Raw genomic sequence first — 43122 nt, forward strand, 5'->3', positions numbered from 1 at the left:
GGTAGATGATGGGTGAGGTGTATTCCACCGCGTCGGCGATGCGGCGAATGGTGACCGCGGCCCACCCCTCCTGCTCGCCGATGGTGAGGGCGGCCTGGAGGATGCCCTCGCGGGTCGCCTGCTTCTGCCTCGCTCGCCTGCCCTGCGCCGTCATTCTTCCTCCTGTAGTAAATCTATCTTTGATAAGTATGGACGCTTGGAGTCCCCCCGTCAACTCCCGGACCGCTCGGCGCTCGGGCGGGGAGGGTCACGCCATCTCGGCACAGCAGGGCTGCCCCCCTGCCCGCGCGTCACGTCCTGGCGGGGCGAGACCCCGAAGAGGCGGCGGTATTCACGGTTGAACTGCGAGGGGCCGTCGTAGCCGACCCGGAAACCGGCCCCGGTCACGTCCAGCTCCCGGCCCAGCAGCAAACGGCGGGCCTCCCGAAGCCGCAACCGCTTCCGAAACTGGAGGGGGCTGGGGGCCGTCACCACCTTGAAGTGGTGGAAGCCCGACACGCTCATGTGTACGTCCCGCGCCATCTGTTCCACGCGGAGCGGCTGGGCGTACTCCTGCACTAACCGCTCGACGGCGGTGGCGATCCGCACCATCGCCCGCAGCCGACCTCCCTCGGGGCCGACCGGCGGCAGGTAGCCCAGCTCGCGCAGATCAACCATGCGGAAATCCGGGTGAAGCTTTCAGCGATCACGGCGCGGTTCAAGCGGCACCGACGGCCCGAACTGAACACCGCAACACGCCCTCACCTCTTCCCACCCGCCAGACGGGGTGGCCCGGGGAAACCTGCCGGGAACATCTCTCCTGCCCGCTGCAAAGACCCTCCTCCAGCAGGGGAGGACAGCCCTCACGCGTGCTCAACGCCTCTGCACGGGAACGTCCGTTCCAGGTTGACGGAGGTGCCCGTCAAGCCTGGCCTGGGGGCTCCTTTTCTCCTGCTCCCCCTATATGACGTTGCAGGAGTTGCAGGGCGTCTTGCAGCCGCAACCGCTCACCCGAGCGGGGGGCGGCGGTGCTGGCCCGCACCACCAGTTCAGGCCGGGTCAGCGTCGTCTTCGGTGGGTCCTGCCCGTCGAGCCGGGCATTCAGATGATGAAAAGCGCGCTGGCCCAGCGTCGGGAAGTCCTGCCGGACGGTGGTGAGGGGAGGGATCAGCAGCGCACTCTCGGCCGTGTCGTCGTAGCCGATGACCGAGACGTCGCCCGGCACGCTCCTCCCGCTTTCCCACAGGGCCCGCAGCACGCCCACCGCCATCTGATCGTTCCCGACCAGCAGCCCCGTAAAGTTCACCCCGGAGGCCAGCAGAGCCAGGGCTGCCCGGTACCCGCTCGCCGGGCTCCAGTCGCCCTCCTGCTCGGCCACGAGGGCGAGGCCGTGCTCCCGCAGCACCGCCTGCCAGCCCTGCAAGCGGGCGTGTTCGGCCACCGCGTCCTGGGGGGCGTGGATGCAGGCGATCCGGGTGTGCCCCAGGTCCACCAGATGCCGGGCGGCCAGCGCGGCGCCGTGACCCTGATCCAGCAGCGCCGCACTCACGGGAGCATCGGCGGGCACGTCCATGAAGACGCAGGGCAGATCGGAAAAACGCCGCGCGATCTCGGCGGCGTCCGCGCCACCCAAGGACGCATTGATCAGCACGCCGTCCACCTGCCGTTCCTTGAGCGCGCGCACCGTCTGGGTGACCCGGCCCAGCCCGTAGCCGGGCACGATGGAGACGATCAGGCTGAAGCCCGCCGCCCGCGCCGCCCCCTCGATGGCCGAGGTCAGTTGCGAGGGAGCGTGCAGGGCGATGTCGTTGGTGGCAAAGCCGATGGAGTGACTTCGTTGCCGCGCCAGCCCCTGGGCCAGCCGGTTGGGCACATAGTTGAGCTGTCCCACCGCCTCCATGACCCTTGCCCGGGTGCGGGCTTCCACCGGCCCCTGGTTGTTGACGACCCGTGAGACCGTCTGCTGTGAGACGCCCGCCAGTTGGGCCACATCGGCCAGCGTCGCCGCCTTTTCCACCGTCTTCACCTGAACCTCCGGTTGTGTTAAGGCTAACAGCAAGTTACCCGTTGCGACAGACGGAGGACATTCGCTGGCGTTGAGCGGCCCTCCGCGGTTCACGAAGCCTCCTCGGGCTTACGCGTACATCCTGACCAGTGGGGCAAACCTTGTCCTCTAAGCGTAACTTTCGGGCGGCAACTTCTCAATACCTCGAATGGCTCCCCGGAGAAAAAGGCTAGGAACGACTGAAGGTAACTTGGTACACAAGTGTTAGCCTTAACACCATCTAACTTTTGATCACCAGCTCGTCCCAGAAGAGGCCCCTGGCCCTGCGTCACCACGGCGGCTGTGCCGTGGTCCGGTGTGACCGCCCCTGTGTCGGCGGTCCACAGAGGTGTCTATGTCCCGAATACCCCCTCTCCACCTTCCCCACCTCGAACTCGGCGTCTGCGACTACCCGGAGCACGTGCCGCAAGACCGCTGGGCCGGGTACGCGCAGGCGCAGAAGGCCCTGGGCCTACGTTTCGTACGCCTGGCGGAGTTTGCCTGGAGCCGCCTGGAGCCCCGACCCGGGGAGTACGACTGGCGCTGGCTGGACGAGGCCATCGAGACCTACGCGGCGGCGGGCCTCGGGGTCGTGCTGTGTACACCGACCGCCGCGCCCCCCGCCTGGCTGGTGGCCCGGCATCCCGAGGTGTTGCCGCAGGGCCGGGCGGGTCAGGTCAAGACCTTCGGCTCGCGGCGGCACTACGACTTTTCCAGCCCCGTCTTCCGGGAACACTCCCGGAGAATCACGCGGGCGATGGCCGAACGTTACGGGGAGCACCCCGCCGTCGTCGGCTGGCAGACTGACAACGAGTTCGGGTGGGGGGACACCGCGCAGAGTTACACCCCGGCGGCCCTGGAGGGGTTCCGGCAGTGGCTCGCCCGGCGTTACGGCCGCGTGGAGGCGCTGAACGAGGCTTGGGGCAATGTCTTCTGGAGCATGGAGTATGGCGACTGGAATCAGATTCCGCTGCCAGGTCAGGCGGTCGCCGAGGTCAACCCGGCCCACGCCCTGGACTTCCTGCGGTTTTCCAGCGATCAGATCGCCGGGTTCCAAGAGGAGCAGGTGGCAATCCTCCGCGAATGTTCGCCGGGCCGCTTCGTGACCCACAACTACATGGGCTTTTTCAGCGCCTTCGACCACTACCGGGTGAGCCGGTGCCTCGACTTCGCCAGTTGGGACAGCTACCCGACCGGGACGCTGGAGGCCCTGAAGGAATGGGGGCTGGCGGACCCGGGGCTGGCCCTCCGTTTCACCCGGACGGGTCACCCGGACGTCACCGCCTTCAACCACGACCTGTACCGGGGGATGGTGGGAGGGGCAGGGCAGGGCCAGACACACGGCTTCTGGGTGATGGAGCAGCAGTGCGGGCAGGTGAACTGGGCCCCGTCCAACCCACTTCCGGCAAAGGGGGCCGTGGAACTCTGGACGGCGCAGGCCTGGGCACACGGCGCGGACGTGGTGAGCTACTTCCGCTGGCGGGCCGCCACGATGGCCCAGGAAGTCCTGCACTCGGGCCTCCTACGCCATGACGAGCGGCCCGACCGGGGCTACGCGGAGGTCGCCGCACTCGACCCGGAGCAGTTTCCGGCGGGCCAGGTGAAGACCAAAGTCGTCCTTCTCCACGACTACGAGAGCCTGTGGCTGTACAACATGCAGCCCCACGCCGAGGGGATGAACTACTGGGCGCAGACCTTCGCCTCTTACCGCGCCCTGCGGTCCCTGGGCATGGACGTGGACATCCGGCACCCGGACAGCGACTTGAGCGGGTACGCGGTGGTCGTCGCCCCGGCCCTGACGATGATGACGCCGGAGCGGGCCCGGCACCTGGCGGAAGCGGCGGAACACGCCCAGATTGTCTTCGGGCCCCGCACGGCCTTCCGCACGGCGTCGGGGCGTACCCCCGAGGAGGGGCAGTTCGGCGAGCTGGGCGCTTTGGTCGGGGCCTCGCTCCAGAACTACGACAGCCTCCCCGAGGGGCTGGAGCAGTCCCTTCACCTGGGCGGCGAGCCCCACACGGCCCGGCGCTGGGCCGAGAGTTACGACCCCGCCGGGGCCGCCGTCCTGGCCCGCTACGCCGGGGGGCCGCTGGACGGCGAGGCCGCCGTGATCCGGCGTGGGAACGTCACCGTGATCGGGGCGCACAGCGAAACCCTGATCGCCGAGGTGCTGGAGGAGGTGCTGAACACGGTGGGACTCCAGCCCACGCGGCTTCCCGAGGGCGTCCGCCTCTCGCGGCGCGGCGGAATCACGCTCCTTCAGAACTGGAACGCACACCCCGAGGCCTGGCAGGGCGAGGTGCTGGCCCCCGTCAGCACGCGTCTTCTGGGCACCGTCAAGGAGTTGGTATGAGACAGATCGGCGCGGCAACCCTGCTTCTGACCCTCACGGCCAGCCTGAGCGCCTGCACCCGGGCCACCGTTCCAGAGGCCATAGGGGAAACCTGGATTCGGGGCCTGGACGTGTCGGAGGCCCGCGAGGCGGAGGCGGCGGGCGTCCAGTTCAAGGACCGGGACGGCACGGTCAAGCCCGCCCTCCAGATCGTGAAGGACCACGACTACAACTGGGTGCGCGTGCGGCTGATGATCGACCCGGACGTGACGGCCTACGGGCTGGCGCAGGACCTGCCCTACGTGAAGGCCGTGATGCAAGACGCCAGGCGGCGGAACCTGAAGGTGCTGCTCGACCTGCACTACTCGCACTGGTGGGCCGACCCCGGCAACCAGTGGACGCCCGAGCGCTGGAAGGGCCAGGACCTGACCACGCTGAGCACCTCGGTCTACGACTACACGAAAGACGTGATCACCCAGCTTCGCGCCCAGGGGACCCCGCCGGACATGGTGCAGATCGGCAACGAGATCAACGGCGGGATGCTCTGGGAGACCGGACGTCTGGAGTGGGAGGCTGGACGAATCAAGACGGACAGCATGGCCGCCCTGGTGCGGCTGACCAACGCCGGGGCGACGGCGGTGCGCGACGCGAGCGGAGGCCGGGACGGGATGCCGCCCATCATGGTCCACATCGCCAAGACGGGGGACGCCGCCGCGACGGTGGCCTGGTACCGGGCCTTCATCGACGCCGGGGGGTGGGTGGACACCATCGGCCTCTCCTACTACCCGAGCTGGCACGGCGACTTTTCGGGACTCAGTGAAACCATCCGGGCGCTGCGGAGCACCTTCACCGGGACCAGGGTGTACGTGGCCGAGACCGCCTCCTACTGGGACAAGAACCAGGTCGGGACCACCCACCTGCCCTATCCCGAGACCCCGCAGGGGCAGTACGACTTTCTCCGGGCCCTGACACCCGTGGTGAAAGACGCCGGGGGCAGCGGCATTTTCTACTGGGGGGCCTTCTGGTCCCAGAGCGGCAAGTGGCTGAACGCCCCCGGCTGGAACGACGACGACGCCTCGCGCCGTTCGCTCTTCGACGACGACGCCCGCGCGACGGTCGGGATCGACGGCCTGAAGTAGGTTGGGCGCCCTTCGGCCAGAACTCGCAGGCTCCGACTCCCGATCCAAGGAGAGAACATGAACAAGATGCTCGTTGTGCTGTCCCTCGCCCTCGCCGGGCAGGCGAGCGCCGCCACCCTCACCGTTTGGAACCACTTCACGGACGCCGCCGAGGTCGCCTGGCTCCGGGCCCAGGCGGATGCCTACGCCAAGGCCAGCGGCAACAAGGTCACCATCGTCAGCCTGCCGCTCGACCAGATGGCCGACAAGCTGATCAACTCGGCCCCCAAGGGCCAGGGCCCGGACCTGGTGGTCACCCTCCCGCAGGACCGGCTGGGCCAGCTCGCCGCCTCCGGCGCGGTCGAGCCGATGGACCGCTACGTCGTGAGCAAGGCGGACCTCGACCGCGCTGCGGTCCAGGCCATGACCTACCGGGGCAAGCTGTTCGGCCTGCCCATGTTCGCGGAGTCCGTGGCGCTCATCTACAACAAGAACCTGGTCCCCACAGCGCCCACGACCTGGAACGAGTTCCTCAGCGCGGCGCAGAAGAACACCGGGAACGGCCGGTTCGGCTTCCTGGTCGACCTGAGCAACGCCTACACCAACTACGGCTTCTTCAACGCCTACGGCAGCTACATCTTCAAGAACAACGGCGGCACCCTGAACGTGGGAGACGTGGGGATTACCAACGCCGGGGCCCTCAAGGCCCTCTCGGTGATGAACGATCTGCGCTACAAGTACAAGCTCGTGCCCGAGGGCGTGAGCAACGACGCGGCCAAGAGTGCCTTTGTGGATGGGCGCGCGGCCATGATCGTGACGGGCCCGTGGGACATGGGGGACATCAAGAAGGCGGGCATCAACTACGGGATCACCACCATCCCGGCGCCTCCTGGGGCCACCTCGAAGTGGGGACCGCTGGTCGGGGTCCAGGGCGTCGTCCTCAACGCCTACGGCAAGAACAAGAGTGTGGCGGCGCAGTTCGCCCAGGCGCTGGTCACCAGTTCGGCCCAGCTCTCCTTCAACCGGGCCGGTGGCCGGATTCCCGTGAATCTCGCCGCCCGCACCCAGCTCAAGAACGACCCTATCGTGACGGGGTTCGGAAAGGCGATCTCCGCCGGAACGCCGATGCCCAACGTGCCGGAGATGGGCGCGATCTGGGGGCCGTGGGGCAGCGCCGTGGCCCAGAGCGTGCAAAAACCGGGTCCCAACTACGCCTCGATCCTGGCCGCCGCCCTGAAGGAGATCAAGGGCAACATCAGATAAGGGACCCGCCCCCGGACGGGAGAGCAGGTGCTCCTTCCTGTTCCCCTGCCTGACGCCGTTTTGCTCACCGGAGCCACCTCCCTGGCCCTCAGGATGAAGCCCTGCCACCCTCGCCGGACCTCCGCTGGCCGGCAGTGCCGCGCCGCACCTTGGGGGCCACCCTGACCTTGACCCCGCCTTTCGGTTCCGGGACGGCGCAGTGGACCGCCGGGCCTACGAGCTGTGTGTGCTGGACGCGTTGCGGGCCGCGGACGTGTGGATCACGAGGACCTCGACGCCTATCTCCTGCCACAGGGCACCTGGCAAGGGCGCCTGCCCGAGTTGTCGCCGAAGCTCCCCGAGCCCTTTGACGCCTTCTGGGCCGAGACCGAGCCGAGGTTGACCGGGCAGTTGCGTGAGGGGGAAGACCTCCTCGCCAAGGGGGCGCTGTCCTCCGTCACCATGGAGCGTGGCAGGCCTGAGGTCGGGAAGGCGACCAGGGCGGTGCCCGACGGGGTGGAAGCCCTGGAGCGCCAGTTGAGCGCGCGACTTCCGCGCGTGGAGATCACCGACCTGTTGCCGGAGGTGAACGCCTGGACCCGCTTCACAGGCGCTTTTCTGAACCCACACAGCGGCAAGGGCGTGGAGCAGCATGACCACCTGCTGACCACGATCCTCGCCGATGGTTTGAACCTGGGGCGACGGCCCGAGGAGGAGCGCCCCGTACCCCGACACCACCCACGGCAGCGCCGGGTCACGCGCCACGACCCGCAGACCCTCCCGCACCGAGCCCAGCAGGGGCTGCCGCGCCGGAACGTCCCGGGGCGTCTCCAGGGCGCGCATCCGTGCCAGGCAGGCCAGGGCGATCACGAAGCTCAGGGCATTGAGACTGAAGTTCACGCTCAGGCCCAGGGTGGCCGCCGTGAAGCCCGCCAGGGCGGGGCCCAGGGTGCCCGCGCTCGTCATCGCCAGGGCGTTCAGGGCGGTGGCCCGCGGCAGTTCCGCACGGGGGACCAGACGCGGGAAGAGGGAGGCCCGGGCAGGCTGGTCGAAGCTCACGACCACCCCGGAGGCGAAGGCGAGGAGGATCACCCATCCCAGGGTGGCGGTGCCGGTCGCACTCAGGAGGGCGAGGACGAGGGCCTGGATCAGCAGCAGCGTCTGTGTCAGGAAGAGCAGCTTGCGTCGGTCTACCCGGTCCACGACGCTGCCCCCGATCAATGCGAAGGCGAAGAAAGCCAGGGCCTGCGCGAGGGAGACTAGACCCAGGGGCAGGGCGGAACCCCCGCTGAGCTTCAGGACCAGCAGGCTCTGCCCGACCACCTGCATGAAGGTCCCGACGCCGGAGACGGCCTGCCCCAGCCAGAACAGGCGGTAGTCGCGGTGCCGGAGCACTCCCCAGCGGTCGGGGCGATGAGCGGTCTTGGACCGGGTGATCTGCATGGGTTCTGCCTCCGGCGTTGAGTGCGGGGGTGCTGGACCACCCTTCTGGGCAGGGCTGAGCGATGGGGCAGCCACCCGCCACCTCGCCCTCCATCAGGGGCAGGGAGCGGCGGTGGCTCAGGAGGAGTGGGGGCCGCGCTCGACCTCAGCGCCGGGTACTCCAGACCTCACGGATGGCGTCGATCACGACCTCCGGCTCGTCGAGCTGGACGCTGTGCCCACTCTCCCGGGCCACGACGCGGCGGCCACGGGTCGAGAGCGCGGCAAGTTCCCGCTGCATGGCCGCCCAGAGGCGTTCTGTCTGCGCGACGGTAGCCGGGTCCTGCCCCGCGTCGGCGTGCCCCCGGCTGACCACCACGAGGGGCAGGTCGCCCAGCGTAGAGACGGGTGGGGTGGTGCCCTTCATCAGTTCCTCGATCTCGCCCCGGGTCGCGGCGGCCTGCTTTGGATCGGCAATCATGAGGGTGTGCAGCGCCTGGGCGGCGGGTGGGGGCAGCCGGGAGTCCAGGGGCACCAGCCGGGAGGCCAGCGGGCGCAGCCCCAGCGTGATCAGGACTTCCAGCGCCTTGAATTGACCCAGACCGCGTTTCGTAGCCGTCAGGACGGACGCGGGGTAGCGGCGGAACTGCCCCTCATGCGAAGAATCCACCAGGACCAGGCCGGAGACCTCCCCGGGAGAGCGGGCCGCATACTGCCGGGCCACGACGCCGCCCAGCGAATGCCCGACGAGCACCAGGGGTCCCTGGACTCCCGCCCTCTCCAGCAGGGTGTGCAACTCGTCCACCATCACCGGCACGCTCCTCGGCCTGGGGCTGGCGTCGCTCCAGGCCGACCCCGCCCGGTCGTAGGCGCAGACCCGGGCGAAGCGGGCGACCCCGGGCTGCACCCGTGCCCAGGTCAGGCTGGTCTCGTTGTTTCCGGCGTCCAGGATCACGGTGGCCCCGCTGGCCGTTCCCTGGCAGAAGAGGTGAAGCCGGTAGCCCCCCACGTCCACGAGCGTTCCGTTGGGGGGCACTGGGGTACCCGGACGGTTGAGGGCCGAGCAGCCCACCACCAGGGCCGAGGTGGTCAGCAGCAGGCCGAGCAGGCGGCGCGTGAGCCGTGAGCGGGCACGGCGGGGCTGAAGGTGAGGGGTTGGTGGTGGGGCAACAGGGTAGGACATAAGGCGGCTCCTCTCGCAAGGGGGAGAGCTGGAGTTCGGGCTGGGGCGGGATCAGCGCGGCGCGGTCAGTTGGGTGCGGGCCTCGGAGGGCGGGCTCCCGTGACGGGCCTGCCAGAGGCGGCGGAAGTGCCGGGGATCGTCGAAGCCGCATCTGCCAGCGATGACCTCCAGAGTGAGGTGCGGGTCGGCCATCAGTTGGGCGGCGAGTTCCAGCCGCAGTTCGTGCTGGTAGGCCAGCGGAGTCAGGCCGGTGTGCTGCTTGAAGGCCCGGGTCAGCCCGCGCGGACTCATGTTGGCGAGTTCGGCCAGGGCGTTCAGCGGCGCCCGGTCCGCTGGGTGCTGGCTGAGCTGATCCTGGACGCGGTGAACGCCGGGATGCAGGTGCGTGCGGTACTCCAGATACACGCTGGCCTGGGTCTGCACGCCGTCCCGCCGCAGGTAGACCACCAGGTAGTGGGCGACCTGGGCGGTGAGCAGCGGGCCGTGCTCGCGTTCGAGGAGCGACAACGCCATGTCGATGCCGGAGGCGATGCCCGCGCTGGTCGTGATGGGACCGTCGTGGGTGTACAGCACGGCGTCCTGCACCAGGGCCCCCGGGTAGCGCGCCCGCATCGCCTCCACCGCCCCCCAGTGGGTGGTGCAGCGCCGCCCGTCGAGCAGGCCCGCCTCTCCCAGCGCCGCCGTACCCGTGCAGACCGAGGCCAGGTGGGCTCCGGCGGCGAAGGCGGCGCGGAGCCAGACGACGGCGGCGGGCTCGATCCAGGGCCGACCAGGAACGGGGTCGTCCAGCCGGGGCCCGGGGATGATGATCAGGTCGTCCGGGCGGGGCGTGGGGAACGGTGCCAGCGGGCCGAGCGGGAGGCCCTGGCTGCTCTGGACCTGCGGCACGGCGGCGCAGAACAGCAGGTCGTAGGCGGCGCCGAAGCGCCGGGCCACGTCGAAGACCTGGGCGGGGCCGCCGAGGTCGAGCAGGTTGACGCCGGGCAGAAGGACGAAGACCACGCGCCGCGTGCCGGGGTGTCCGGGGACGGAAATGGGCACGTGGGGCCGGGGCGTCATGGGTCAACAGTAGGCTTCGGAGTGCTCGGCGGACAGGGTGAAACCAGCGGGGATGCGGACGGATCTGGTCCGCCCGGGCGGGCCAGGCCGAAGGCTCCGCCTTGAGAGCCCGTCGAGGCTCGGGCGAGCTTGACACGAGCTGAACACTCGGCTGCCTCCGCTGGCAGGGTGACGGAAACGACCGCCCCGCCACCTTGGCCCCGCCCCACTTCAGGAGAGGGACCATGCCGCAGAACACCGCCCGGCCGCTGCAAACCCACCCCGACCCCGCCAGCGTCTTCGGGGTCACGAGAGGGAGGGCACCTGCTGGGCTGGATGACCAGCAGGTGCCCTCCCCATGCTGACGGGCTTAGGGTGTCAGCCGCCTCAGTGCCCCGGCGTTCGTGCCCGCCGTGTAAGAGAACCAGACTGTACCGTCCGCCGCCACACTGATGCCCGCCGGGCTCGAACCGGAGTCGGGCAGGCTCAAGCGGTCCACCACCCGGGTCGCGGGATCGAAGCGCACCACTTGAGCGTTGGTCTGGTCCGTCAGCCACACCCGCCCGGCCGCGTCGAAGGCCAGAGAGCGCACGCTCAGGCGCTGATTGCCCACGGCCTCGCCCAGCCGGAACTCGGTGAGCGCCCCGGTCCGCGGGTCGAGGCGACCAAGCTGGTTCGCCGCGGACTCGGTGAACCACAAGGCACCCTCCGGCCCGAGCTTCAAGCCCCAGGGCCCGGCTTCCGGGGTGGGCAGCGGACGACTCTGGAAGGCCCGGGTGGCTGGGTCGAAGTGCACCAGGGCGTTATCGATGGTGGCGGTGAACCACACGCCGCCGTCGGCCGTCACGGCGATTCCCTTGGGCATGCCAGCGTGCGGGTACACCTCGCTCACCCCGGTCGAGGGGTCCAGACGACCGAGGCCGCGGTTTTCCACCGTGAACCACACCCGGCCGTCCGGCGCAAATGCCAGGGCCCCCGGGCCGCTGCGAAAGCCGGTGGCCTCCGCCGGAATCTGCGGGAAGGCCTTCACCTCACCACTGGTGGGATCGATGCGGACGAGCTGCGCCCCCTTGGTCGCCCATACGGCCCCATCCGGGGCCAGGGCGAGGTCCTCGACGTGATCGTCGTAACCGAAGTCCACCTCGGTGACGTTCCCGCTCACGGGATCGAGCCGGGACACCCCCGGCAGGCGCAAGCCCCCGTCGGCACTGCGGCTGCGCCCGTACCACAGCCCGCTGGGGGCCGCCAGCACCGGCCCGTACCCGTACCGGCGGTCGGTCGCCACCTCGGCGGACGAGAGCACCGTGACCCGGACGCGCAGCTCCCGCGTCACGTTCCCGCTCCTCGCCACCAGCGGGACGGTGTAGGTGCCCGGAGCGAGGCCCGCGCGGGGAGCCACCAGCACGCTGGCCGCCCTGGAAGTGGCCGGGCCGCTGAGGTCGGTATAGGCGTTGATCAGCGTGAAGTCGGGGGTGGGCGTCTTGAAGTCGAACTGCACCGTCCCGCCAAAGCCCAGCACGGACTGGACGTTCAGCGGCAGGCTGGCCCGCCCGCCGGGCAGGGCGAGCGCACTCACCTCGTCGGCCGTCAGGTAGAAGGTTGGCGTCTCCAGGGCCAGGGTGTGCGCGGGGAGCGTGGTCGGCGTGGAGATCGTCGCGGCGAGGATCTCGCCCGTGGTGGTCACCCGGTCGGTGGTCAACACCGCTACGTTCCAGCCCGCCTGAAACGAGGCGTTCAGGGTGAGCTTGACATCCGGGCAATTCAGGCTGCCCGTCACCGTCGTGGCCCGTTCGGCGTACACCCGCTGGAGGACAGAGGCGCCATCTTTCCACACCGTGAAGCCCGGCTGGACCTCGCGGAGCAGGCCCAGGAGCCCGCCGTTCTGGCGCACCGGGTACGCGGACACGCTGTAGTGCCGGGCCGTGGGATCGGACTGGGTGATCTCCCCGGTGCAGCCCGACTGGGGACCGAGCGGGTACGCCTCCAGGTAGGGGGTGAGGACGTCGCCCGTGGGCAGGGTGAGAGACACCTTGCCCGCCGTCAGGCTGCCGGTGGCGAGCGTCTGCCGCACGTCGTCCGGGGACTCCTCGACCGTGACCGTGCCGCTGACGCCCTCCGCCCCCCGGACCGAGCCGCTGAGCACGCCCGCGGCCCCGCCCGGCTGAGTGCCCGGATCGGAGGGCACCTCGGTGGGAGGTGTGGGGCCACCCCCGCAGGCGGTCAGCAGGAGGGCGAGAAGCAGGAGGTTCGCTTTTTTCATGCAGATCTTATTTTACTCATCCTGTCTGACGGGCATCTGTCGAGGTTCCAGGGCGTGAGGACTGTGAGGAGGAGGGGCACGCCGGGGCATGGCACAGCCTCCCGAGTCATGCCCCGGGGGCGAGACCTGTGAAGCCGGCTTCGAGGAGCTGCCTCAGGAACGGCCCGAACAGGAGAGCCAAACAAGCTGGCGGAGAAGTGCTGTCCCTGACGACACCCAACCCGTGGACGACCTGACGAACGCCCTTCAGGTGGCCTCACTGCTGGCGAAGGCGCCGAAGTGAAAGACACCCGGCGCGAGCATGCCGGGTGTTGATGGACAGCGGTGGGGTCACGACCCCGTGCGGGTCTTACGGATGCTGCCGGAGGTCATGACAGGGTTGCCGGCCATCACCGAGTAGCTGCCCCTGTACGAGCCGCTGTTGTCGATGGCGAACTCGCCGCCGACAGAAGAGGTGCCTTCAGGAGTCTTCCACCCGATGTCGCCTGCACCCGAGTCGCCACTGACGGCAAAGGTCCTGCCCTGGGGGTCCGTGAAGGTGCCGGTGAACACACCGCTCCAGATGCCGTTGCTGCGGTCTTGAACGAGAAATTTCGACCGATCACGCCAAGGTGTCGGGCTTCAGGCCACGCCCTGCGTACCCTGGGAACTGACGCTGGGGGCAGGGCTTTTCAGATGAACTCCAGAAGTGGCCGGGTTGTTCACGCAGAGGTGTCGGTAGGCTATTCCCCCGGTCTTCGGGAGGAGCCGCCCGACCTCAAGCCTGCTCCGCCTGCGCCAGGCGCCGCCGCAGGGGACCGGACACCCGCAGGAAGCCCAGGGCGCCGAGCAGCCCGGCGACCAGGCACCCCCACCACACCCCGTCGCCGTACCGCCCCAGCGCCCAGCCGCCCAGCGCGGGGGCGATCAGGCCGCTCAACCCCCAGGTCGCGCCCAGCACCCCCGCGTAGGTCCCGCGCAGGTGCACCGGGGCCAGCGCCGCGACCACCCCCGGGGCCACCGCCGCCTGCGCGACCTCGCCGAAGGTCCACACCAGGACGGCCAGCGCGTACCCGGGCACCGTGTCCGCCAGCGCGTTCAGCCCGAACCCCACGCCGGTCAGCCCCAGGGCCACGCTCAGCACCGCCGGGGCCGGAAAACGGCCCAGGAACCGGGCCGAGAACAGCCCGACCGACACGATCAGCAGGCCGTTGAGGGCGATCACCCAGCCGTATGTCCCCTCGCCCAGCCCGTCTTGCCGCATGGCGAGCGGCAGGGTCACGTACCCCTGGTTCATCACCACCGCGAACAGGAGGGTCAGCGCAGCGAACGTGAAGAGCAGCGGCTCGCGCCTCAGGACCGCGAGGGCCCCCGGCTGCCCCGCGCCCCGCCCCGCCGGGGCCCGCGTCTCCGGCACCCCCACGCCGACGAACAGGGCATACAGCAGCAGGGTCGCCGCGTCCACCACGAACAGCAGCGTGTAGGAGCGCGCCGCGATCAGCCCCGCCAGGATGGGCGCGAAGGCGAAGCCCAGATTGACCGCCCAGTACATCAGGCCGTAGGCACGAGTTCGTTCCTCAGGCGCCACGAGGTCTGCGATGGCGGCGTTCGCGGCAGGCCGGTACATGTCGCCGAGCAGCGCGAACAGGAACGCCGAGCCCAGAATCAGCGGGTAGGTCGGCGCCAGGCCCAGCGCCAGCAGGAAGGGCGGGCTGAGGGTCAGCGCGAGCAGCATCACCCGGCGCCGCCCCCACCGGTCCGCGAGCACCCCGCCGAGGAGCTGGGAGACAAACCCGCCCAGGCCCAGGGCACTCACCGCCACGGCTGCCTGAACGGGGGAAAGGTCCCGCTGCGAGGTCAGGAAAAGGGTCAGGAAGGGCACGACGAAGCCGCACAGCCGGTTGAGGAAGGTCCCCCACCACATCACCCAGAAGGGACGCGGCAAGTCGCCCGTGAAGGAGGAAACGAGGCGCCAGGTGGTCACGCCAGCCAGCGTAGGGTGACTCCCGGGGAGGCCACGAACGTTTCGCCTTTTTCCGAAGGGTCGGCCGTATCCTGCGGTGTGGACGTGTATCGGTCGGCGGTCCAGGTCAACCCCGAGGACGTGGCCGGGGTGCGCTTTGCCGTGAGCCCGCTTCTCGAAATGGTCACGAGTTACCGGGCCGTGCAGAGCCGCTCCGCCGTGTTCGCTCCCTGGCTGACGCGGCGGGGCGAGGTCGCACGACAGCTCGGCGGGTCGCACCTGCGGTTCCTGGTCCAGTCGGGGGCCTACGTGCCGGATTTCCTGACGCCCAAGCCCCAGTCCCCCGTCGAGCGCTTCGCCGACGAACTCGCCCGCCTGCTGGAGACGCCCTACCCGCAGGTGCACGAGGAACTCCGGCAGATCACGTCGCCCACGGATACCGTCCTGTTCGACCGGTACCTCGACGACACCGGCGAGGCGCTGAAGGCCCTGGCGGAGGAACTGACCCGCTACTGGCAGGCGGTCATCGAACCGGACTGGCCGCGCCTGCGGACGGTGCTGGAGGCGGACGTGCTGTACCGTTCACGTCGGCTCGCCGAGGGGGGTCCCGCCGCGCTGCTGGCGGAGCTGCATCCCCGGGTGCGCTGCGGGGCGGGTCACGCCTGGCCGCGCCCGGACGGGCAGGGGCTGACCCTGGTGCCCTCGGTGTTCGCGTGGCCGGACGGGTACATGGTGTACGCGCGCGAGTCACCGTTCACGTTCGCCTACCCGGCCCGGGGGACCGCCGAGCTGTGGGCGCCCTGGCCCGCCCCCCCGGCCCCGCTGGCCGAGCTGATGGGACAGACGGCGGCCCGCCTCCTGCTCGCGCTGTCGGAGCCGCGCACGACGACCGGGCTGAGTGCGCTGCTGGGCGGCTCCGCCAGTGGGGTGTCTCCGCACCTGCACCGCCTCAAGGCCCTGGGGCTGGCGACCTCGACGCGGCAGGGCAAACGGGTCTGGTACGAGTGGACCCAGCGGGGCCAGGCCTTGGCACGGCTCTTTCAGGAGGAGCCGCGCTGAGGAAGGCGCGGTGGGACTATTGCGCGGATGGAACGCGGCGTTTGAAACTTCCCCCGAAGCTGCCGCTTCCAAGAATGCCCCCACTGTTCTTGCCGGGCCGCCGCGTGGTCGGTCGCGGAGGCGACGAGGAAGCGCACGGCTTCCCGGTCCATCAGCAGGGTCTTGGGGCTGACCCGCGCGCCCGTGGATCGCCAGTCCCGAAGGCGCTCCACCCGCACCTCCGTCACGGCTGACCCGCGCGCCCGTGGGTCGCCAGCTAAGCCTCGGCCAGGTTCCACAGGACGGCCACCGTCTTGTCGCGGGCGGCCTCGGCGGCGCGGCGCTTCACACGGGGGTTGTTGTACCGCGGCTTGGACTAACGCTGCCCGCTTTTGAAGGCAGGTCAGGCCCCAGGCTCTCGGCGTCCCCGAGCGACCTGGACCTATAGGCATTCGTCCAGCCATTTGAACCGCTTGTCGGGCTGGGGGTTCCACGACCGGCCGCCCAGCACTTCCCCCAACGCCGTCACGACCTCGCGGTCGAACTGCCGACCACACTGCGCGGTCAGCTCAACCCACGCCTCCTCCTGAGACCAGGGCGTCGTACCCGCCGCACACCGCCAGGATGCGCGCGAGCAGCGGAATCTCCTCGGCCCGTCGTCGGTGGGGGTACCCCGCGTCCCATTCAACCGCTCATGGTGGTGACACACGGCCAGGCGGAGGGTGCGGGAGACCCCGGGCAGCAGGATGGTCAGGTGAGCGGGTGCCGTTGCCTCCGGCACCACTCCTGGGCGGTCAAGGGACCCGTCCTGCGCCGCACCGCCTGGCGAACGAATGCCCTGCCCAGGTCATGGAGCAGCCCGGCGCGGCAGGACTCGCACACCTGAACGTCGGAGCGCCCCAGGTGTTCGGCCACGGCGGCGGCCAGCGGGGCCACTCGTCCAGCGTGGGCCGTGAGGGGCCACCGGGCGACCCGGGAGCGAACCAGGCCGACCGGAGGAAAGAGAGACGGGAGAGCATGGGGCCCAAGGGTCATGGGCACCTCCTCCGGCGTCAAGAAGGAGCGCCCCCATCTGGGGGCACTTCAAGGAATTCACTCAGAGGGGGCTGAAGACGAACTTGTCGCTGGTCCCGCCGCGCAAGACGCTCTCGGTGTGCTCGCCGAGGTACGTCTCCCCGGTGATGGCCTCCAGCGCCCCCCACACCGCGCCCAGCGTGAAGGTGCACTTGCGCTCCGACCCCAGCGGCTCGCCCGCCGAGCACACCGTGTCCTGGGTCTCGATCACCACGTCCTCGCCCTCCCGGTACGAGCGCGTCACGGCGGCCAGGCAGGTGCCGTCCCGCCCGATGGCGGCGTTCAGCACCCCGGCGATCTGCTCGACGGGGAGGTGGCTGCCCGCCACGCCGAGTTCGGTGGCGAGGTCGCGGCCCCGCACCTTCCCGGCGCGGGTGAAGACCACAGCGGCGCCGTCCGGGCCGAGGGTATCCTCGACGCCGACGATCACGGCCTTGAAGCAGACGACGGAGTTGAAGTCGCCCAGATGCGGGCGCAGTTGGGGGGTGGCGGTGGCGGTCACGGGAGTCCTCCTGGGGTAAAGGGTGGTCAGAAGCTGGTGGAGCGAGGCGGGCAGGGTTGCCATGCGGACCTCGGAACGTCGGGGAGAGGCGCTCAGAGGATGGTGGCGACGCTGGACGCGGCGTCCCGGGCTTCCATGTTCAGCAGGCCCAGGTTGATCCCGGTCGGGGCGACGACCGCGAGCACGCCCTTGTGTCCGGCGGCGTAGATGTACACCTGGCCGTGTGCTCCGCCCACGCTCATGTCGGTGAGCTGGCCCGAGCCGAGGGTGTCGTTGATACGCTTGCCCAGCCCCAGGGCGGTCGCGGCCATCGCGGCGACGCGGTTGGCGTCGGCGCCCTCCCCCATCGCCTGGGCGATGGGCAGGCCGTCCACGGTGGCGACCAGGGCGCCGCGCAGTTCGGGCATCGAGCTGCGCAGGGTGGTGAGGGTGGAGTTGAGGAGGTCTTGCTTGCTGAGGGTCGCGGTCATGGTGGCGTCCTTTCCGGAGACGGGTCCGGTCACGGGAGGGCGGGAGACGGGGCGAGGTGCAGTTCGAGCAGGCTGGCGAGCAGCAGCCGGGCGTCGTCGGGATCGGTGGCGTTCAGGCCCACCACCTGGGGCTCGGGGAGACCGAAGTACAGGGCCACGTCGGCCGGAGCCCACACGCGCGGCAGGTCCTGGCGGGTGACGCCGACCAGGAAGGGCACCGGGACGCGGCTGGTGATGAAGTCGAGGATGTTGCGGGCGTGCGCGAAGTCCTGCGGGCGGTCCCCGGCGACGAGCAGCAGCAGACCCAGGGCGCCCTCGCACAGCACCTCCCACATGAAGGAAAAGCGGTCCTGCCCGGGGGTGCCGTAGAGGTGCAGCTCCTGGCCGTCCAGGCGCAGGGTGCCGAAGTCGAAGGCGACGGTGGTGTGGCGCTTGCCGATGTCCTCGCTGGCCTCGGCCTCGGTGGCGACGACGGGCGTCTCGGAGAGGGTCTGCACGAAAGTGGTCTTGCCCGCGCCCACCGGGCCGGAGACGACGAGCTTCAGGGGGGCCTGGAAGCCGCTCACGCGCTCACCGCTCCGGTGAGTCGGCGCAGGGCCCCGAGCAGGCGGTGCACGAGCGGGGCGGGCGCCGGGGGGGCCACTGGAGTCCAGCTCCCACCAGCGGGTCCATCGCCTGCCGGCTGGGCCGCAACGGGGACGCCCGGCCGGGTCACGCTCCCCGCCCGCTGCGGCGCGATCAGGTTCACGGCCCGCAGCCGATGCAAGGTCTCCCGAACCTCGCGCTCGGTGCGGCCAACCCGCCGGGCGAGGTCCGAGGCACTCGCGCCCGAGGCCAGGTGCGGCCCGACCAAGGCCCAGGTGTCCGCGAGCGTGGGAGGCACCCGCGCCGGGGGGGTGGTGGGCACGAAGCGGGTGTCGGGGTGGGGCAGTTGATCCTCGGGGAGGGGCGCCCCGGTGAGCGCCGGAAGCAGGTCCAGCAACGGCAGGTTGTAGAAGCCGGGGGTGGTGGCCGAAAACTCGCGGGGCTTGAACTCGAAGGCTCCCCGGCCCTGAGCACGCAATTCCCCCAGGATGTCGTGAACCTGACCCGTCTCCCGGACCGGGAACCCGTCGAGGTACAGCGCGCGGAGGTGTCCTTGCACGACCGTCAGTTCGAGCGTGCGGCCTCTGTAAGCGCTGTGGAAGTACAGCGTCCCGCTCCGGGTTCCGAGGATTCTCGCCAGATCGGTGAGCGCGTGGTGTTCGAGGTCACCGAACAGGGCCATATCAACTCCTTTCGAGAAGGGAAACCGGTGGCTCCGCGAGGGGCGTAGGCTGCCATCTCCTTGACGACTGTCCGGTTCGTTGTACCCGACGTGGAATGTCGGATTTCTGACGCCCCGCCGTTTCGCTCAACATGAAGAGAGTGGTCCCGACCTGGGGCGATGAGGCTGGCCCATCGGTTCCGGCATAGGGCGTCATGGTGATCCTCCACCCTGTGCTCACCATCGCTGGTGCCGGGTGATCGGTTTCCGCCTCGACGTGTTCCCGGCCATCACGCACCTGGTTCAGCAGCGGACCCGGGCGCCAGAGGTCCCGCGCGGACTTGGAACCTTCGAGACTAGGGGCGCCCAGCCTGAACCCGCGGTGGGGGCTGCACGGGCGGGGCTTGAGATCGGACGGCGGTCGCGGAGGTGCGCGCGTGGCGCTGCCCCCGCAGGTCCGCGTCGTAGGTCAGGAAGCGCGGCGCTTCTGAGGCCGTCGTCGGCCCACTTGGCCTACGGTCGGGTGGTCCCGCTGCCGCCGTGCCCGAGCTGCCGGGTCACGTCGCGCGGGGTCAGGCCTGACCGCACCATCCGCGTCCCAGCGTCGTGCCGCAGCGCGCGCATCTCCCCGTCGAGCACTTCAGCCTTCCTGCACACGAGGCGGGACTGCTTCCGGGCCGCTTCGCCCGTCACCGACGACCCAGGGTGAACGTTGGCCGCCCGCCGCCCTCACATGCCCCGCAGGTGCGCCTTGAGTCTGTCATTCGCCCACTTGCCGTAGGTGCGGGCGGTCTGCACGTCGCTGTGCCCCAGGTGCTCCGCCACGTCCTGAAGCGGGAAGCCTGCCCGCACCAGGCGCGTCCCCGTCGTGTGCCGCAGGGCGTGCAGGCTCAGGTAGGGAATGCCCTGCTGCTTACAGAGGGTCCGCAATCTCCCCCGCGCCGCTTCCGGAGTGCGCCCAATCACCGCCACCTCTTCTTTTTGAGGACCGAGTTCTCGCAAGTCCGCAATCAAGGAGGACGAGAGCAGAACGCGCCGGGTCTTCCCGCCCTTCCCGTTCCGCACGGTTAAGGCGCCGCCCTCCAGGTCCAGGTCGCCCCACTTCAACCCCGTGATCTCGGAGGCGCGCAGCCCAGCGATGCCGCCAAGACGCAGCAGCACCCGCATCTCGACGGGAGCGACGGCGAGCAACTTGACCACATCCCCTTCCGGGTAAGGCTGCCGTTTATCCTAGGGGCGCCGTTTGTCCTTGCGCGGCTTCACGTCGGTGAAGGGGTGGTCGCTGGTGGCCTTGGCCCAGCGCAGGGCAGCGTAGAGCGCCCGTGCTCCCGCGAGCAGCACGCCCACGGAGGCCGGGGACTTCCCGCCCGCCTCCAGCTCGCGCACCCACAAGTCGGCGTGCTCGGAGTCCGGGTGAAGCACCTTAATCGCATTGCCCTGGGCGTACTCCAGCCAAGTTCGGGCACCGAGGCGGTACTTGCGCAGGGTCTCTTGACTCACATGCCCGTGGGTGCGGACGTGGTGGGCTTCCAGCAGGTCGAGCAGTGTCCCCACATCCTGTTCCGCGACCGCGGCCACCGCTCGGCGCCGCCGCTCCTCGGGGTTCAGATTCACCCACTCGCGCGACGGCGCCAGTGATTCGTGCTTGTAGCGGTCGAGGGTCATGCGCCCTTCTCCTTGTGCTCTTCCACGAGGTTCTTCTTGAGCGCCGCCACCCGTTCCAGCAGCTCGGCGTGGTGCCCCAGAGCGCTGACGCTGAACCCGGCCATGAGGATGCCGGCGGCCAGGAAGAGCAAGATCGCCGCCAGGGCCAGGACGGCGCCCGGTGTGATCGGCACCTTGAGCCCTGGCACCACGGTCGTGTGGTCGTCGAAGAACTTGGCCGCCGAAAACGTCCCGAAGATCAGGAACAGGAGACCGATCAGGCCTCCGGCACGGTTCTGGCCGAGGAACAAGGAGACGCGGTGACCCACCCGCTGGTCGGCGGCTCGTGCGCTCGCGGCGACGTACAGCAGGGCGGCCCACGAGTACGGCAGGAGCTGCCGGATCAAGGGCTCCTCGTGGTGGGACTTCCGTTGAAATTGCGCCATCGTGTCGGCGTGCCGCCGTTTCCAGTCCCGGGACGTGAGGACAGCCAGGATCACGCCGCTGACCAGGGTGGAAGCTGCGGCGACAAACACCATGAGCAGCGAGAAGGTCAGGGGGACAAAGCGCACCAGGATCAGGGTGACCAGCGCCAAGCACCAGGCGGACACCATAACGCGTTGCCAGACTCGATCCGGTTCAGGAACGGAGGTTGGGGGAGGGGTTCGTGCGGCGGTGAGCAACACGCCGTGAATGGCGTCCGCCTCAAGCAGGAGAGACCCGTGTGAGGGTGTGGCTTCGACCTGAGGAGTGAGGGTCAGGGTGACCTGGGTGGGAACATTGTTCGTCGTGGTTTCATCCCGGGTGGATCTGGCTTCAGCTTGCGGTGGGTGTCCCTGTCCTGGCACGGTGTCCCTTGGTGTTCTACTCACACTATTACCTTTTAGTAACCCTCATTACCAGAGGGGTGGGGTGGGGGAGGGGTAGCGAACGTGATAGAGTGTCCCCATGTCAGGAAGTGTCCCTCAAGAGCCGCAGGTATACTCCGGGCAACTCGGTCCTAAATACCGCGCCATCCTTCCCCGCGGGGTGCGTGATGCCCTAGAAGTGGCCGAGGGGGACACTCTCCTCTACGTGGTGGAGGGAAAGAGGGTGCGGCTCACCACCAAGCACCAGTTGGCCCAGGAGCTGTACGGGAGCCTTGCCGAGGAGGACGGCCGTGACTTTACCCAGGAACTCCTCGACGAGCGACGTGCCGAAGCTCAGCGGGAGAAACCTTGAGCACCCGACCCCTTCTGCTGGACGCCAGTGCCCTGACCGCCTTCATCCGCCGGGAGCCGGGAGGGGAGAAGGTGCTCGCGTCCTTGACCACCGCCCGCCGCGAGCACTTCGTTAGCACCGTGCAGCTCATCGAGGTCGAGGGCAAACTGGTCAGTGACGGGACCTTCACCCCCGAACAGGTCCGGACGCGCATTTACCAGCTCGGGCAGCTCCTCACCGTGATCCCCTTCGAGGTCAGCGCGCAGCGGGCGGCCAGCTTCTACTACGCCCGGCGCAAGCCCTACGATCTGAGTCTGGGCGATGCCCTGTGTCTGGGGACTGCGGAAGCGCTGGGGGCGGACGTGATGACGGCCGAACAGAATTGGGCGACCCTCCCCGACCTTCCCTTCGGGGTCGAGCTGATTCGGGGAGAAGCCTGAGGTCACGCCCCGCTCCGGAGGGCGGTGGGGGGAATGGCCGGTCCATCTCTTGCCCTGGCGTAGTACCTCGGCGTGCCGGTGCTGACCGTGGACCAGCCGTGGGCCGACCTTGACCTGGGCGTCACCGTCCAGATCATCCGCTCACCGTGAGGGCTGTTGCCAGTCCCGTCACCCTTCCATCTCCAGTCCACTTTGTCCTCCCCCTCCCTTTGTTTGGAAGATCATGTCCTTATGTTGAGCCTGAGATTAAAATTCTTTGGCTCACTTCCCCCTTGTCTTCCCTGGCCCTCACGGTGTCCGGGACCGCACTCAACGGGCACCGCCTCCAGGAGCACCACGATGACCAGAACTCCACACCCCGTTCCAGACCCCCGCTCTTTGGCTGACCAGCGGGATGAGGTGCAGCGTCCTCAGGAGCAGGGACCCCAACGGTCCACCTTCTTCATGGAGGCGCCGGTCGCCGCCTTTGCGCTGGACGCCGAGGGCCGGGTTCAGGACGTCAACCGCCGCGGCCTCGCGCTGGTGGGCCTCGCCCGCGAGACCCTGCTGGGCCGACCCTTCAGTGAACTCGTCGCCCCCACTTCCCGACCCATCTTCGAGGCGTTGTTGGGCCGGGTCTTCGATGCCCCGGTCGGGCAGAGCGCCGAGATCGTGCTGCCCCGACCGGACGGCACGTTCCTCGACGTGCTGCTCGAAGCCGTGAGCCGTGAGGGAGAGGGCCTGTGGGATGGGTGCTCCCTGGTGGTGACCGACATCACGGCGTACAAGGCCGCGCAGCGGGTGTTGCAGAGCGGGAACGCGGACCTGAGTGGGCAGCTTCAGGAACGCACCGCCCGGGCCCGGGCCCTGAACGAGGAACTGGAACACGTGGTCACCACGTTTATCCAGCAACTCCAGCGCCCCACGAGGCAAGCCATGAGCGTCCTCGGTCTGCTACGCAAAGCCCTGGGGGACCAGCCGGAGGAGGTCAACCGGCCACTGCTCCAGATCGAGCGGGCCTTGCAGCAGATCGTGGCGCTGTTCGAGTCGGTGAACCGGTACATGCAGGCCCGGCAACTTCAGACCCGCATTCGGCCGGTGGACCTGAGCGTCGTACTGCGGGAAGTGCTCAAGGACATTCGGGACTTGCTGCGAGACCGCGATGTCCAGCTCACCCACGACGCACTGCCGGTGGTGCAGGGGGACAGTCAGGCGTTGTCGGTGATCTTTACGGAGTACCTCTCGAACGCCCTGAAGTTCACCCGGACGCGGGAGGAGGCCCGCATCCACATCCTGGTGCGGGAGACCGAGACGGAGTACCACGTCGGCGTGCAGGATAACGGGGTGGGGTTTGACCCGCGGCAGGAGGCCAAGCTGTTCCGGCTGTTCGGCCGTCAGCACTCGTCGAACACCTACGAGGGGTCGGGGCTGGGGCTGGCGGTGATCCGGCGGGTGTGCGAGCGCTTCGGCGGGCGGGCGTGGGGGGAGGGGCAGCCGGATCAGGGGGCGACCTTCTGGTTCGCCTGGCCCAAGCGGCCCGTCGTGTTGGAATAAGGGCACCGCCCAGCCGGAGGCCGCACGAAGACCGTCGAGCACATTCAGGCGGTGAGGGCGGCCCGGCGAACAACGGTGGTCGCTACCCTCCAAGCCGAACAGCTTGCCAGGGGACAGCACGGTGAGGCGTACAGCCAAGCCGTTTCTGTGGACTTCGTGGCGGAACTGGCGGCGATGGAAGCTCAGGGTCTGGCCCTCGCCCAGCACCGGCAGGAGGCCCTGGACCTGCTGCGGAAGGCGGTGCCGGACCTGGTGCTGCTCGACCTGAACATGCCGCGCATGAAGGGGCACGAAATCCTGGCGGCCGTCAGGAGCAACCCGGTGCTGCGCCGGGTGCCGGTGGTGTTCACTACCTCGGGCGAGATGCGCGACCGGCAGGCGGCGAGCGCGGCGGGCGCCGACAACGACGTGCGGAAGCCCGAGGGGTGCGGGGAGTCGATCGACACCCTGAACGGCCTGGGACGGCGGTGGCTGGCCGCCCCATTGTGCCTGAATCGTGAAGCCTGGGCCTGCACCTCGCACCGCGAACTCCGCAGGGCAGTGGTATGCGGGTCGGGGGGACGAAATTTTGCCCGTGGATCGAAGTTCACTGCCGCCGCTTCATCATGTAGGTCGGCTCTGGCTCCACAAACTGTGAAACGCGGCGTACCCGTCGCCGAGTGCCCGGCCAGTAAACCAGTTCATAGCCCCGCCGCAGCCTGCTCTCCACCAGGGACGCGGAAACCCAGGCGCCCGCATATCCCTCGGCCTGGTGCTGGGCAGCGAGGTCCCGTTCCTCCTCGCTCCCCACCTCAATGGGGAACGCCTCGTCGCCTTGGAAGATGGCTTTCAAGTCGGGAAGGAGGGCAACGGTGTTGCTGGTACCCCGGCGCACCCACACCTGCCCGGGAGCCACCGTGGTGCTACGGCCAACGCGCGTTTTGATCACGTGTGGAGAGGGCGGGATGCGCAGCACGCGCAACAGGCCCACCAGTTGACCTTCGTGTTCGAATTCACCGTAGGCAAAGTGGGGCACGGGGTCGAGGAAGCGGGCGAAGAATTGCCGGAGCTGGGCATCGTCCACGGGGTGGGCACGGCGTTCACGATGAACCACCCGCCGGCCCTGGTGATCGGCGATGCCGTAGACCAGATGTCCGGGTTGAGGACTGATCGCGTTGGTGAGCGCGGCCACGTCTTTGATGACCTCGGCGCGGGCATCGTCGTACTGCTCGCTTTTTGGCTCAAAGAAGCCTGGTGGGAAGGTGCGCTTGTACTCCAGATCCACGCTTTCGGGCCACTGCAACAGCGCGAGAAGATCCTCACGGTTCATGTCAGAGGTTGTCCCAGGAAGGGGGGAAGCCGCTCCCTCGGTCGCTGCGCCTCCTGCTCACGACCACGCGTGCCTTGTCGTTCGGGGGGTTTGCCGCTTCTCCCGCTTCCATCACAGTCAGGGGCCTGCCCGTCAGTATCAGGCAGCACCAACGCGCCTCGCGTGTGGCTGTTCCGCTGCTCGCCGTTCTCAGGGCCGTGGCTTCCGCCGCGCCCGCCTACACCCTTCAGGTGACGCCCAAGGTCACCGGGAGGTACACCGTGGACGTGACGATCAAGACGAACCTGCCGGCCAATGCCGTGCTCAGTGTGAGCCTTGGACTGGCGGGTCAGAAACCCAATGACGTGTTCATTGGAACCAGCTTCGTCAGCGTGCCGGTCAAGAACGGCCGCGCACACGTCGTGATCGACGGCGAGAAGCTCGGCCAGCCGCACGGCTCGAAGCTCCCCGCCGGGCGGTATGATGTGGAGGTCAACTTCTATCCGCTTTGGGAGGAGAACCGGCCTCTGGGGCTCACCCAGAAGCTGGAGAGCATCGCCCAGGTCCATCGCCCAGGTCACGCTGGGTGCGTCCGGTGGGTCGGCGGCGGCGGCACAGAAGAAGCAGGCGGCGCAGAAGTGGGTGATGCTCAACGTCGATATGGGGGATTCCTGGGCCAAAACCAACCTCCCCGGGCGGTACGGCCAGTACGTCGAGGTGCCGCTCGCCGCCGGGCACGGCAACCCCAAAGTCCTGAAGATGTTCTACTTTCCCAGCATCGACATGACGTTCATGGTCAACGTCGGGAACCTCGAAGTGTGGCGCACGGGCCGTGCGAGCTACTGAGGAAGACATGGACGCCTCCCTCTTCCCCGGCAGCCTGCCAACGCAAGCCAGCTTCAGACGAGAGGTACGGGGTCACATGGCACGACTGATCGAGGACCCAGGGCGGCGGCGGACGGCGCTATGACCTGGAGGACCGACCAATCCAATGGGGCACGGAGCTGGAGGTCTACCTGCGGGGCGGGTGGCTCCCCATCCGGTTCGAGATGGAAGGCCAGCAGTGCCCGGTGTTCTACCTGAACCTCGGGAACGGTTGGGATCAGGTCTCCATGCGCCTGCCGGACACCGCTGAGTTGCGCTGGCCCCCGAAGGACGAACACCCCGAGGAGACGCAGGTCCGCAAGCTCAGGCGGGTGGTCGAGGAATTGGCGGATGTCCTTGCTTCCCCCACCTCCTACTACGACGACGAGCGGGAGGGGGCGATCCACCGGGCCCGGCTGGTGCTCCAGGCGACCGCGCCCCGGTTGCCGGTGAAGGACTGACCGTGACCTGGCACGAGGAGTGTGATTTCCCCTCGGTCGTCGAGGCCTCGTTCGTGCCCGTCGAGGGGTGCCGGAGAAGGAGGAGCCGCACCACCACGCCACCTCATTCGGTCTGGCCCGCGTCGAGTTGGAGCACGGCGAGGAGAGCGAGGCGCAAGGGATCGTCTACCTCTTCCACCCGGAGGCATTCGAGGAGCCGCACTGGGAGGTCCTGGGGTACTGCGTCCGCAAAAAATCGTATGAGACGGCGCAGACTTTCCCCCTCGACCAGGCCGAGGAGGCGCGGGCCTACGCCCGGGGCTTGGCGGTGGCGATCTTAAAGGGCCTGGGAGAGGGAGAATCAGGACGGGAACCTCCACCGCCACGGTCCTGACCTGGGTGACCGCTGTCCGGAAGAAGATGGGCCCCCGGCGGTTCAGCGCGGTCCCGGCAGCGTGAACCCGAAGGTCGCACCGCGTCCCGGCGTCCCCTGCGCGAACACTGTCCCCCCGTGCCGGGCAATGATCCGGCGCACGTTCGCCAGCCCCACCCCCGTCCCCTCGAACTCCTCGTGGCGGTGCAGCCGCTGGAACACCCCGAACAGCCGGTCCGCGTAGCGCGGATCGAACCCCACCCCATTGTCCCGCACGAACACCGCCCACTCCCCCGGGCGGTCCTCGGCCCACACCTCGATCCGGGCCACGTCCTGCCCCCGGGTGTACTTCAGCGCGTTCGAGAGCAGGTTGAGCATGACCTGCCTCAACGTGTGCGGGTCGCCCCTCACCAGCGGCAGGGGTGAGACGAGCCAGTCCACCTGCCGCCCCGGCACGTCCGCCTCCAGTTCCGCCCACACCGTCCTCACCAGCTCCCCCAGGTCCACCAGCCCCGTCTGGAGCGGCAGCCGGGAGGTGCGCGACAGGTCCAGCATGGCGTCGATCAGCGTGTTCATCCGCCCGGTGGCCTCGTCCACGATCTTCAGGTAGCGCCCGGCTTTGGCGTCCAAGCCCTCGCCCAGGTGCTTGCGGAGCAACTCGTTGAAGCTCCCGATGTGCCGCACCGGGGTCCGCAGGTCATGTGAGACGCTGTAGGCGAAGGCCTCCAATTCCTCGTTGGCGACCTCTAGCTTGCGGCGCTCCTCGGCCAGGTGCGCCATGCCCTGGGCCCGCTCCAGGGCGAGCCCCAGACTGCGCACGACCGTCTCCAGCACCGCCCGGTCCGCCGCGCTCCACCTGCGCGCCTCAAACAGGCCCACGCCGAACACCCCGACGGCGGCGCCGTTCACCACCAGCGGCAGCGTCGCCACAGCCTGCACGTGTTGCACCAGTTCCGCGGGCGTGTCCGCGCCCTGCGCGTACGCGTCCTGATACAGGGGCTGCCTGGTGGTGAACGGCGTGAGCAGCGAGGGGGCCTCGCGGGGCAACCCCGCGTCCACCGCCGCCTGCAACTCGGCCGAGCCGTGCGAGTCCACCTGGGACCGCACCCGCCACAGGTCGTGCTCCAGTTCGTAGTACACGGCGAAGCCCGGCGGCAGCAGGGAGCGCACGATCTCCTGCGCCCGCTGGATCAGCGCCCCCGGTTCACCGTGCAGCGTCAGGTCGCGGCTGAGGTCGGCGAAGCCCTCCAGGGCCTGGGTGCGCGCGTCGAGTTCCGCGTTCTGGACCTGCAACTGCCGGGCCCCCTCCGCCCGCTCGAAGGCCAGCGCCAGTCTGCGCCCTACCGACCGGAAGACGGTGCGCTCCCGTTCCGTCCACCCGCGGGCCTCCGAGGTCCCCATTGTCAGGAGACCATGAGGCTGCCCGTCCTCGAAGTAGGGATACAACGCCGCCGCCCCGTAGACCTCGGTGTGCTCGGCGCCCTGGGGGTCCCAGCCGTCCACGAACACCACGTCACGCTCCGTAAAGGGGCGGGCGAAGGCGGGCAGGTCAGCAGGAAAGCCCTGTTTCGACTGCGCCATGACCTCGGGGGGCGTGTTCTCGGAAAAGGTTCGGCCCTTCCAACACCCGTCCTCCAGCTCGGAGTACCCCACCTCGACACCCAGGGTGGCGCGCAGCACGTCCTTGGCCTCTTGGGCGAGGGTGAGGGCGTCCGTGATGTGGGTGGACCCCTCGGTGAAGCGGGCGAACGCTGCCAGGGCCTCGCGCTCCTCCTCCAGTTGCCGGGTCTGCTCGGCCCGCTCCAGCGCCAGGTTCAGCCCTCGTCCGACGGCCCGCACCAGGGCTCGGTCGCGCTCGCTCCACTGCGGCGTGTTCTTGAGCCCGAAGAGCAGCAGGTGCCTGACCTTGCCGTTCACGACCAGGGGATAGGTCGCCGCGCTGCCGTATTCCTCGCTGGGTTCGATTCCCTCCCGCTCGGCGTCCCAGCCGTCGGTGAAGACCACCGTCCTCGTCCCCAGGGCGTGGCGAATGAAGGGGGTGCTGTCTGGCAGTCCGGCCCGGAGGCGATTGACCAGGGCTTCCCCGAGGTCCTCACTCCAGGCCTGGACCTTCCACAGGTTCCCGTCACGGGTGTAGTAGCCGGTGCTGCCGTCCTGAAAGCGGGTGCGCAGCACCGCGATGGCCTGCCGGGCGAGGGCCAGCAGGTCCGTCTCGGTGCCTACGGCTTCGGTAAAGGCCACAAAGGCCTCCTGGGCGCGGGCGTCCGCCTCAATCTGCTCGGTCCTGGCCTGGGCCTCCCGCTGCGCCTGTGCGCGTTCCAGGGCCAGGCCCAGGGTGGCCGCCGCCCTCCTCAGCAGGTCACGGTCGCCCTCCGGCCAGGGCCCGGCCCGGGGAGGGCGCCACACGCACAGGAACCCGGCCACCCCGTCCCCGGGCGCGTGAATCGGTTCCACCGCGAAGGCCAGCGTGGGCAGCCCCGCGAGCTGCCCGCCCGCCGCGGTGTAGTTCGCGTGGTACCCCGCTTCCCCCGTGCGGGCACACGCGGCGAGCAGGGTGGCTTCCTTCAGGGGGACGTCGCGCGTTTGCAGGGCGGTCATCGCAGGCACCGCTTCGCCCCAGATTGTGGGCACGCGGATCAGGCCGCCTTCCAAGCGCACGACCATCGCGCTGCTCGCGCCCAGCGCCTCCCCGAGTGGCCCCAGGGCCAGCGCGGCCACGTCCTCCGGGGAGTGGGCCGCTTGCAGGGCGTCGCCCAGGGCGGCGAGCACCTCGGCCCGCGAGCGGGCCGCCTCGGCTTCCCGGGTGCGTTCCTCGACCCGACGCTCCAGGGTGCGGTTCAGCTCCCGAATGTCTTCTTCCGCCTGTTTGCGTGCGGTGATGTCCTTGAAGTACACCGACAGTCCGTCCTCGGTCGGGTAGACGCTGATGTCCACCCAGACGTCCAGGATGGGTGACCTGGACTCCAGCCGCACCGCCCGCCGCTCCCGGGCGGCCCGCAGGTGCGCCTCGTAGGGGGCGCTGCCGACCGCTTGAGGAAACGCCTCCCAGTACACCTGACCGAGCAAGTCCTCGCGCCTTCTCCCCCAGAGGCGTTCGGCTTCCCGGTTGACGTAGGTGAAGCGCCAGTCGCGGTCCACGGCATAAAAGGCGTCGCTGACGCTCTCCAGGATGTCGGTCTTCTGCCTCGCTTCCTGCCTCAGGTGCTCCAGGGAGCGGACCCGCCCCAGGGCGACGGCGCACTGGGCGGCGAGGGTGCGCAGGAAGCGCCCTTCCTCGGGGGGGAAGGGGTGGGGTTCCTGGAAGTCGAGGAGGATGACGCCGAGGGGCCGGTCGTCGAGGACCATCGGCAGGACGGCGGTGGCGACCGGCGTGATCCCGCCCGTCCTGGCCTCCAACTCCGGGTAGGCGCGGGTCAGGTCGTCCGCACGCTCGAAGAAGAGGGGCTCACGGCGGTTCAGGGCGTCGCCCGCGGGGACGTTGCCGTCCAGGGGGCCATCCTGCCACAAGGTTTGAGCACCGGCTTCATAGCCCTGGATGGCGGCGATCCCCAGGCGCGTTCCCGCGTCGTCCACGAGGAGGACCGCTCCCGCGATGGCGTTCAGGGCGTCGAGGGCGGGCGTCAGGATGACCCCGAACACCTGCTCCGGGGTCTGGGCGGCGGCGAGGGCCTCGGTGACGGCTTGCAGGTGCTCGCTCAGGGCGACGCGCGCAGGGGCGTCGGCCCCGGGCTGGCTGGACATGCGCTCCAGAATACCGGCCCGGCTTCTGGACACCGTGCTCTGAGGTGAATTGTGGCGGCAAGCCTACCCCTGGCCGAAGTCAGGAAGCGCAGGCTTACGCCTGGGGTCTGGTCGTGGCGATCATCGCCGTGCTTGAGGAAGGTCAGGCCCACACCCTCAGGTAAGTTTCCCTTCTCCACTTTAAGAAACGTGCCAGACAGGCTACGAATGGCGTCTGGCACGTCTGGAGAATGGACTTCAGGCCGCTTCCAACCCAGTCATCCGAACCCGCTCCACCGACCGCCGGTACACCTGCGCCCCCTGCCAGAACAGGCAGGCCAGTGCGATGAGCGCGACCAGCGGAGCGAACTCGGCCGGGATGTTGTAGCGGTTCATCACGTCCTGGGCAGTATCGGGGATGGTGAACAGCTCGGCGGCACCCTCCTGAGCGCTGATGACCACCAGCACGGCCAGCACCAGCGGGATCAGCCGCGCACGCCGCCACGTCAGCGGAGCCGCCTGGCTCATCCGCTGTGCCGTCTGTTCGGCCCACAGGTCCACTCCGTCAGGGGAGATCAGCAGGGTCCAAATATCACGCATGGTCCTGTTCACTTCTCACGGTACGCGGTGCTTGGGCACGGAGTTCCCCTGTGCGAGGTTTACGGGCCGCGCCATCTGCCCGTTCGCCGTCCCGAAAGTGTCCGGGTACTGCCTCGCCAGCAACTCGGCGCGGGCCAGGGTCAGGGCCCCACTCGCCAGCCCGAACACAAAGGTGCCTCCCACCATCAGTATCAGGGAAGCCGGGAAGTGCAGCAGCGCACCGGTCCCCAGTCCGACGAACAGCACCAGGGTCAACGGGAGTGCCCTAAGTCTCGCCAGCAGCGGGACGAACAGCACCCGGCCTGGTAGGGCGGCCAGCCCGAGGAGGCCCGTGAGGCCCGCCGCGAGCCCAGGGGCGTACCCGGCGGCGAGGAGCAAGGGCGCGAGTTGCAGGCCCACCCCCACCGTCACGATCCGCGCGAGCGTGAAGGCCAGCGTCAGCCGCGCGAAGGTAGGGTCCGGGGTGAAGACCGGACGAGAAACGTTTGGCGTAATCCCTCCTACGGAAGGCAGCCCCCACCAGGCCAGGAGGCCGACGGCCCAGAGCAGCGCCGCCAGGCCCAACAACGTCTCAGAGAGGCCAGTCAACCCCAGCAGCGCGGTCGTGAGCGGCACGAAGATCGTGCTCGCCAGCCCGGCGACGAGCGTGATCGTCAGGGTAGCCCGAGTCCGGGCAGTGGCGCTCACCTGTTGCCCCAGGACGGTGAAGGCGGCCTCGTAGAAGGTCAGGGCCATCGCCCCCCGGCCAGCAGCCAGCCCAGCACAAAGGCCGGGTAGCTGGAGGTGCAGGCCAGCAGCACGAAGGCGAGACCGCCTAATACCGCCCCGCCACCCACCAGCACCCGGCCCCCGCGAGCGTCGAGGGCGCGACCGACCCTTGGGGCGATCAGCGCCGTGACCAGCAGGGCGAGGGTGAAGGCCAGGCCGGTCTGAGTGCGGGACCACCCGCGTTCGTGCTCGGCAGCGACCGCAAGAAGGGGCTGGGCGTAGTACAGGGCGCCGTAACTGACGGTGGTGAGAACGGCCAGCGTCCACACCAGGGAACGCTGACCGCGAGTGGACTCGGGCATCAGCCCAGGGAAATCAGGTCGGTTGTGGCCGGGCCACAGCACCCGCTCCCACTCGTGGGAGCACAGCACGACGCGGCCCCCACCGGCTCGGCGGTGGCAGCAGGCTGCCCGCAGGCGTCAGAAGCCTTGCACTGAACCCCGGGCATCCGCAGATGGACGATGACCCGCTCCCCCTGCGGCTCAACGTGCGTGACGTGGTACTGCATGGCGGGCAGGGCACTGTTCCCGTACTCGAAGCGCACCTCCGCCTCCCCGCGCACGGGCACGCTCTTTGCCACCTTGTCGTAGATGCCCAGGAACTTGCGGGTGGTCATCAAGCCCTCCCCCGCCTCCCGCGCGCTGCCATCCTTGAGCTGGATGACCGTCTCGCGCCAGGCGTCCGCCCACCCGCCGCAGTCCATCGCCTCGATAGTCACCGCCTTCACTTCCGTGACGTGGTAGCCAGGGCCGACCAGCCGCTCGCCGTGGAGCCAGAACTCCAGGGGGAGTTGAGGCCCTGCGCGCAGCGCGTCGAGCAGCGCGAGGGTGGAGGTGTGGTTCGCGAGTCCGGGGACGGTCTGGGTCATGGCGTTCTCCTTGAGAGGCAGGTGCATGAGAGTGGCGGACTGAGGGCAGGCGTCTTGAAATTCGCGCGAGGCGAGCAGCGCAGCGGGCGTCACCGAGCGGGGCACTCGGACGAAGCCGAAGCGCGGGAAGTAACCCTCGGCGGTGGTGGTGAGCAGGTAGAGATGCTGGAGGCCCAGGGCGCGGGCCTGGTCGAGCACCTCATCGACCAGCCGGGCGGCCACGCCCTGCCCCCGTGCCGATGGCGTGACGGCTACCGAGCGCAGCAGGCCCACCCTGTCGTGCGTCTCCAGCCCGGTGAGCCCGAGCAGTTGCCCGTCCCCGTCCTCGGCGAGGAGGAAGCCGCCCAGGTGCTCGCGGACGCCTGCCGTGGGCAGGTCAAGCGTGAAGAGCAACGCTTCAGCCGCAGGAAGATCAGCGGGACGTGCGCCTCGGGTCAGCATCCGCAGCCCCCCTCCCCGTCGAGTTCGGCCTGAAGCGCGGCGCTCAGGCCCGTGAGGAGCCGCAACGTCGCGGCCCGGTCGGCTTCCGGCAGGCGGGCCAGCACCCGGGCGGACTGGGCGTTGAGTTGAGCGTCAAGGTCCTGCGCGGCCTGGTGTCCCGCGTCGGTGAGGCGCAGAAGCAGGGCACGGCGGTCGCCCGGGTGCGGGGTCTTCACGAGCAACCCCTGTTCCACCAGGTCGTCGGTGCTGCGGCTGAGCCACGCTTTGTCCAGGTTCAACGTGCCGGTCAAGGCCCGCAGCGTCTGGTCGCCCTCGCGTTCGAGGGTGGTGAGGATCGCGCACTGGGTCGCGGATTGCACGTCGCAGCAGGCGAAGTTGCGCTGCTGCAACTCCCCAAACAGCCGCGTCACCGTGCGGAGCAGCGCCCCGGTCTGACCTACCTCCCCCACTTTGTTGTCTTTGGCAACAGTCATGGGGTGACTGTACGCCTGTCCCCGATAGTTGTCAAAAACAACAGTTGAGAGACACAACAAGCGCCGCTCTCAGAGAGGTTCTTGTTCGGGCACGACCTCCTGAGCGAGACGGGGCTCGGGTTGGGCGGGTTCGGCGGGGCTCAGCAGGGCGTTGACGGCTACCGCCAGCGCGGCGCCGAGCAGGGAGCCACCCAGTACAGCCAGTGGGCCGTCCAGAGGCCGCTCGCCAGGGCAGGGCCGAAACTGCGGGCCGGATTCATGCTTGCCCCGGTGATCGGGCCGCCCATCGCGGCTTTCAGGGCGACGACCCCGCCCACCACCCCGGGCCGCCCGGAGCGTAGGGCGACCAGCAGGAAGAAGGTCAGCACCGTTTCGAGGGTGAACGCCTGGCCCACGCTTCCGGCCGGAAGCGTGACCCCGAGGTTGCCTTCCCTGCCGAACAGCGCCAGCAGGAACGCCGCCGCGACAGCGCCGAGCAGTTGGGCCGCGACGTAGGGCAACGCCCTGCCGGGTGGAAAACGGCCCGCCAGGGTCAGCGCGAGGGTGGCCGCCGGGTTGATGTGCGCCCCGCTGATCGGGGCGAGCGCCGCGATCACCGCCGCGACGGTCAGCCCGAACACGGCGGCCACGCCCAGGTGCCCGAGCGCGCCCGTCTGCGCCTGTACCACCGCCGCACCCGGCCCGAAGAACACCAGCGCGAAGGTGCCCACTGCCTCGGCCACGAGGGCATGCGGAAGGGGCGTCGTCACGTCAGGCGACGGGGACGGCAGGGCTGTCCTCGTAGCTGGCGGGCACAGGCTGTCCTTCCCCCAGCGCCTGCACGAAGGCCCCGAACTGAACCCCCAGTTGGTCGCGCACCGCCCGCCAGCGGTCCAGGCTCCCACCGCTCGGGTCGGTGAAGGGGTAGTGCAGCCGGTGGGTCCGGCCCGGGTAGGCGGGGCAGGCTTTGGCGGCCGAGTCGCAGACGGTGATCACGTAGTCGAAGTTCTGCGGGTCCGGCACTTCCCACAGCGTTTTGCTGGTGTGCCCGTCGAGGCTCAGCCCGATCTCCGCCATGACGGTCTTCGCGTCGTCCTTGACCCGGGTGGCCTCGGTCCCGGCGGAATGCACATCGAGGTCGAGGCCTGCCCGCCGCGCCGCCTCCCGTGTGAGCGCTTCCGCCATCTGGGAGCGGGCAGAGTTGTGGGTGCAGAGGATCAGAACGCGGGTCACACCCTCAGCATATGGATTTCGTTTGATGCGTCAAGGCGAGCGGAACCGTGAAAATCTCGACCAGCAAGTTTCCACCCAACTGAAAAAATTGATCCTGACGCAGGGTGTAGTAGGTGTTCTTGCCGCGCTGCTCGGAGGAAACCAGTTCGGCCTCGCGGAGGATGCCGAGATGGTAGGAGACTTTGGACTGAGGCAGATCGAGCAAGGCTTCGAGGTCGCAGACGCAGCGTTCGCCGCCTGCCAAGTGTCGAACCAACTCGAAGCGGATCTCGTGGGAGAGCGCCTTGAGCTGGTCGAGCACGCTGGGGACTGCCACGGTCGTCATCCCCCCAGTGTAGGGGCTTCACCCGGGAGGCTGCCGCCTCTGACTTCCGGGCTTCCGGCGCATCTGCGCCGGGGAGGGCTCGAAGCCGAACGCCTCGTACAGCGCCCTGGCCTCTCGGGTCGCCGCAAGGCTCACGGAGCGTAGCCCACGGGCCTCCGCTTCCCCCAGGGCGTGGGCGGTCAGGGCGCGGGCGAGTCCCTGGCGGCGGGATGCGGGTTCAGTGAAGATGTTGACCAGCCGGGCCCGCCAGGGGTTGGGGTCGTCATGGGTGGGACCCCACTCCAGCAGCGTGAGCCCGACCCCAGCGAGGATGACGCCCTCCTGCTCGGCCAGCCAGCCGAGATAGACCTCGCGGGCCAGGGCGTCCGCCACCCACGCCGCGTAGGTGTCCAGGGCCGGGGCGGTGGGAGGGAACGTGGGAAAGCGGTGGCGGGCGACGGTGGCCGCGTCCCTGGGGCGGGCGCGGCGCAGAGACCAGGCGGGCACGCGGCAGTCTACCCGGGCGCGGTCTCCCCCCTTCTCCTCAGAGGATCGGGAAGGAATGGAGCATTCTCTCTTCTATGATAGGGATAATCCCTATCAACTCAGTCATGAGTGATTTTTCTCCCCCCCACACGCTCTTTTCTTTTTTGCGAACCTGTGTTACCTGTGGTGTCAGGAGGGACCCATGCCCACAACCGCCCAGGAAGGCACGACACTCCACCGCGTCCTGACCCGCGATGCTGACAGCGAGACCTGGGCCGACGAGTTGGAGGGACGCCCCGTTCTCAACGGCACGCTGCTGGAACTGCGGGTGCGGGGCCGCTGGGTGCCGGTGACGTACCTGCGCGACTCGCACACCTCGCTGGAGGGGTCAAGGGCATACCTGCGCTCCCGGAAGTCCAAGCGTGGCGTGCCTCTTCTCCTCGACCGAATGCACCTGTGCTGGCCGCCGCCTGCACCCCCGAAGCCCGCTCTCCCGTCCCACACGTGGTGATTCTGTTGGCGAAGGTCAAGGTTTGAGCGCCAGAGAGCGCGCCACTGGAATACGCCAAGGAAAAAGGGCGTCCTAGACGCCCTTGATCCGCATGGCGTCCTGTCTTTTCCTGTGGTCAGCACCTCAACGGTAAGAGGGTCTCAACCGTTCACCTGCAACTGCGCCAGCAGGACGTGCATGTCGGAGTTGACCCAGTCTTCGGCCAGTCGGCCGCCTTCCACCCGCAACAGGTCGGTTCCGGTTATCGCAATGGATGTGCCCGCGGGGGCCGCCGCGCCGGGGAACCTGCCCGTGTAGGTGCCCACGGCCTGCCAGCGCAGCGCCATCAGGTCACCTTGCTCGATGGGGGGCCCACCTCGATCTGGAAGGTGAGATCGGCCGCGACGGCACGGGTCTGCGCAATCCACTGGATCAGCCCCTGGGGGCCGGACAGGGCGCTGCCGTCCCCACCACCCAGCAGGGCGGCATGGACGCGGAAGTTGGGCGCGATCAGCTCCTCAGCCCGGCTGAAGTCGCCGTTCCAGAGCTTCAACCAGGACTGAACGAGCGGGGCGACGTGGGGGGTTGGGGAAGTCGTCATGGTGGTCTCCTGACAGCAACTGAGGTTGGATGGACGGTGGTGTTCGTGTCGTGCAGGGCGGCACGCCAGTCAGGCCAGGACCACCGGGGCCTGACGCCGCCAGCGGAGGTCGGCGAGTTGGGAGAGCAGGGCGGCGGCCACATCGGCCCGGCTGATCCGGGCCAGGGCGGGCCGGGGCAGGTAGCCTACCCGGAACTGCCCGGTGGCGGGACCCTCGGTCAACTGGGGGGCGCGCACCACCGTCCAGTCCAGGTCGCTGGTCTCCAGCATGCTGAGCTGCTCGTGCGCGTCACGCACCTGCCGGGGGATCATCAGGGAGGTTGCCAGGGCGGCCAGGCGGCCCCCAAGGGTGCGGGGGTCCTGGGACACTCGGACGCCAGCACCGCCCAGCACGATCAGGCGTGAAACCCCGGACGCCTGCATCGCCCCCACCAGCCCCCGGGTGCTGCGGGTGAACAGGTTGTCCGGACTGCCCTTCACCGCGCCGAGCACGCTGAGCACCGCGTCGGTGTTCGCCACCAGGGCGGCGAGTGCCGTGGGATCGGTGGCGTCGCCCTGTACCACCGCGACCCGGCCGGCGAGCGGGCCCAACTTCTGCGGATCGCGCACCAGCACCCGGACCGCGTGTCCCGCGGCGAGGGCCTGTTCGACGAGGTGACGGCCACTGCGCCCGCTGGCCCCCAGGACGGCCAGATGCAACGGGGCGCGGGGGGTGAGCAACGCGGTGGGGGGGTGAGGGGCGGGCCGGGTCATCGTGTGCATGGGCGTGCCTTTCGGTAGCGTGCGCGAGGCGACGGGAAGGCCTGTCCGCTTCCCTTACTCAATTAGCTTACTATGTAAGCTTACATGATTAGTAGAGCTGTGTATAGTAGGGGGCATGACCGAGAGCAAGACGCGCGCACGCTACCGTCGGGGTGAGGGCTCCCGATTGCGCCAGGACATCGTGCGGGCCGCGGCCGACCTGCTCGACCGGGGCGGTGAGGGCGCGGTCACCTTGAAAGAGGTTGCCCGCAGGGTGGGCATCGCGTCGCCGTCGATCTACGCTCACTTCCCGGACCGGGAGGCCATCGTGGCCGCCGTGGTGGCGGGGACCTTCGGCGAACTCAGGGCCGAACTGGAGACGGCTTTGGAACGGGCCGGGCCTGACCCGGTGGTCCGGCTGCGCGCTCTGTGCGGGGCGTACTTGACCTTCTCCCAGGATTGGCCCCAGCGCTACCGCATCCTGTTCGGCGGGTTGTGGCAGGCCCGCAGCACCGATCTGGCGCCCGGCGTCGAGGAGGCTTCGGGGATTGGGCAGGACGTGTTTGTCCTGCTCAGCGGGGTGCTGCGGGAATGTCAGCAGGCAGGGCGATCTACCGGCACTGATCCCTTTGCGGATGCCGTCGGGTTGTGGGCGGCCCTGCATGGCCTGGCCCAGCTCCGCCTGGCCGCCCCCTCGTTTCCCTGGCCTGACGGCGTGTTGGAGCGGATGGTGGACCGCCTGGCCGGCCTCACCCCGGCCGGGTGATCCTCTGCGCTGCCTGCTGCGGGCCTCCGGCGATCAGCGTCAGCCTGCCGACTGCGCGTCCCAAGAGTTGAAAGAGAAAAGGTCGGCCCGGCCGACTTTCCTCCTCGGCGTATTTCAACTTCCGCATCTTGTCGTAGCCCTGACCGGGAAGCAGCGCCGGGCTGCTGGCGACTACCAGCGGACGGGGCCGAAGCGATCGATGAAGCGGCCCGTGCCCGCCTCAGGGCGCTCGGTCGCCAGGGTGACGATCGCGTCCGTACCCTCCGCGACGGTCTGCGGCCCGCTGTGTCCGTTGAGATCGGTCGCGGTGTAGCCGGGGTCGGCGGCGTTGACCCGGATGCCGGGCAGCGCCCGGGCGTACTGGGTGGTGAGCATCGTGACCGCGGCCTTGGAGGCCGTGTAGAGCGGGGCGATCACCTTGGATTCGGCCCGCTCGGGGTCGTGGGTGAGGTCGAGCGAGCCCATCCCGCTGCCGACGTTGATCACCGACGGGTGCTCGGAGCGGCGAAGGAGCGGCAAGAACGCCTGCGTGACGCGCACGATTCCGACCACGTTGGTGTTGAAGACCTCGGTGGCTTCGGGCCCGGAAAGCTCCTCGGCTGGGCGGTAGGAACCGATGATCCCGGCGTTGTTGATCAGCACGTCGATGTGGCCCTCATGGGCCTGAACGTCCTCCGCGGCGCGGGCGACCGACTCGTCGCTGGTGACATCGATGAGCACAAACCGGGCACCGAGCCGATCGGCGGCGGCCTGGCCGCGCTCAGGGTCGCGGGCACCGATGAGGACGGTCTGGCCGAGTTCGGTCAGGCGGCGAGCGGTCTCGTACCCGAGGCCCTTGTTGGCCCCCGTGATGAAGGTGATGGTCATGCGGCCAGTCTCGGTCGCCGGCCCTCCGTCAACCAGAGACGGCGGGTCGGTAGGACCGGCAATCCTACCTTCGGCGATGGTGGCGTGGTGGCGGCCGAACTACACTGAGGTTGATGACCGCCACAGAAACCAGTCTGGCCGCGACGTTGCGGGTGTGGCGAGAGCGCTTGACCCCCGCCGAGGTCGGCCTGCCCGCCGGTCGGTCGCGCCGCGCGGTCGGCCTGCGCCGCGAGGAGCTGGCCGACCTGGCGGGCGTCTCGGTCGATTACCTCGTCCGGCTCGAACAGGGCCGGGCGACCACGCCGTCCGGCCAGGTCGTGGCCGCGTTGGCGCGCGTCCTGCACCTGACCCACGCCGAACGCGACCATCTCTACCGCCTGGCGGGGCTGCACCCCCCCGGGGACCGGGTGATCAGCGATCACATCTCGCCCGGCGTGCAGCGGCTCCTCTTGCGTCTGGGGGACCTCCCGGTCGCGGTGTTCGCCGCCGACTGGCAGATGGTGTGGTGGAGCCGCGGCTGGGCAGCGCTCGTGGGCGACCCGTCGGGCACCCCGCCGGAGGAACGCAGCCTGGTGCGGGCGCGCTTTCCCGTCCCGGGCCGCCGCGGCGGGGTCGAGGCCTGGCGGGTCCGCTCGGACCACCCGGAGGCGACTGACCGCGCGGTGGTCGCCGACCTGAGGCGGGCGAGCGCGCGGTATCCCGAAGATCGCCGCCTGGCCGAACTCCTGCGCCGCACGATCGACGGCAACGCCCACTTCGCCCAGCTCTGGCGTGCGGGCGCCGTCGGCGGGCACACCGAGGACCGCAAAACGATTGAGCACCCCCTCGTCGGTGAGGTCACCGTGGATTGCGACGTCCTCTCAGCGGGTGACGCCGATCTCAAGATCGTTGTCTTGACGGCGCCCGTCGGAAGTGAGGACGCCAGCAAAATCGAGCTGGCGTGCATGACGGCCCTCCCGTCCGTGCGGTAGGTCCCAAGGAGCATCGTGAGCTGTCCCTCGTCGCTGGCAGAGAACGGTCGGTCGCTTCCTGGTTCCAAGCGGAATGGTACCCCCTTCGCCAACGGAATCACGTGGTGGGGAGACTTGCCCGAAGGGTGGCTGACCAAGACGGCGCTCAAAGCTGAAGGTCTACGGCCAGGTGGCGAGCCGGTGGCAACGATCCGCTACGGCCGCCGCGGACGCCACCAGGAGACGGTGGTGCAAGGCGGCGCCCAGGCGGTGCCGAGGAAGGCGGCCACCCCTGACAAGCTCGCGGCGCTGGAGAAAGCTCAGGAGGTCCGCAAAAACAACGAGACCCGGCGCCTCGCCGCGCTGCTGGAGGAGGAACGCCGCGAGGAGGCGGAGAGGCAGGCCTGGCTGGAAGAGCAGGCCGAGGAGGGGCGGGCCGCCCTACGCGAGATCGTGGCCCGGGGCAACTGGCTGAGCCTGGACACCGAGATGACGCGGATCGACGAGGACGCGGAGGTGATCGAGGTCGCCCTGGTCTCCCCTATCGGCGAGGTGTTGTTCGAGAGCTTGGCGCGCCCGTTCGGGCCGGTGAGCGAGGAGGTGCGAGCGGTGCACGGCATGACCGACGAGGAGTTGAGTACGGCGCCGACCTGGCCCGAGGTGTACGCTCGGCTCGTGCCGCTCTTGCACGGCCGCGAGCTGGTGGCATGGAAGCCGCGTTCGACCGGCGCGTGCTTCGGCGGTTGAGCAGCTTACACGGGGCTCACCCTCCCGGAGCTGACCTGGCACTGCGCGATGGGTTGGAGGCTTCAAATCTGGGGCGGGTCTTCCGAGCACCACGGCGACTTCCGCTGGGAAAATCCCGACGTGGCGTGCCGGATGGAGGGCGCGTGCTTGGACGCTCGGCACCACCGCGCTGTTGGAGACGGTCGCCGCCTGAGTGCCCTGATGAACACTGTGGCGCAGACGACCCAGGACCCACCCGTGTGACCGCCCGGTTGCCGCAGGCCTGGGTCGAGGTCCTCGACGGGCGACGCACCGACGAGCTACCCCAGGGCCAAGCCTTCCCGCTCGACCTCTCTCCTATCGTGGCTGCCGCGGTCGCCCAGGTGAGCGACCCGCGAGGGTGGGAAGCCTTGACGGCGTTCCATGCCCACCATGAGCCCCTGGAAGTCACGGCGGGGCAGTGGCACATTCCCCGCGAGTGGGTGCGGCAACTCGGACTGAAGGCTCTCCAACAGTTGGTAAGCCAAGTTCATTCCCGGGGCTGGGCGGCTCGGCTGTACGAGCTGGCGCAGGTGCCGCGCGCCGTGGTGATCCCGTCAGAGGCCGAGGAGGCCTGGCCTGGGAAAGGTGCTCGCCGCGTGTTCCCCTGGTGGGTCGAGGAGAGTTCCCGAACCACAGGTGATCTCCCTAGTCCCGGCCCGTGCTCTCCTGCTCCAGCGCCTGCCGCACCTGGCGGGGCATCTTGTCCAGCCAGCGCTCCAGCACCTGGAGGTCTTTCGGGCTCAGTCGGGCGAGCAGGCGGCGGCTCAGGCGCTGACCCAAGGACAGGACGCGCCCCACCGGCGCCTCGAGTTGCGGGGCCGTCCGCAGGCGTGCCGCCGCCCGCAAGTCCGCCCGGCTGATCCCCCCCTGGGCGAGCGTCATCAGAACGGCGTGGTGCTCCGCTGGTGCCGCCGCCACCACGCCCGCGTGGGTGAACGGCACCCTCCCCTCCCGTAGGGCCGCCAGGATCAGGGGCGGCCAGCCCAGGAGGCGCAACTTGTTTTTTGCGAATGACTCCCAGGTCTCCCCCAGCCCGGTGAAAAGCCGGGTCAGCGCCTCATGGTCCGGGCCTGGCTGCTCACTCGCGGGTGGCGATGATCTGGAGGGTTAGGGCAGACCGGGCTCAAGGGTCGGCTGGGTGTGGGCGTGCAGGGGAGGGCAGAGGGCAAGACGGTCATACTCCACCTGGGGCCTTGAGTCACCTGCTGAGTCTGCCAGAGCGTTGTGTTTTGGAAGACTAAAATCGCTGGATCGTGGAGGGACCCCTTCAGGGCGACGCGGCCGATGCTGGGGACAAAGCAGGAACGACCGCCAGGGTGCATCTCGACACGCACACGCCCCGCCCCTGCTCATCCACAATCTCGATCTGCCAGACCTGGGTCGTGCGCCCCTGATGAACGGGCGTGGCGGTCGCCGTCACGAAACCGCTGCGCACGGCCCGCAGATGATTGGCGTTGATCTCCAGCCCCACAGCCGTCATGCCGCGCGCCGCGACACTGAAGTGCGCGCCCAGACTGGCGACCGTTTCGGCGAGGACCACGCTCGCGCCGCCGTGCAGCACCCCGAACGGCTGGTGCACCCGGCGCTCGACCGGCATCCGGGCCACCACCCGCTCACCGCTCGCCTCCAGAACCTCAATCCCCAGATGGTCCGGCAGGGCGCCGCGGGCCTGTTCGTTGAGCTGGGCAAGGAGTGTGGTCATGTCTCTCTCCTCTGCGGACGCAGGATCAGGCAGGTGGTCGTGGCGTGGGCGAACAGCCTGTCCCGGGCATCCAGCAGCCTGGCCTGTGCGGTGGCGACCTGGCGCGACACGCTCAGCACCTCGCCGACGGCGCGAACTTCCCCCATGCCGACGAGCAGGGGTCGCAGGTAATTCACCTTGAGTTCGAGGGTGGTGTAGCCCACGCCAGCGGGGAGCCGCGTGTGAATCGCGCAGCCGAGCGCGGAGTCGAGCAGCGTCGCATACACCCCGCCGTGGACGCTGCCGATGGGGTTGTAGTGGAATTCTCGCGGGACCATGCGGAAGGTCACCCGGCCGTCCTCGATGTCTTCCTCGCGTGCCAGGGAGAAGTCGAGACTCGCCGCGATAGGTGGGCCCGGGAAGTCCCCCCGCACCATCGCGCGCAGGTAGTCCAGTCCGCTGAGGTGCCGCGCCGCTTCGGCGCCGACCAGCGGGTCTTCCCAGGTGTAGGTGCGAACGCGGGCCCCCTGGTGGAGTTCGTCCCGCGTCGGAGTGGGCGGTGGGGCAGGGTCCGGCGAGATGCGGTCGGTCATTAGACCTCCTGCGAAAGTCAGGCTGAGCGGGCGACGGTGAGGTTGCAGAGGGCGGCGATGAGGTGTAGACGAAGAGCAAAGCGGCGTCTGCGGTGTCGGTAGACCTCCTTGAGGACACGAA

48 protein-coding genes and 1 pseudogene are annotated in these 43122 nt (G+C 69.2%); 15 read left to right on the forward strand and 34 right to left on the reverse strand.

Features of this window, described 5'->3' with window-relative positions; all coding sequences use genetic code 11:
- Positions 1-210: 210 nt before the first annotated feature.
- Both IC605_RS23320 and IC605_RS23325 read right to left on the reverse strand, forming a co-directional pair.
- A complete protein-coding gene (locus IC605_RS23320; protein WP_216329501.1) occupies positions 211-657 on the reverse strand; it encodes a helix-turn-helix domain-containing protein in 447 nt (148 codons plus the stop codon).
- Positions 658-901: 244 nt separating this feature from the next.
- Positions 902-2005 (reverse strand): LacI family DNA-binding transcriptional regulator, encoded by a 1104-nt coding sequence (locus IC605_RS23325; RefSeq protein WP_216329502.1) that lies wholly within the window; start codon positions 2003-2005, stop codon positions 902-904.
- Positions 2006-2378: 373 nt separating this feature from the next.
- Between IC605_RS23325 and IC605_RS23330 the strand changes: the two genes are divergently transcribed.
- The 3 genes from IC605_RS23330 to IC605_RS23340 are packed head-to-tail and all read left to right on the forward strand — an operon-like array spanning position 2379 to position 6736.
- The gene (locus IC605_RS23330; RefSeq protein ID WP_216329503.1) at positions 2379-4376 is read left to right on the forward strand and encodes a beta-galactosidase; all 1998 of its coding nucleotides are present in this window, start codon (positions 2379-2381) and stop codon (positions 4374-4376) included.
- Positions 4373-5494 carry a glycosyl hydrolase 53 family protein gene (locus tag IC605_RS23335; RefSeq protein ID WP_216329504.1) on the forward strand — a complete coding sequence of 374 codons (1122 nt, stop codon included), beginning with the start codon at positions 4373-4375 and terminating at the stop codon, positions 5492-5494. The genes IC605_RS23330 and IC605_RS23335 overlap by 4 nt, the downstream gene beginning before the upstream one ends.
- A 57-nt stretch (positions 5495-5551) precedes the next feature.
- The gene (locus tag IC605_RS23340) at positions 5552-6736 is read left to right on the forward strand and encodes a sugar ABC transporter substrate-binding protein (RefSeq protein WP_216329505.1); all 1185 of its coding nucleotides are present in this window, start codon (positions 5552-5554) and stop codon (positions 6734-6736) included.
- 213 nt (positions 6737-6949) lie between these two features.
- On the opposite strand, the gene IC605_RS23345 is transcribed toward IC605_RS23340, so the two are convergent.
- From IC605_RS23345 to IC605_RS23370, 6 genes are all read right to left on the reverse strand, one after another.
- Positions 6950-8158, reverse strand: coding sequence for an MFS transporter (locus tag IC605_RS23345; RefSeq protein ID WP_216329506.1), 1209 nt, complete (start codon positions 8156-8158; stop codon positions 6950-6952).
- A 145-nt stretch (positions 8159-8303) separates the two neighbouring features.
- Complete coding sequence (locus IC605_RS23350; protein WP_216329507.1) at positions 8304-9320, reverse strand: alpha/beta fold hydrolase; 1017 nt, start codon at positions 9318-9320, stop codon at positions 8304-8306.
- 51 nt (positions 9321-9371) lie between these two features.
- Complete coding sequence (locus tag IC605_RS23355) at positions 9372-10379, reverse strand: GlxA family transcriptional regulator (RefSeq protein ID WP_216329509.1); 1008 nt, start codon at positions 10377-10379, stop codon at positions 9372-9374.
- A 349-nt stretch (positions 10380-10728) separates the two neighbouring features.
- Entirely contained in the window at positions 10729-12618 is a 1890-nt protein-coding gene (locus IC605_RS23360; protein WP_216329511.1) for a Vgb family protein, read from the reverse strand.
- Between the two features lie 330 nt (positions 12619-12948).
- Positions 12949-13170, reverse strand: a complete 222-nt coding sequence (locus tag IC605_RS23365; RefSeq protein ID WP_216329513.1) for a hypothetical protein — start codon at positions 13168-13170, stop codon at positions 12949-12951.
- A gap of 205 nt (positions 13171-13375) precedes the next feature.
- Positions 13376-14581: an MFS transporter gene (locus IC605_RS23370; protein WP_216329515.1), complete on the reverse strand. Its 1206-nt coding sequence runs from the start codon at positions 14579-14581 to the stop codon at positions 13376-13378.
- 78 nt (positions 14582-14659) lie between these two features.
- On the opposite strand from IC605_RS23370, the gene IC605_RS23375 reads away from it, so the two are divergent.
- On the forward strand, positions 14660-15619 hold the full coding sequence (locus tag IC605_RS23375; protein WP_216329517.1) for a hypothetical protein: 960 nt from the start codon (positions 14660-14662) through the stop codon (positions 15617-15619).
- Between the two features lie 1075 nt (positions 15620-16694).
- Here the strand turns inward: IC605_RS23375 and IC605_RS23380 are convergent.
- The 8 genes from IC605_RS23380 to IC605_RS23415 form a co-directional block, all read right to left on the reverse strand.
- Entirely contained in the window at positions 16695-17174 is a 480-nt protein-coding gene (locus IC605_RS23380) for a hypothetical protein (protein ID WP_216329518.1), read from the reverse strand.
- A 92-nt stretch (positions 17175-17266) separates the two neighbouring features.
- Complete coding sequence (locus IC605_RS23385) at positions 17267-17644, reverse strand: roadblock/LC7 domain-containing protein (protein WP_216329520.1); 378 nt, start codon at positions 17642-17644, stop codon at positions 17267-17269.
- A gap of 29 nt (positions 17645-17673) precedes the next feature.
- Complete coding sequence (locus IC605_RS23390; RefSeq protein WP_216329523.1) at positions 17674-18210, reverse strand: GTP-binding protein; 537 nt, start codon at positions 18208-18210, stop codon at positions 17674-17676.
- Positions 18207-18911 carry a hypothetical protein gene (locus tag IC605_RS23395; protein WP_216329525.1) on the reverse strand — a complete coding sequence of 235 codons (705 nt, stop codon included), beginning with the start codon at positions 18909-18911 and terminating at the stop codon, positions 18207-18209. The genes IC605_RS23390 and IC605_RS23395 overlap by 4 nt, the downstream gene beginning before the upstream one ends.
- Positions 18912-19403: 492 nt before the next feature.
- Positions 19404-19583: a site-specific integrase gene (locus IC605_RS23400; RefSeq protein WP_216329527.1), complete on the reverse strand. Its 180-nt coding sequence runs from the start codon at positions 19581-19583 to the stop codon at positions 19404-19406.
- Between the two features lie 36 nt (positions 19584-19619).
- Entirely contained in the window at positions 19620-20090 is a 471-nt protein-coding gene (locus IC605_RS23405) for a tyrosine-type recombinase/integrase (protein ID WP_216329529.1), read from the reverse strand.
- A 30-nt stretch (positions 20091-20120) separates the two neighbouring features.
- Positions 20121-20555 carry a site-specific integrase gene (locus IC605_RS23410; RefSeq protein ID WP_216329531.1) on the reverse strand — a complete coding sequence of 145 codons (435 nt, stop codon included), beginning with the start codon at positions 20553-20555 and terminating at the stop codon, positions 20121-20123.
- Positions 20552-21106 (reverse strand): hypothetical protein, encoded by a 555-nt coding sequence (locus IC605_RS23415; protein ID WP_216329532.1) that lies wholly within the window; start codon positions 21104-21106, stop codon positions 20552-20554. The genes IC605_RS23410 and IC605_RS23415 overlap by 4 nt, the downstream gene beginning before the upstream one ends.
- Before the next feature lie 457 nt (positions 21107-21563).
- Here IC605_RS23415 and IC605_RS23420 point away from each other — a divergent pair, with 457 nt between their 5' ends.
- The 4 genes and pseudogenes from IC605_RS23420 to IC605_RS24935 form a co-directional block, all read left to right on the forward strand.
- Positions 21564-21755: an AbrB/MazE/SpoVT family DNA-binding domain-containing protein gene (locus IC605_RS23420; protein ID WP_246581226.1), complete on the forward strand. Its 192-nt coding sequence runs from the start codon at positions 21564-21566 to the stop codon at positions 21753-21755.
- The gene (locus IC605_RS23425) at positions 21752-22174 is read left to right on the forward strand and encodes a PIN domain-containing protein (protein ID WP_216329536.1); all 423 of its coding nucleotides are present in this window, start codon (positions 21752-21754) and stop codon (positions 22172-22174) included. The genes IC605_RS23420 and IC605_RS23425 overlap by 4 nt, the downstream gene beginning before the upstream one ends.
- A gap of 339 nt (positions 22175-22513) precedes the next feature.
- Entirely contained in the window at positions 22514-23707 is a 1194-nt protein-coding gene (locus tag IC605_RS23430; protein ID WP_246581227.1) for a sensor histidine kinase, read from the forward strand.
- Between the two features lie 174 nt (positions 23708-23881).
- A pseudogene (locus IC605_RS24935) lies at positions 23882-24121 on the forward strand (response regulator); the annotation flags it as partial.
- Positions 24122-24293: 172 nt separating this feature from the next.
- On the opposite strand, the gene IC605_RS24940 reads toward IC605_RS24935, so the two are convergent.
- Positions 24294-25016: an AlbA family DNA-binding domain-containing protein gene (locus tag IC605_RS24940; protein ID WP_246581228.1), complete on the reverse strand. Its 723-nt coding sequence runs from the start codon at positions 25014-25016 to the stop codon at positions 24294-24296.
- Positions 25017-25640: 624 nt separating this feature from the next.
- On the opposite strand from IC605_RS24940, the gene IC605_RS23440 reads away from it, so the two are divergent.
- From IC605_RS23440 to IC605_RS23450, 3 genes are all read left to right on the forward strand, one after another.
- Entirely contained in the window at positions 25641-25841 is a 201-nt protein-coding gene (locus tag IC605_RS23440; protein ID WP_216329537.1) for a hypothetical protein, read from the forward strand.
- A 203-nt stretch (positions 25842-26044) separates the two neighbouring features.
- Entirely contained in the window at positions 26045-26320 is a 276-nt protein-coding gene (locus IC605_RS23445; RefSeq protein WP_216329539.1) for a hypothetical protein, read from the forward strand.
- 67 nt (positions 26321-26387) lie between these two features.
- Positions 26388-26693: a hypothetical protein gene (locus tag IC605_RS23450; protein WP_216329541.1), complete on the forward strand. Its 306-nt coding sequence runs from the start codon at positions 26388-26390 to the stop codon at positions 26691-26693.
- Between the two features lie 42 nt (positions 26694-26735).
- Here IC605_RS23450 and IC605_RS23455 read toward each other — a convergent pair whose 3' ends face one another.
- The 10 genes from IC605_RS23455 to IC605_RS23500 all read right to left on the reverse strand — a co-directional run bounded on the left by IC605_RS23455 (position 26736) and on the right by IC605_RS23500 (position 35565).
- Positions 26736-30413, reverse strand: coding sequence for a GAF domain-containing protein (locus tag IC605_RS23455; RefSeq protein WP_216329542.1), 3678 nt, complete (start codon positions 30411-30413; stop codon positions 26736-26738).
- 237 nt (positions 30414-30650) lie between these two features.
- Positions 30651-30992 carry a hypothetical protein gene (locus tag IC605_RS23460; protein WP_216329544.1) on the reverse strand — a complete coding sequence of 114 codons (342 nt, stop codon included), beginning with the start codon at positions 30990-30992 and terminating at the stop codon, positions 30651-30653.
- A 15-nt stretch (positions 30993-31007) separates the two neighbouring features.
- Positions 31008-31727, reverse strand: a complete 720-nt coding sequence (locus tag IC605_RS23465; protein ID WP_216329546.1) for a hypothetical protein — start codon at positions 31725-31727, stop codon at positions 31008-31010.
- Positions 31718-32062: an MFS transporter gene (locus IC605_RS23470; protein ID WP_216329549.1), complete on the reverse strand. Its 345-nt coding sequence runs from the start codon at positions 32060-32062 to the stop codon at positions 31718-31720. Before IC605_RS23470 ends, IC605_RS23465 begins: the two co-directional genes overlap by 10 nt.
- Positions 32062-33069 (reverse strand): arsenic resistance N-acetyltransferase ArsN2, encoded by a 1008-nt coding sequence (arsN2, locus tag IC605_RS23475; RefSeq protein WP_216329551.1) that lies wholly within the window; start codon positions 33067-33069, stop codon positions 32062-32064. Before arsN2 ends, IC605_RS23470 begins: the two co-directional genes overlap by 1 nt.
- Positions 33063-33542 (reverse strand): MarR family winged helix-turn-helix transcriptional regulator, encoded by a 480-nt coding sequence (locus IC605_RS23480; protein WP_216329553.1) that lies wholly within the window; start codon positions 33540-33542, stop codon positions 33063-33065. The genes arsN2 and IC605_RS23480 overlap by 7 nt, the downstream gene beginning before the upstream one ends.
- Positions 33543-33700: 158 nt before the next feature.
- Positions 33701-34291, reverse strand: a complete 591-nt coding sequence (locus IC605_RS23485) for an MIP/aquaporin family protein (protein WP_216329555.1) — start codon at positions 34289-34291, stop codon at positions 33701-33703.
- Between the two features lies 1 nt (position 34292).
- The gene (locus IC605_RS23490) at positions 34293-34754 is read right to left on the reverse strand and encodes an arsenate reductase ArsC (protein WP_216329557.1); all 462 of its coding nucleotides are present in this window, start codon (positions 34752-34754) and stop codon (positions 34293-34295) included.
- A 4-nt stretch (positions 34755-34758) separates the two neighbouring features.
- Positions 34759-35079, reverse strand: coding sequence for an ArsR/SmtB family transcription factor (locus tag IC605_RS23495; RefSeq protein WP_216329558.1), 321 nt, complete (start codon positions 35077-35079; stop codon positions 34759-34761).
- 18 nt (positions 35080-35097) lie between these two features.
- On the reverse strand, positions 35098-35565 hold the full coding sequence (locus IC605_RS23500; protein WP_343216706.1) for a GNAT family N-acetyltransferase: 468 nt from the start codon (positions 35563-35565) through the stop codon (positions 35098-35100).
- 181 nt (positions 35566-35746) lie between these two features.
- Between IC605_RS23500 and IC605_RS23505 the strand changes: the two genes are divergently transcribed.
- Positions 35747-36055 (forward strand): hypothetical protein, encoded by a 309-nt coding sequence (locus IC605_RS23505; RefSeq protein ID WP_216329561.1) that lies wholly within the window; start codon positions 35747-35749, stop codon positions 36053-36055.
- 140 nt (positions 36056-36195) lie between these two features.
- On the opposite strand, the gene IC605_RS23510 is transcribed toward IC605_RS23505, so the two are convergent.
- The 3 genes from IC605_RS23510 to IC605_RS23520 all read right to left on the reverse strand — a co-directional run bounded on the left by IC605_RS23510 (position 36196) and on the right by IC605_RS23520 (position 37397).
- Positions 36196-36381, reverse strand: coding sequence for an ester cyclase (locus IC605_RS23510; protein ID WP_216329562.1), 186 nt, complete (start codon positions 36379-36381; stop codon positions 36196-36198).
- Entirely contained in the window at positions 36381-36635 is a 255-nt protein-coding gene (locus tag IC605_RS23515; RefSeq protein WP_216329563.1) for a nuclear transport factor 2 family protein, read from the reverse strand. Before IC605_RS23515 ends, IC605_RS23510 begins: the two co-directional genes overlap by 1 nt.
- A 69-nt stretch (positions 36636-36704) precedes the next feature.
- Positions 36705-37397: an NAD(P)-dependent oxidoreductase gene (locus tag IC605_RS23520; protein ID WP_216329564.1), complete on the reverse strand. Its 693-nt coding sequence runs from the start codon at positions 37395-37397 to the stop codon at positions 36705-36707.
- 115 nt (positions 37398-37512) lie between these two features.
- On the opposite strand from IC605_RS23520, the gene IC605_RS23525 reads away from it, so the two are divergent.
- Positions 37513-38142, forward strand: coding sequence for a TetR/AcrR family transcriptional regulator (locus tag IC605_RS23525; RefSeq protein ID WP_216329565.1), 630 nt, complete (start codon positions 37513-37515; stop codon positions 38140-38142).
- A 171-nt stretch (positions 38143-38313) separates the two neighbouring features.
- Here the strand turns inward: IC605_RS23525 and IC605_RS23530 are convergent, their stop codons facing one another.
- Complete coding sequence (locus IC605_RS23530; RefSeq protein ID WP_216329566.1) at positions 38314-39009, reverse strand: SDR family NAD(P)-dependent oxidoreductase; 696 nt, start codon at positions 39007-39009, stop codon at positions 38314-38316.
- A gap of 113 nt (positions 39010-39122) precedes the next feature.
- Between IC605_RS23530 and IC605_RS23535 the strand changes: the two genes are divergently transcribed.
- A complete protein-coding gene (locus IC605_RS23535; protein ID WP_216329567.1) occupies positions 39123-39980 on the forward strand; it encodes a helix-turn-helix transcriptional regulator in 858 nt (285 codons plus the stop codon).
- Positions 39981-40160: 180 nt separating this feature from the next.
- On the forward strand, positions 40161-40706 hold the full coding sequence (locus IC605_RS25490) for an exonuclease domain-containing protein (protein ID WP_216329569.1): 546 nt from the start codon (positions 40161-40163) through the stop codon (positions 40704-40706).
- 666 nt (positions 40707-41372) lie between these two features.
- Here the strand turns inward: IC605_RS25490 and IC605_RS23545 are convergent.
- The 3 genes from IC605_RS23545 to IC605_RS23555 all read right to left on the reverse strand — a co-directional run bounded on the left by IC605_RS23545 (position 41373) and on the right by IC605_RS23555 (position 43001).
- Positions 41373-41669 carry a hypothetical protein gene (locus IC605_RS23545; RefSeq protein WP_216329571.1) on the reverse strand — a complete coding sequence of 99 codons (297 nt, stop codon included), beginning with the start codon at positions 41667-41669 and terminating at the stop codon, positions 41373-41375.
- Between the two features lie 325 nt (positions 41670-41994).
- Positions 41995-42429, reverse strand: a complete 435-nt coding sequence (locus tag IC605_RS23550; protein WP_216329574.1) for a hotdog fold thioesterase — start codon at positions 42427-42429, stop codon at positions 41995-41997.
- Positions 42426-43001 (reverse strand): PaaI family thioesterase, encoded by a 576-nt coding sequence (locus tag IC605_RS23555; protein WP_246581229.1) that lies wholly within the window; start codon positions 42999-43001, stop codon positions 42426-42428. The genes IC605_RS23550 and IC605_RS23555 overlap by 4 nt, the downstream gene beginning before the upstream one ends.
- Positions 43002-43122 lie beyond the last annotated feature (121 nt).

It is taken from the genome of Deinococcus aestuarii (genome assembly GCF_018863415.1).
GTDB classification, from domain to species: Bacteria; Deinococcota; Deinococci; order Deinococcales; family Deinococcaceae; genus Deinococcus; species Deinococcus aestuarii.

Bases quoted from the DNA above. Each gene is read 5' to 3' on its own strand.
- IC605_RS23320 (WP_216329501.1), bottom strand. From the start codon at position 657: ATGGTTGATCTGCGCGAGCTGGGCTACCTGCCGCCGGTCGGCCCCGAG.
- IC605_RS23330 (WP_216329503.1), top strand. From the start codon at position 2,379: ATGTCCCGAATACCCCCTCTCCACCTTCCCCACCTCGAACTCGGCGTC.
- IC605_RS23335 (WP_216329504.1), top strand. From the start codon at position 4,373: ATGAGACAGATCGGCGCGGCAACCCTGCTTCTGACCCTCACGGCCAGC.
- IC605_RS23340 (WP_216329505.1), top strand. From the start codon at position 5,552: ATGAACAAGATGCTCGTTGTGCTGTCCCTCGCCCTCGCCGGGCAGGCG.
- IC605_RS23345 (WP_216329506.1), bottom strand. From the start codon at position 8,158: ATGCAGATCACCCGGTCCAAGACCGCTCATCGCCCCGACCGCTGGGGA.
- IC605_RS23350 (WP_216329507.1), bottom strand. From the start codon at position 9,320: ATGTCCTACCCTGTTGCCCCACCACCAACCCCTCACCTTCAGCCCCGC.
- IC605_RS23355 (WP_216329509.1), bottom strand. From the start codon at position 10,379: ATGACGCCCCGGCCCCACGTGCCCATTTCCGTCCCCGGACACCCCGGC.
- IC605_RS23360 (WP_216329511.1), bottom strand. From the start codon at position 12,618: ATGAAAAAAGCGAACCTCCTGCTTCTCGCCCTCCTGCTGACCGCCTGC.
- IC605_RS23385 (WP_216329520.1), bottom strand. From the start codon at position 17,644: ATGACCGCGACCCTCAGCAAGCAAGACCTCCTCAACTCCACCCTCACC.
- IC605_RS23395 (WP_216329525.1), bottom strand. From the start codon at position 18,911: ATGGCCCTGTTCGGTGACCTCGAACACCACGCGCTCACCGATCTGGCG.
- IC605_RS23410 (WP_216329531.1), bottom strand. From the start codon at position 20,555: ATGACCCTCGACCGCTACAAGCACGAATCACTGGCGCCGTCGCGCGAG.
- IC605_RS23430 (WP_246581227.1), top strand. From the start codon at position 22,514: ATGACCAGAACTCCACACCCCGTTCCAGACCCCCGCTCTTTGGCTGAC.
- IC605_RS24940 (WP_246581228.1), bottom strand. From the start codon at position 25,016: ATGAACCGTGAGGATCTTCTCGCGCTGTTGCAGTGGCCCGAAAGCGTG.
- IC605_RS23440 (WP_216329537.1), top strand. From the start codon at position 25,641: ATGCTCAACGTCGATATGGGGGATTCCTGGGCCAAAACCAACCTCCCC.
- IC605_RS23445 (WP_216329539.1), top strand. From the start codon at position 26,045: ATGGAAGGCCAGCAGTGCCCGGTGTTCTACCTGAACCTCGGGAACGGT.
- IC605_RS23455 (WP_216329542.1), bottom strand. From the start codon at position 30,413: ATGTCCAGCCAGCCCGGGGCCGACGCCCCTGCGCGCGTCGCCCTGAGC.
- IC605_RS23460 (WP_216329544.1), bottom strand. From the start codon at position 30,992: ATGCGTGATATTTGGACCCTGCTGATCTCCCCTGACGGAGTGGACCTG.
- IC605_RS23465 (WP_216329546.1), bottom strand. From the start codon at position 31,727: ATGGCCCTGACCTTCTACGAGGCCGCCTTCACCGTCCTGGGGCAACAG.
- IC605_RS23470 (WP_216329549.1), bottom strand. From the start codon at position 32,062: ATGCCCGAGTCCACTCGCGGTCAGCGTTCCCTGGTGTGGACGCTGGCC.
- arsN2 (WP_216329551.1), bottom strand. From the start codon at position 33,069: ATGCTGACCCGAGGCGCACGTCCCGCTGATCTTCCTGCGGCTGAAGCG.
- IC605_RS23480 (WP_216329553.1), bottom strand. From the start codon at position 33,542: ATGACTGTTGCCAAAGACAACAAAGTGGGGGAGGTAGGTCAGACCGGG.
- IC605_RS23495 (WP_216329558.1), bottom strand. From the start codon at position 35,079: ATGACGACCGTGGCAGTCCCCAGCGTGCTCGACCAGCTCAAGGCGCTC.
- IC605_RS23505 (WP_216329561.1), top strand. From the start codon at position 35,747: ATGCCCACAACCGCCCAGGAAGGCACGACACTCCACCGCGTCCTGACC.
- IC605_RS23510 (WP_216329562.1), bottom strand. From the start codon at position 36,381: ATGGCGCTGCGCTGGCAGGCCGTGGGCACCTACACGGGCAGGTTCCCC.
- IC605_RS23515 (WP_216329563.1), bottom strand. From the start codon at position 36,635: ATGACGACTTCCCCAACCCCCCACGTCGCCCCGCTCGTTCAGTCCTGG.
- IC605_RS23520 (WP_216329564.1), bottom strand. From the start codon at position 37,397: ATGCACACGATGACCCGGCCCGCCCCTCACCCCCCCACCGCGTTGCTC.
- IC605_RS23525 (WP_216329565.1), top strand. From the start codon at position 37,513: ATGACCGAGAGCAAGACGCGCGCACGCTACCGTCGGGGTGAGGGCTCC.
- IC605_RS23530 (WP_216329566.1), bottom strand. From the start codon at position 39,009: ATGACCATCACCTTCATCACGGGGGCCAACAAGGGCCTCGGGTACGAG.
- IC605_RS23535 (WP_216329567.1), top strand. From the start codon at position 39,123: ATGACCGCCACAGAAACCAGTCTGGCCGCGACGTTGCGGGTGTGGCGA.
- IC605_RS23550 (WP_216329574.1), bottom strand. From the start codon at position 42,429: ATGACCACACTCCTTGCCCAGCTCAACGAACAGGCCCGCGGCGCCCTG.
- IC605_RS23555 (WP_246581229.1), bottom strand. From the start codon at position 43,001: ATGACCGACCGCATCTCGCCGGACCCTGCCCCACCGCCCACTCCGACG.